Annotated in this window: 57 protein-coding genes (1 of these 57 only partly in view); 21 read left to right on the forward strand and 36 right to left on the reverse strand. The window is 59.0% G+C overall.

The genetic code is table 11. From position 1 onward, the window contains the following. Nucleotides 1-535 precede the first annotated feature (535 nt). The 11 genes from CKW16_RS16640 to CKW16_RS16690 form a co-directional block, all read right to left on the reverse strand. A complete protein-coding gene (locus CKW16_RS16640) occupies nt 536-1,582 on the reverse strand; it encodes an ABC transporter substrate-binding protein (protein ID WP_095129330.1) in 1,047 nt (348 codons plus the stop codon). Nucleotides 1,583-1,622: 40 nt separating this feature from the next. After that, a complete protein-coding gene (locus CKW16_RS16645; protein WP_095129331.1) occupies nt 1,623-2,675 on the reverse strand; it encodes an ABC transporter substrate-binding protein in 1,053 nt (350 codons plus the stop codon). Nucleotides 2,676-2,900: 225 nt separating this feature from the next. Beyond that, nucleotides 2,901-4,664: an ABC transporter ATP-binding protein gene (locus tag CKW16_RS16650; protein ID WP_095129332.1), complete on the reverse strand. Its 1,764-nt coding sequence runs from the start codon at nt 4,662-4,664 to the stop codon at nt 2,901-2,903. A 76-nt stretch (nt 4,665-4,740) separates the two neighbouring features. Then, complete coding sequence (locus CKW16_RS16655; RefSeq protein WP_095129333.1) at nt 4,741-5,340, reverse strand: nitroreductase family protein; 600 nt, start codon at nt 5,338-5,340, stop codon at nt 4,741-4,743. Nucleotides 5,341-5,365: 25 nt separating this feature from the next. Further along, the gene (locus CKW16_RS16660; RefSeq protein WP_218244082.1) at nt 5,366-7,234 is read right to left on the reverse strand and encodes an extracellular solute-binding protein; all 1,869 of its coding nucleotides are present in this window, start codon (nt 7,232-7,234) and stop codon (nt 5,366-5,368) included. A 23-nt stretch (nt 7,235-7,257) separates the two neighbouring features. Then, nucleotides 7,258-8,859, reverse strand: coding sequence for an ABC transporter ATP-binding protein (locus CKW16_RS16665; RefSeq protein ID WP_095129334.1), 1,602 nt, complete (start codon nt 8,857-8,859; stop codon nt 7,258-7,260). After that, nucleotides 8,859-10,001 carry an ABC transporter permease gene (locus CKW16_RS16670; protein WP_095129335.1) on the reverse strand — a complete coding sequence of 381 codons (1,143 nt, stop codon included), beginning with the start codon at nt 9,999-10,001 and terminating at the stop codon, nt 8,859-8,861. Before CKW16_RS16670 ends, CKW16_RS16665 begins: the two co-directional genes overlap by 1 nt. Next, complete coding sequence (locus CKW16_RS16675; protein ID WP_095129336.1) at nt 10,001-11,062, reverse strand: microcin C ABC transporter permease YejB; 1,062 nt, start codon at nt 11,060-11,062, stop codon at nt 10,001-10,003. The genes CKW16_RS16670 and CKW16_RS16675 overlap by 1 nt, the downstream gene beginning before the upstream one ends. Before the next feature lie 80 nt (nt 11,063-11,142). Beyond that, the gene (locus tag CKW16_RS16680; RefSeq protein WP_256580509.1) at nt 11,143-12,486 is read right to left on the reverse strand and encodes an LLM class flavin-dependent oxidoreductase; all 1,344 of its coding nucleotides are present in this window, start codon (nt 12,484-12,486) and stop codon (nt 11,143-11,145) included. A gap of 129 nt (nt 12,487-12,615) precedes the next feature. Beyond that, the gene (locus CKW16_RS16685; protein ID WP_095129338.1) at nt 12,616-13,290 is read right to left on the reverse strand and encodes a class II aldolase/adducin family protein; all 675 of its coding nucleotides are present in this window, start codon (nt 13,288-13,290) and stop codon (nt 12,616-12,618) included. Between the two features lie 39 nt (nt 13,291-13,329). Next, nucleotides 13,330-14,379 (reverse strand): ABC transporter substrate-binding protein, encoded by a 1,050-nt coding sequence (locus CKW16_RS16690; protein WP_095129339.1) that lies wholly within the window; start codon nt 14,377-14,379, stop codon nt 13,330-13,332. Nucleotides 14,380-15,010: 631 nt separating this feature from the next. On the opposite strand from CKW16_RS16690, the gene CKW16_RS16695 reads away from it, so the two are divergent. The 6 genes from CKW16_RS16695 (at nt 15,011) to CKW16_RS16720 (ending at nt 21,461) form a co-directional block, all read left to right on the forward strand. Next, the gene (locus CKW16_RS16695) at nt 15,011-17,428 is read left to right on the forward strand and encodes a TonB-dependent receptor (RefSeq protein WP_095129340.1); all 2,418 of its coding nucleotides are present in this window, start codon (nt 15,011-15,013) and stop codon (nt 17,426-17,428) included. Between the two features lie 239 nt (nt 17,429-17,667). Beyond that, a complete protein-coding gene (locus CKW16_RS16700; protein WP_095129341.1) occupies nt 17,668-18,753 on the forward strand; it encodes a sigma-54-dependent Fis family transcriptional regulator in 1,086 nt (361 codons plus the stop codon). A gap of 86 nt (nt 18,754-18,839) precedes the next feature. Next, nucleotides 18,840-19,652: an energy transducer TonB gene (locus CKW16_RS16705; RefSeq protein WP_095129342.1), complete on the forward strand. Its 813-nt coding sequence runs from the start codon at nt 18,840-18,842 to the stop codon at nt 19,650-19,652. Nucleotides 19,653-19,737: 85 nt separating this feature from the next. Then, nucleotides 19,738-20,463 (forward strand): MotA/TolQ/ExbB proton channel family protein, encoded by a 726-nt coding sequence (locus tag CKW16_RS16710; protein WP_095129343.1) that lies wholly within the window; start codon nt 19,738-19,740, stop codon nt 20,461-20,463. A gap of 1 nt (nt 20,464) precedes the next feature. Beyond that, nucleotides 20,465-20,866: a biopolymer transporter ExbD gene (locus tag CKW16_RS16715; protein WP_095129344.1), complete on the forward strand. Its 402-nt coding sequence runs from the start codon at nt 20,465-20,467 to the stop codon at nt 20,864-20,866. 229 nt (nt 20,867-21,095) lie between these two features. Continuing rightward, on the forward strand, nt 21,096-21,461 hold the full coding sequence (locus CKW16_RS16720; RefSeq protein ID WP_095129345.1) for a hypothetical protein: 366 nt from the start codon (nt 21,096-21,098) through the stop codon (nt 21,459-21,461). Nucleotides 21,462-22,027: 566 nt separating this feature from the next. On the opposite strand, the gene CKW16_RS16725 is transcribed toward CKW16_RS16720, so the two are convergent. Together CKW16_RS16725 and CKW16_RS16730 are read right to left on the reverse strand one after the other, a co-directional pair. Further along, a complete protein-coding gene (locus tag CKW16_RS16725) occupies nt 22,028-22,237 on the reverse strand; it encodes a hypothetical protein (protein WP_095129346.1) in 210 nt (69 codons plus the stop codon). 158 nt (nt 22,238-22,395) lie between these two features. Then, nucleotides 22,396-23,232 (reverse strand): NAD(P)H-binding protein, encoded by an 837-nt coding sequence (locus tag CKW16_RS16730; protein ID WP_095129347.1) that lies wholly within the window; start codon nt 23,230-23,232, stop codon nt 22,396-22,398. Nucleotides 23,233-23,402: 170 nt separating this feature from the next. On the opposite strand from CKW16_RS16730, the gene CKW16_RS16735 reads away from it, so the two are divergent. Then, nucleotides 23,403-24,089: a TetR/AcrR family transcriptional regulator gene (locus CKW16_RS16735; RefSeq protein ID WP_095129348.1), complete on the forward strand. Its 687-nt coding sequence runs from the start codon at nt 23,403-23,405 to the stop codon at nt 24,087-24,089. Here CKW16_RS16735 and CKW16_RS16740 read toward each other — a convergent pair. The 8 genes from CKW16_RS16740 to CKW16_RS16775 form a co-directional block, all read right to left on the reverse strand. Continuing rightward, a complete protein-coding gene (locus CKW16_RS16740; RefSeq protein WP_046047412.1) occupies nt 24,086-24,370 on the reverse strand; it encodes a hypothetical protein in 285 nt (94 codons plus the stop codon). The two genes, CKW16_RS16735 and CKW16_RS16740, sit on opposite strands and share 4 nt — an antisense overlap. A 311-nt stretch (nt 24,371-24,681) precedes the next feature. Then, the gene (locus tag CKW16_RS16745; protein WP_007946177.1) at nt 24,682-24,912 is read right to left on the reverse strand and encodes a hypothetical protein; all 231 of its coding nucleotides are present in this window, start codon (nt 24,910-24,912) and stop codon (nt 24,682-24,684) included. Nucleotides 24,913-25,038: 126 nt separating this feature from the next. Beyond that, nucleotides 25,039-25,260, reverse strand: a complete 222-nt coding sequence (locus CKW16_RS16750; protein ID WP_046047413.1) for a hypothetical protein — start codon at nt 25,258-25,260, stop codon at nt 25,039-25,041. Between the two features lie 72 nt (nt 25,261-25,332). Next, entirely contained in the window at nt 25,333-26,373 is a 1,041-nt protein-coding gene (locus tag CKW16_RS16755) for a DNA topoisomerase IB (protein WP_095129349.1), read from the reverse strand. Nucleotides 26,374-26,447: 74 nt separating this feature from the next. After that, nucleotides 26,448-27,527, reverse strand: a complete 1,080-nt coding sequence (modC, locus tag CKW16_RS16760) for a molybdenum ABC transporter ATP-binding protein (RefSeq protein WP_095129350.1) — start codon at nt 27,525-27,527, stop codon at nt 26,448-26,450. Between the two features lie 3 nt (nt 27,528-27,530). Continuing rightward, nucleotides 27,531-28,211, reverse strand: a complete 681-nt coding sequence (gene modB, locus CKW16_RS16765) for a molybdate ABC transporter permease subunit (RefSeq protein ID WP_095129351.1) — start codon at nt 28,209-28,211, stop codon at nt 27,531-27,533. Further along, nucleotides 28,212-28,979, reverse strand: a complete 768-nt coding sequence (modA, locus tag CKW16_RS16770; RefSeq protein ID WP_095129352.1) for a molybdate ABC transporter substrate-binding protein — start codon at nt 28,977-28,979, stop codon at nt 28,212-28,214. A gap of 253 nt (nt 28,980-29,232) precedes the next feature. Continuing rightward, nucleotides 29,233-30,297 (reverse strand): nitronate monooxygenase family protein, encoded by a 1,065-nt coding sequence (locus CKW16_RS16775; RefSeq protein WP_095129353.1) that lies wholly within the window; start codon nt 30,295-30,297, stop codon nt 29,233-29,235. A 189-nt stretch (nt 30,298-30,486) separates the two neighbouring features. On the opposite strand from CKW16_RS16775, the gene CKW16_RS16780 reads away from it, so the two are divergent. Further along, on the forward strand, nt 30,487-31,470 hold the full coding sequence (locus CKW16_RS16780) for an MDR family oxidoreductase (RefSeq protein WP_095129354.1): 984 nt from the start codon (nt 30,487-30,489) through the stop codon (nt 31,468-31,470). 52 nt (nt 31,471-31,522) lie between these two features. After that, entirely contained in the window at nt 31,523-32,011 is a 489-nt protein-coding gene (locus tag CKW16_RS16785) for a GyrI-like domain-containing protein (protein WP_095129355.1), read from the forward strand. On the opposite strand, the gene ada is transcribed toward CKW16_RS16785, so the two are convergent. The 6 genes from ada to CKW16_RS16815 form a co-directional block, all read right to left on the reverse strand. Continuing rightward, on the reverse strand, nt 31,975-33,048 hold the full coding sequence (gene ada / locus CKW16_RS16790; protein ID WP_095129383.1) for a bifunctional DNA-binding transcriptional regulator/O6-methylguanine-DNA methyltransferase Ada: 1,074 nt from the start codon (nt 33,046-33,048) through the stop codon (nt 31,975-31,977). The genes CKW16_RS16785 and ada overlap by 37 nt on opposite strands. Before the next feature lie 87 nt (nt 33,049-33,135). Then, complete coding sequence (alkB, locus tag CKW16_RS16795; RefSeq protein ID WP_095129356.1) at nt 33,136-33,816, reverse strand: DNA oxidative demethylase AlkB; 681 nt, start codon at nt 33,814-33,816, stop codon at nt 33,136-33,138. Further along, nucleotides 33,806-34,510, reverse strand: coding sequence for a 2OG-Fe(II) oxygenase (locus CKW16_RS16800; RefSeq protein WP_095129357.1), 705 nt, complete (start codon nt 34,508-34,510; stop codon nt 33,806-33,808). The genes alkB and CKW16_RS16800 overlap by 11 nt, the downstream gene beginning before the upstream one ends. Then, nucleotides 34,507-35,013: a methylated-DNA--[protein]-cysteine S-methyltransferase gene (locus tag CKW16_RS16805; protein ID WP_095129358.1), complete on the reverse strand. Its 507-nt coding sequence runs from the start codon at nt 35,011-35,013 to the stop codon at nt 34,507-34,509. The genes CKW16_RS16800 and CKW16_RS16805 overlap by 4 nt, the downstream gene beginning before the upstream one ends. A gap of 126 nt (nt 35,014-35,139) precedes the next feature. Next, entirely contained in the window at nt 35,140-35,316 is a 177-nt protein-coding gene (locus CKW16_RS32325; RefSeq protein WP_156363902.1) for a hypothetical protein, read from the reverse strand. Between the two features lie 29 nt (nt 35,317-35,345). Beyond that, on the reverse strand, nt 35,346-35,648 hold the full coding sequence (locus tag CKW16_RS16815) for a DUF1883 domain-containing protein (protein ID WP_024164534.1): 303 nt from the start codon (nt 35,646-35,648) through the stop codon (nt 35,346-35,348). Between the two features lie 212 nt (nt 35,649-35,860). Here CKW16_RS16815 and CKW16_RS16820 point away from each other — a divergent pair, with 212 nt between their 5' ends. Together CKW16_RS16820 and CKW16_RS16825 are read left to right on the forward strand one after the other, a co-directional pair. After that, complete coding sequence (locus CKW16_RS16820; RefSeq protein WP_095129359.1) at nt 35,861-36,217, forward strand: hypothetical protein; 357 nt, start codon at nt 35,861-35,863, stop codon at nt 36,215-36,217. A gap of 72 nt (nt 36,218-36,289) precedes the next feature. Continuing rightward, nucleotides 36,290-36,520: a hypothetical protein gene (locus tag CKW16_RS16825; protein ID WP_008155098.1), complete on the forward strand. Its 231-nt coding sequence runs from the start codon at nt 36,290-36,292 to the stop codon at nt 36,518-36,520. Between the two features lie 11 nt (nt 36,521-36,531). Here the strand turns inward: CKW16_RS16825 and CKW16_RS16830 are convergent, their stop codons facing one another. Together CKW16_RS16830 and CKW16_RS16835 are read right to left on the reverse strand one after the other, a co-directional pair. Further along, a complete protein-coding gene (locus CKW16_RS16830; protein WP_056740098.1) occupies nt 36,532-36,813 on the reverse strand; it encodes a hypothetical protein in 282 nt (93 codons plus the stop codon). Nucleotides 36,814-36,951: 138 nt separating this feature from the next. Then, nucleotides 36,952-37,143 (reverse strand): hypothetical protein, encoded by a 192-nt coding sequence (locus tag CKW16_RS16835; protein WP_095129360.1) that lies wholly within the window; start codon nt 37,141-37,143, stop codon nt 36,952-36,954. A gap of 267 nt (nt 37,144-37,410) precedes the next feature. Between CKW16_RS16835 and galU the strand changes: the two genes are divergently transcribed. Together galU and gorA are read left to right on the forward strand one after the other, a co-directional pair. Then, nucleotides 37,411-38,250, forward strand: a complete 840-nt coding sequence (gene galU / locus CKW16_RS16840; RefSeq protein WP_056739849.1) for a UTP--glucose-1-phosphate uridylyltransferase GalU — start codon at nt 37,411-37,413, stop codon at nt 38,248-38,250. Nucleotides 38,251-38,382: 132 nt separating this feature from the next. Then, a complete protein-coding gene (gorA, locus tag CKW16_RS16845; protein ID WP_095129361.1) occupies nt 38,383-39,741 on the forward strand; it encodes a glutathione-disulfide reductase in 1,359 nt (452 codons plus the stop codon). Here the strand turns inward: gorA and CKW16_RS16850 are convergent. After that, a complete protein-coding gene (locus tag CKW16_RS16850; protein WP_095129362.1) occupies nt 39,738-40,757 on the reverse strand; it encodes a DNA-binding protein in 1,020 nt (339 codons plus the stop codon). The two genes, gorA and CKW16_RS16850, sit on opposite strands and share 4 nt — an antisense overlap. Before the next feature lie 178 nt (nt 40,758-40,935). On the opposite strand from CKW16_RS16850, the gene CKW16_RS16855 reads away from it, so the two are divergent. The 3 genes from CKW16_RS16855 to ahpF all read left to right on the forward strand — a co-directional run bounded on the left by CKW16_RS16855 (nt 40,936) and on the right by ahpF (nt 44,278). Continuing rightward, the gene (locus CKW16_RS16855) at nt 40,936-41,880 is read left to right on the forward strand and encodes a site-specific integrase (protein ID WP_095129363.1); all 945 of its coding nucleotides are present in this window, start codon (nt 40,936-40,938) and stop codon (nt 41,878-41,880) included. Between the two features lie 145 nt (nt 41,881-42,025). Further along, entirely contained in the window at nt 42,026-42,589 is a 564-nt protein-coding gene (gene ahpC, locus CKW16_RS16860; RefSeq protein ID WP_007975937.1) for an alkyl hydroperoxide reductase subunit C, read from the forward strand. 126 nt (nt 42,590-42,715) lie between these two features. After that, nucleotides 42,716-44,278 (forward strand): alkyl hydroperoxide reductase subunit F, encoded by a 1,563-nt coding sequence (gene ahpF, locus CKW16_RS16865; protein WP_095129364.1) that lies wholly within the window; start codon nt 42,716-42,718, stop codon nt 44,276-44,278. 186 nt (nt 44,279-44,464) lie between these two features. Here ahpF and gloA read toward each other — a convergent pair whose 3' ends face one another. Beyond that, the gene (gene gloA, locus CKW16_RS16870; RefSeq protein WP_046054068.1) at nt 44,465-44,986 is read right to left on the reverse strand and encodes a lactoylglutathione lyase; all 522 of its coding nucleotides are present in this window, start codon (nt 44,984-44,986) and stop codon (nt 44,465-44,467) included. A 145-nt stretch (nt 44,987-45,131) separates the two neighbouring features. Between gloA and CKW16_RS16875 the strand changes: the two genes are divergently transcribed. Continuing rightward, complete coding sequence (locus CKW16_RS16875) at nt 45,132-45,656, forward strand: DUF4946 domain-containing protein (protein WP_095129365.1); 525 nt, start codon at nt 45,132-45,134, stop codon at nt 45,654-45,656. Between the two features lie 174 nt (nt 45,657-45,830). Here the strand turns inward: CKW16_RS16875 and CKW16_RS16880 are convergent, their stop codons facing one another. Together CKW16_RS16880 and CKW16_RS16885 are read right to left on the reverse strand one after the other, a co-directional pair. Further along, nucleotides 45,831-46,193 (reverse strand): histone-like nucleoid-structuring protein, MvaT/MvaU family, encoded by a 363-nt coding sequence (locus CKW16_RS16880; RefSeq protein WP_008155126.1) that lies wholly within the window; start codon nt 46,191-46,193, stop codon nt 45,831-45,833. 366 nt (nt 46,194-46,559) lie between these two features. Then, on the reverse strand, nt 46,560-47,432 hold the full coding sequence (locus CKW16_RS16885; RefSeq protein WP_095129366.1) for a LysR family transcriptional regulator: 873 nt from the start codon (nt 47,430-47,432) through the stop codon (nt 46,560-46,562). Nucleotides 47,433-47,511: 79 nt separating this feature from the next. Here CKW16_RS16885 and CKW16_RS16890 point away from each other — a divergent pair, with 79 nt between their 5' ends. Next, a complete protein-coding gene (locus CKW16_RS16890; RefSeq protein WP_095129367.1) occupies nt 47,512-48,456 on the forward strand; it encodes a DMT family transporter in 945 nt (314 codons plus the stop codon). Between the two features lie 252 nt (nt 48,457-48,708). Further along, nucleotides 48,709-49,785, forward strand: coding sequence for a 4-hydroxyphenylpyruvate dioxygenase (gene hppD / locus CKW16_RS16895; RefSeq protein WP_046047435.1), 1,077 nt, complete (start codon nt 48,709-48,711; stop codon nt 49,783-49,785). A 63-nt stretch (nt 49,786-49,848) separates the two neighbouring features. Here hppD and rarD read toward each other — a convergent pair whose 3' ends face one another. Together rarD and CKW16_RS16905 are read right to left on the reverse strand one after the other, a co-directional pair. After that, nucleotides 49,849-50,736, reverse strand: coding sequence for an EamA family transporter RarD (rarD, locus tag CKW16_RS16900; RefSeq protein WP_095129368.1), 888 nt, complete (start codon nt 50,734-50,736; stop codon nt 49,849-49,851). Nucleotides 50,737-50,865: 129 nt separating this feature from the next. Beyond that, nucleotides 50,866-51,879: an aldo/keto reductase gene (locus tag CKW16_RS16905; RefSeq protein ID WP_095129369.1), complete on the reverse strand. Its 1,014-nt coding sequence runs from the start codon at nt 51,877-51,879 to the stop codon at nt 50,866-50,868. Between the two features lie 263 nt (nt 51,880-52,142). Between CKW16_RS16905 and CKW16_RS16910 the strand changes: the two genes are divergently transcribed. After that, nucleotides 52,143-53,780, forward strand: a complete 1,638-nt coding sequence (locus CKW16_RS16910) for a hypothetical protein (RefSeq protein WP_095129370.1) — start codon at nt 52,143-52,145, stop codon at nt 53,778-53,780. An 832-nt stretch (nt 53,781-54,612) separates the two neighbouring features. Then, entirely contained in the window at nt 54,613-54,975 is a 363-nt protein-coding gene (locus tag CKW16_RS16915; RefSeq protein WP_095129371.1) for a DUF6124 family protein, read from the forward strand. Nucleotides 54,976-55,104: 129 nt separating this feature from the next. Here the strand turns inward: CKW16_RS16915 and CKW16_RS16920 are convergent, their stop codons facing one another. Further along, nucleotides 55,105-56,100: the 3' portion of an MFS transporter gene (locus CKW16_RS16920; protein WP_095129372.1), read on the reverse strand. 315 nt of this gene lie beyond the right edge of the window; the window shows 996 of its 1,311 coding nt (coding positions 316-1,311); the start codon falls outside the window, past its right edge; the stop codon is at nt 55,105-55,107.

A 56,100-nucleotide genomic window follows, 5' to 3' on the forward strand; every position in this document is an offset into this window, starting at 1 on the left:
CGAAGGGCGCCAAATCCAGGTTCAACCAGTTGTTCCGCTATGCCGTGGTGGAAAAGGGACTGATGACACTCCCTCGGCAGATCTCAACATTTTGTCGCCATTCCCCAACCTCCAGTGACGAACAATCCCTATTTGCTCATGGAGGAAGTTCCTGTCTTCCAGCAGAAGTTGCGAGCCTATGGAGGCAGTGCCGCAACGATCTGGAGTAGCGCTTGCTGTTTCTCACAGATGTACCGCACAGGGGAATTGCGGTTGTCTGTCCCTAAGTAGTTCGACCTCAGCGAGAACACCACTAATACAGCGATCAAGCGCATAGGCTATGAGATACGGGTAACTACCGGTCACGGAATTCGCGCAACGCTATCTACTGCGCTCAACGAGCTTGCCTGCGAGGACAATGGATTGATGCGCAGGCAACGGGGCGCTTTTACGTAACGGGGGGCGGCAGGGCGAGCGGGGAGCTGAGAGCTGATAGCTGATAGCTGATAGCTGAGCCTCGCCACAGGGTTCTGTGTTCGCCGTTGACTAACTGGATTCAAATCACCCGGCACACCTCCTCCAGTGGACGAGGATCGATCCAGTCGCGGACGTCGAAGCGTTGCGGGATAAAGTCCCAGCGCTGGAGGAAGTCCGTCAGGTGTTGCAAGGCTGTGATCGAGGTTTCGTCGAGGGCGGTACGCAAGCGGCGGTGGGCATCTTCACCGTAGGCAGCCGCAACCCAATATTCGCTGGTGTTCAGTTCGCGAGCGAGGAAACGCCGGGTCTCCTCAGGGTGGGCCCAGGCCCAGCGTTCGGCATGCAGCACGCTGTCGACGATGCACAGCGCGGCGTCGAAATGTTCATCCAGCAGGTGCTGGTCCACCGTCAGGGTGCGCGGCGTGCCGATGTTGGCGCGGATCAGCGGGTCGGGGTGGGAGCCGGTGTCGACCACCACATGCAGGCCGAACTCGTCCGCCAGTTGCAGGCCATGGGCGCCTTTGAGGAAGATCGCATCGACATCGCCATGCAACAGGCCGATCAGCTCCTGGTTGCGCCGACGCACGCGGTTGCTGTGCAGCCGGATCTGGGCGCCGAACACGTGGCGAACCGGGGTGTCGCTGTGAGTGCCGCCGTAGGGGTAGTCGACCAGATCGACGTCGGCGACTTCAAGGCCTTCCAGGCTCAGCGCATTTTCCAGGCCGCGCAAGGCGCTGGCGCGGTTGAAATCGATTTTCACATTGGCCCATTTGGGCAGGCCGAAACGCCGGTCTTTCAGGTCGCGGATGGTTTTCACCGGACTGTCCGGATTGCTCACGATCAGTTGGACTTCGTCGCTCCAGGACAGGCCGATGACCCGGGTCTGCACACCTGTTGAGCGCGCCCAGATGGCGGGCGTGTTGCCGCCATGCCGGACGGAATTGGGCAAGTGGTGATCAAAGTGCGCTTCGCGAATTTCCCGATCGTTGGATTCGCGCAGCGCCTGGATGTTGGTCCCGAAAGGACGGAACGCCTCGGCCAGTCGGCCGGATTCGACGGCAATCCCCAGCCCGGTGGGAACCGGGCTGTGGGTATACCAGAGGGTATCAAGGAAGTGGGTGCTCATGAGGCCTGCTTGTGGGAAAGGTCTTGTCGAGCCCGGGGCATCAGCCGGCCAGTGCGGTGGCTGAGCGCAAGGATTCCAGTGGACGCGGGTCGATCCAGTCGCGGACCGAAAAGCTCTGCGGGATGAAATTCCAGCGCTGCAGGAAATCGGTGAAGTCCTGCAGGCCGAGGATCGAGTTCTCATGCAGGTTGGTGCGCAGGCGCTGGTGGGCATCTTCACCATAGGCCGCGGTAACCCAGAACTCGCTGCTGTTGGTTTCCCTGGCCAGGTAGCGCCGGGTGTCCTCGGGGTTGTTCCAGGCCCAGGTCTCGGCACGCAGCACCGAGTCGAGAATGCCGACGGCGGCATCGTAATGGTGATCGAGCAGATGCAGGTCGACACTCAGGGTACGCGGTGTGCCGTTGTTGGCGCGGATCAATGGCTCCGGGTGCGAGCCGGTGTCGATCACCGTGTGCAGGCCGAACTGATGGGCGACGTGTGCGGCGGAGGCGCCCTTGAGGAAGATCGCGTCCACTTCGCCGCGCAGCAGGCCGACCAGTTCCGCGTTCTGCCCGCCGTTGCGCCGACCGCCGAAGGTGCTGATGCCGGCGACGGTTTGCGCGGCTTCATCGCTGTGGGTGCCACCGCGCAGGTAGTCCACCAGCTCGACATCGCTGACTTCCAGGCCCTCGAGTTTCAGCGCGTTTTCCAGGCCGCGAATAGCCTGGGCGCGGGAGAAATCGATCTGCGCGTTGGCCCACAGCGGCAGGCCGAATTTGCGTCCCTTGAGGTCCTTGGCGGTCTTGATCCCGCTGTCCGGCAGGGTCAGGATCAATTGCACCTCATCCTGCCAGGACAGGCCGATTACCCGAGTTTCGCGGCCACTGGCACGGGCCCAGATGGCCGGAATGTTGCCGCCGTGGCGCACCGAATTCTGCAGGGTATGGTCGAAGTGCGACTCGCGCACGGCCTGGTTTTCCGATTCGCGCAGGGACTTGATCGCTGTGCCCTGGGCATTCAGGGTCTGCTCCAGCCAGCCTTTCTGCACGGCAATGCCAAGACCGGTGGGCACCGGGCAGCGGGTGTACCAGAGGGTATCCAAAGCTTGACTCATGTGTTCGTTCCTTTGCGTTGACGAAGGGCCGGAACGCGGTTGCGTCCGGTGGTACAGCGATAATTGCAACCGCTGTGCCAGTCTCTTGCTTCGGGTTGAAAGCCCCGTGTTTCGGGACCTTCAGCGCCGAGGCCTGGGGCCGGGGCGGGGTGGTTGCGTTGCTAGCAACACAGCAACAGCAGTGGTTGTTGGGGGGCCAGCAAGGGTTGTCGCGAGTGCATCGGCTCAGTTCGCCACAGCCGGCCGTCCCTGACTCTGCAGGGCAAACAGCCGGGAATAGAAACCGCCTTCCAGTGCCGCCAGATCGCTGTGGCGGCCGCGTTCCAGCACCTCGCCATTGCGCATCACCAGAATCAGGTCGGCATTCATCACGGTGCTCAGGCGGTGGGCGATGATCACTGAGCTGCGGCCGCTGATCAGTTGTTCCAGGCCCCGTTGCACCAGGTGCTCGGACTCGGAATCGAGGGCGCTGGTGGCTTCGTCGAGGATGATCAGTTGCGGGTCCTTGAGGATCGCCCGGGCAATAGCGACCCGTTGCTTTTCGCCACCGGAGAGCTTGATGCCGCGCTCGCCGACCAGGGTCTCGTACTGGTTTTCCATGCGCTGGATGAACTCGTCGGCATGGGCCGCGCGCGCCGCTTCGCGGACTTTCTCGATGGTCGCTCCGGGGCGGGCGAACGCGATGTTTTCGCCGATGCTGTCGTTGAACAGCGCCACATCCTGCAACACCACGCCCATCAGTGCGCGCACGCTGCGTTGCTGATAGTCGCGCAGGTCGATGCCATTGATCAGGATCCGGCCTTCGCTGACATCGTAGAAACGCATCAGCAGTTTGACGATGGTGGTTTTGCCGCTGCCACTGGTGCCCACGAGGGCCAGCGTACGGCTGGCCTCCAGGTGGAAGGACACGTGCTTAAGTGCGTACTCTTCTTTGCCCGGGTAACGGAAACCGACATTGTCGAATGTGATGCTGTCGAGCCGGGTCAGGGGAATCGCATCCGGGCGGTCGGCGTGCTCGGCGGCAATGTCCAGCAGCTCGATCAGGCGCTCGGCGTTGCTCTCGATCTCCCCGGCCTGGTTGATCTGCCGGGCGATGGGCGCGATGTTGTTGATCAGGTTCTGGGTCAGGGTCAGGATCAGCAGGATATCGCCGGTGGTGAAGCGCCCTTGCAAGGCGCCATGCACCGTCAACGCCACGGCGATGAACACGCCAAAGGTGTTGATCAGGTTCAGCACCTGTTCCGAACGCCACTCGGTGGTATGCAGCTTGCCGCGGGTGATCAGCCATTCGGCCTGGGTGTCGTCATAGCGCTGCTTGACCGCCGGCTCGCCACCGAAACTGCGCACGGTGGAAATGTTCCCGACCATCTCCGCCAGCAGCCCGGTCATGCGTCCGGCCAGGGCCTGCCAGCCGCGCCGATAGGGGCGCGTCCAACCGACGGTGCGGTAGGAAATCCAGAAATTGAGCAGCAGCACAGCGGCCATGATCGCACCCACCAGCGGTGCCTTGACCAGCAGCACCGTGATGATGAAGAGCATCTGCAGGATGTTCGCCAGGGTGCCTTCGGTCAGCGACGACAGCCACATGGTGATGCTGGTGATGTTGCCGAAGCGGTCCATGATTTCACCGACCCGGGTCTTCTCGAAGTAGTCGATGGACTTCTGCGTCATGTTGTCGAAGACGCGCTGGCGAAAGGTACTGACGGTATCCAGCCAGAGATCGTCGGCCTGTTTGTTTTGCAGGGCGCCGAACACCACGACCCCCAGGCGCAGGGCAAAGAAGATGCTCAGCAGTACGGTCACGCTCCAGGTCGCTTCCTCCTTGCTGATGGTGCCGGCGAGCAGTTGTGCGATGGCGTCGACGATGAACTTGTAGAGATAGGGCGTGGCCGTGCCGATGACCCCGAGGATGGTGCCGACGGCGATGACGCCGATCACCCGTCCACGGTATTCGGGGATGAACTGAATGGTGCGCCAGAGGTTTTTCATAGGGTTTCTTGTCGATCAAAGGCTGATAGGGGGCATCGCGACGTCAGTCGTGCCTGCGCTTGTACGGTGCTGTCGGTCAGGTCGCCTCGAAAGCAAAACGTCCTTCGGCGACGACGTTCTGCAGCGGATGGCGCGGGGTTGGCTGTTCCCGCGCCTGCAGTTCAATGGACAGGGTTTCCCGGGCGGCCTGTTTGCCGATGGCGATGGCGATTTCCACCTGGTAACCCTCCGGCACACCGAGCACTTCACGGGCCTTGTCACGGTCGAAACCGCCGATGGCATGGCTACGCCAACCGGCATGTTCGGCTTGCAGGGCCAGGCTGGCCCAGGCTGCTCCGGCGTCCAGTGAATGGCTGCGCAGGTGGGTGGCTTCACTCGCACCGGGACGCCAATGGCTGGTTTTCGACACCAGCACGATCAGCGCCGAGGCCTTGGCCGCCCAGCGCCGATTGTTCTCGTTGAGCAACTCGAGCAACGAGCCCCAATGTGCGGAATCGTTGCGCGCGTAGATAAAACGCCAGGGCTGCGAATTGTTCGCCGAAGGTGCCCAGCGCGCCGCCTCGAACAGGCTGTCGAGCGTGTCTTGGTCGATGGGTTCGCCGGTAAAGGCACGGGGTGACCAGCGATTGATGAACAGCGGATGAATCGCGTGGGTGGACTGTCGGGTCTGGGACATGGCAAGGCCTCGAAAATGGGGTGGGTCAGCGTTTGGCGGTCAGGGGACTGGCGGTCTTGTCCCACCAGGTGGCGATCACCCACTCGTTGGCGCCGTAGTACAGCGGCAGGGTTTGCGGCTGTTGCAGGCGTTGGTTGTAGATGAAGTAGTGCTTGTCCAGGTAGCGCCAGGGGATCACGTAGTGGCTGTGCATCAGCACCCGGTCGAGGGCATGGGCGGCGGTCTGTTGCGCTGGCAGGCTGTCGGCTTCGAGCAGGTTCTTGATCAGGCCGTCGACTGCTGCGGACTTCACTCCGGTGATGTTTTCCGAGCCGGGGCGGTCGGCATCCCGGCTGTTGAAGTTGCGCCACAGTTCATCACCGGGCATGCGCGCCTCACGCAAGGCGAGGGTGGTGTAGTCGTATTCGAAATGGGTCATCTGTTTGCGGCTGGTGGCGGCGTCGGTCAGGCGCTTCTTCACCACCACGCCGATCTTGCTCAGGTTGAGGTAGATCGGATCGGTAAAGGGGCTTTGCGCGCGAGTGCCGGCCACTTCGAGAATGAACGGCTCGCCCTTGGCGTTGCGCAACACGCCGTCGCGGTTATGCCAACCGGCGGCGGCGAACAGGTCCAGGGCCTTGGTCAGGTTCTGCCGGACGCTGGCCGGCGCCCGGGTCGACGGCTGGACCAGCATCGGACCGAACACCGCCGGCGGTATCTGCCCACGGTAAGGCTCCAGCAGCTTCAGCTCGTCGGCACTGGGCAAACCCGTGGCGGCCAACGGGCTGTTGGCGAAAAAGCTGTCGACCCGCTTGAATTCGTTATCGAAAATCTTCTGGTTGATCCATTCGAAGTCCAGGGCATAGTTCAGCGCCTCGCGCACTCGCGGGTCCTGGAAGCGCTCCTTGCGCAGGTTGACTACCCAGCCGTTCATGGCCGGCGGGTTGCGGTGGGGGAACTCGCGCTTGAGCAACTCGCCTTTATCGAAACGCTTTCCGATGTACTGGCAGCACCAGTAACGCATCTGGGTTTCGCTGATGAAGTCATAATCGCCGGCACGCAGGGCGGCGACCTGGGTGTCGCGGTCCTTGTAGAGTTTGTAGTCGATGCTGTCGAAGTTGAACGAACCGCGACGGACCGGCAGGTCGCTGGCCCAATAGTCGGGATTGCGTCGATAGACGATGCTGCGTCCGCTGATGGCCTTGTCGATCCGGTAGGGGCCGCTGGCGATTGGCTGTTCGAAGCGCCGTTCGTCGAACGCCACGATCTGGCCGTCGGCCTGCAACCCCCACTTCGGCGAGAACACCGGCAGGCTGCCGGCGATGAACGACAGGTCACGGCCCTTGCGCTTGAACTCGAAGCGCACCCGCAGTGGGTCGAGGACCACCACACGCTCGATTTCGCCGAAGTAGGCTTTGAAGCGCGGGCTGGCCTTGCCGCCAGTGAGCGTCTGAAACGAATACAGCACGTCCGCGGCAGTCACCGGATCGCCATTGGAGAAACGCGCCTTGGGGTTGAGGTGAAATTCCACCGCGCCGAAGTCCGGGGCCACCTGGATATCGTCGGCGAGCAAGCCGTATTGGGTATTCAGTTCGTCGAGGCCATTGATGGTCAGGGTCTCGAACACCAGTTCCAGCAAACCCGGCGGTGGCGTGCCGCGCAGGCTGTAGGGGTTGTATTTGTCGAAGCTGCTGTTGGTGGCGACCAGCGACATGGACAGGCTGCCGCCCTTAGGCGCCTGGGGATTCACATAATCGAAGTACTGGAAATCCGCTGGGTATTTCGGCGTGCCGAATTGCGCGACCGCATGGGCCGCCCATGCCGGTGACGCGGTGCCCAGCAGCACAGCGGCGAACGTCATGCCCTGGGCCAGGCGATTCAGGGGCTGCAACAACGGGAGTCTGAACACTTTCATAAGCACTGCTTCCATGAACCGGATTACAACGAGGCCTGAACCAGACGTTGGGTATAGGGGTGCCGGGGATTGGCGATCAGGCTGGCGGTGTCCCCGGACTCGACGATCACCCCGTCCTTCATCACATACAGGCGGTGCGCCAGGGCATTGACCACCGCCAGGTCATGGCTGATCAGCACATAACTCAGGGCGTGTTTTTTCTGCAGGCTGACCAGAAGTTGCAGCACCTGGTTCTGGATCGAGACGTCGAGGGCCGAAGTCGGCTCGTCCAGCACCACCACCCGCGGCTTGAGCACCAACGCCCGGGCAATGGCGATGCGCTGGCGCTGACCGCCGGAAAACTCGTGGGGGTAACGGGTCAGGGCGCTGCTGGGCAGGCCGACTTCGCCCAGCACTTCGACGATGCGCTGCAAGCGTTGCGCGGCATTCAGTTCGGGGAAGTGCAGGGCCAGTCCTTCGCCGACGATCTGCGCCACCGTCTGCCGCGGCGAAAGCGAGCCGTACGGGTCCTGGAACACCACCTGCAACCGGGCGCGCAAGGCACGCTTCTGTTGTCGGGTACGCTGGCTGATGGGGATGCCGTCGAATTCCAGCTCGCCATCCTGCACCGGGATCAGGCTGAGAATGGCCTGGGCAAGAGTCGATTTTCCCGAACCGGATTCACCGACCACGCCAATGGTTTCACCGGCCTTCAACGAGACTTCGGCACCTTCCAGAGCGATGTAGCGCTCATGGCCGAACCAGCCGCGCCAACCCGGACGCTTCTTCGGATACTCCACGCGCAGCCCCGACGTCTGCAGCAAGGTCGCGGCGTCGTTGGCGATCGGTTCGATCTGCCGTTGCGGACGGCTGTTGAGCAGCTTGATGGTGTAGGGATGTTGCGGGTTGGCGAACAGTGCAGCGGTTTCGTTGCTCTCCACCAGCTTGCCGTGTTCCATCACGGCCACGCGCTGGGCAAAGCACCGCACCAGGTTGAGGTCGTGGGTGATCAGCAAAATCGCCATGCCCTGGCCATCGCCCCGAGCGAGTTCTTCGTCCTGCAGATCCAGCAGCAACTGCACGATGCGCGCACGCACGGTCATGTCCAGCGCGGTGGTCGGCTCGTCGGCGATCAGCAGTTTCGGCCGGCAGGCCAGCGCCATGGCGATCACCGCCCGCTGCAACTGGCCACCGGACAACTGATGCGGATAGCTGTCGACCCGCCGTTCCGGCTCGCGAATGCCGGTGCGGGCGAGCAGGGCGATTGTTCTTTCCCGGGCCTCGCGCGGGGTCAGGCCTTCGTGCAGTTGCAGGGTCTCGATGATCTGTTCACCGATGCTGAACAGGGGGTTCAGCGCCGACATCGGCTCCTGGAAAATCATCGCCACGTCGCGCCCGCGAATCTGCCGGATCTGCGCCTCGGATTTTTCCAGCAACTCCTGGCCTTCCAGGCGAATGCTGCCTTGAATCCGCGCCTGGGCGAGCAGGCGCAGGATCGACAGCGCCGTCACGGTTTTCCCCGAGCCGGATTCGCCGACCAGCGCCAGGCGTTCGCCGGGCTGGATCTGCAGGTTGAGGTCATCGACCACCCGGCGGTTGCCGAGGCTGATCGTCAGGTGTTCCAGGCTCAGCAAGGGCGTGCTCATCAGAGGTTCTCCGCCAGCGGTTTGTCGGCGATGCGGGTATCAAGGGCGTTGCGCAGGGCTTCACCCATGAAGGTCAGGAGCAACAGGGTCAGCATCAGCACGCCGAAGGCCGACACGGCGATCCACCAGGCATCGAGGTTCTCCTTGCCCTGCAGCAGCAACTGGCCAAGGCTCGGCGCCGGTGCCTCGACGCCCAGGCCGAGAAAGTCCAGGCTGGCCAGGGCCATGATCGCCGCGCTCATGCGAAACGGCAGGAAGGTGATCACCGGCGTCAGGCTGTTGGGCAGGATGTGCCGCCAGATGATCTGGGCATGGGACAGGCCCATGGCCCGCGCGGCCTTGACGTATTCCAGCTGACGATTGCGCAGGAACTCGGCACGCACGAAATCCGACAGATAAATCCAGCCGAACAGCGACAGCAGTACACATAGCAGAATCAGGCTCGGCTCGAAGATCGAGGCGAAGATGATCAGCAGGTACAGCTCCGGCAGGGATCCCCAGACCTCGATCAGGCGCTGGGTGAACAGGTCGATCTTGCCGGCGAAGTAACCCTGCACGGCGCCGATCAACACCCCGAGCACCGTGCCGATGAAGGTCAGCGCCAGGCCGAAGGTTACCGAGACCCGGAAGCCATAGAGCAGCCGGGCAATGATGTCGTAGCCGGCGATATCGGTGCCCAGCAGATTTTCTGCGGTGGGTGGGCCGGGGTAATGCACGGCGTTGGAGAAGTAGTTGAGGGTGTCGTAGTAATAGGGGTTGAGCGGGTACAGCGCGAAGTTCCCCGGCTGTGCCAGTTGCTCGCGGATAAACGGGTCGTTGTAGTCGGCGTGAATCGGCAACTGGCCGCCGAAGACCGCTTCCGGGTAGTCCTCGAACAACGGGAAATACCAGTGCTGCTGGAAATAGATCAGCAGCGGCTTGTCGTTGCTGATCAGCTCGCCCCCCAGGCTCAACAGGTACAACGAGGTGAAAATGATCAGGCTCCAGTAACCCAAGCGGTGCTGCTTGAAACGCAACCATACGCGCCGGCCAGGTGTGAGGGCGGGGGCCAGGTCGGTATCCGCGACCGGGGCCCGAAGGTAGGGTGGGCGCTGCCAGAAGCGGCGCCAGATCGAGGGTGGTGCAACAGTTTGCGAAGTCATCAGGCCACCTGGGCGTCGAATTTGATCCGTGGGTCCACCAGCACATAGGCGATGTCGCCCACCAGCTTGGTCAGCAGGCCGATCAGCGTGAGCAGGTAGAGGCTGCCCAGGACCACTGGGTAATCACGGCTGTTGATCGACTCGTAGGACAGCAAGCCCAGCCCGTCGAGGGAGAACAGGGTTTCGATCAACAGGCTGCCGGTGAAAAAGGCCGCGATGAAGGCGCCGGGAAAACCGGTCACCAGCGGCAGCAAGGCATTGCGAAAAACGTGCTTCCACAACACCCGGCGTTCCGAGAGACCTTTGGCCCGGGCGGTGAGCACGTACTGCCGACTGATTTCCTCGAGAAAGGTGTTTTTCGTCAGCAGGGTTTTCAGGGCGAAGGTGCTGATCACCGAGGCCGCGACCGGCAAGGTGATGTGCCACAGGTAGTCGGTGAATTTGCCGAAGCTGCTCAGTTCGTCCCAGTTGTCCGAAGTCAGGCCGCGCAGGGGGAACACGTCCCAGAACGAACCGCCGCCGAACAGCACGATCAACAGCACGCCGAGGACGAAACCGGGGATCGAATAGCCGGCGAGAATCAGCAGGCTGCTGATCAGGTCGAAGCGGCTGCCGGCGCGCACCGCCTTGGCCACGCCCAGCGGCACCGAGATCAGGTAGGTCAGGACAAAGGTCCAGATCCCCAAAGACACCGAGACCCCGAGCTTGGACTTGATCAGCTCCCAGACGCTCTCGTTGCGAAAGTAACTTTGCCCCAGGTCGAACTGCAGGAAGTTCTTCAGCATCATCACGTAGCGCTCGCCGACCGGTTGATCGAAACCGTACTGGCGCGTCAGGTGCACCACCTGTTGTTCGTCGATGCCCTGGCGCCCGCTGTAGCTCCAGCCGCTGCTGGCCACGCCACCCTCGGCACCGGAGCGGGCGCTCTGCTGGTCGAGGTTGCTCAGCACTTGCTCGACCGGACCGCCCGGGACGAATTGCGTGACCAGGAACGTCAGGGTCAGGACCCCGAACAGCGTGGGGATCATCGCCAGCAGGCGAGTCAACAGGTAATACAGCATGGCGTCGGTTCCAGCGTCGGTGAGAAAAACGACTTGCGCCGCAGCCGGCGGCAGAAGTCGGTACGGCTTCCATGACTAGCTCAAGCGCTGCGGGTATCGCGAGGATTGCCCGGGCGTTTCAGGCCGAGGTTTTCGCGGAAGGTCTTGCCTTCGTATTCGGTACGGAAGATCCCGCGTCGCTGCAGTTCCGGGACGACCAGCCGGGTGAAGTCCTCGAAGCCCTGGGGCAAGTAGGGCGGCACCACGTTGAAGCCGTCAGCGCCGCGTTCGACGAACCACTGTTCGATGATGTCGGCCACGGTCTTGACCGAACCGATGGCCTGGAGATGGCCGCGCGAGACGCGGAAACGCAGGACCAGCTCACGGATCGACAGGCTCTCCCGGCGGGCCAGGTCCAGCTGTTGCTGGAAGCGCCCCTTGCCGTTGGCTTCTGCCTGGTAGGGCAGGTCGGGCAGGGGACCGTCCACCGGGTAGCCGGACAGATCGAAGCCGCCAAAGCTGATGTTGCTCACGTCCACCAGCTGCTGCAGTTCGTTGAAACGGTCCTGGGCTTCCTGATCGGACTCGGCGACCACCACCGATAGGCCCGGGGTGATTTTCAGCTGGTCTTCGTCGCGTCCGTATTTCGCCATGCGGCCTTTCAGGTTGGCGTAATAGGCTTTGGCCACGTCCAGCGACTGGGCCGAGGCGTAGGTCATCTCCGCTTCGCGAGCGGCGAATTCGAGCCCGGTTTCCGAGTTGCCAGCCTGCACGATGACCGGGTAACCCTGGAGCGGGCGGGGGAAATCCAGCAGTCCTTCGGCGTCGAAGTACTTGCCCTTGTGGTTGACCGGATGTGCCGAACGGGTTTCGTAGAACACCCCGGCCTGGCGATCCGGATTGTCGAAAGCGTCGTCATCCCAGGTGTCCCACAGGGCCTTGGTGACGGCGATGAATTCGGCGGCGCGCTCGTATCGTTCTTCGTGGGAGCGCGGCTCGTCGATGCCGAAATTCTTCGCGGTGTGCTCGGAAAACGACGAGACCACGTTCCAGCCTGCGCGACCGCCGCTCAGGTGGTCCAGGGAGGTGAACTTGCGCGCCACATGGTAGGGCGAGTCGTAGTTCGTATTGACGGTCGCCACCAGGCCGATGTGCTCGGTCACGGCGGCGATGGCGGATAACAGGGTAAAGGGTTCGAACTGATAGTTTTGCCCGCTGCGTCCAGTCTGCGGGGTGATGTCACCGGAACGGCCGATGAAGTCGGCGACGAAAAAGGTGTCGAACTTCGCGGCTTCGGCCAGCTTGGCGGCGTTGATCCACCAGGTCAGGTCCGGGCGACCGTTGCCCTGTGAACTGGGGTGGCGCCAGGCCTCGGGATGATGGCCGAAACGGTGGAGGAATACGTTCAGGGCCAGTTGGCGTTTTTTGCTGTTGTCGTGGCTCACGGGTGCGTCTCTCTGAATACGGGGCCCGAAGGTGTGCCAGGCACACCCCATGGTTTGGGTACGCAGCGCGTACCCAGGCTCTACAGCCTCTCGCCGGTCAGGGGCGCACGGCGCCCCGGATCCGCCGATTCAGCCGGTGAAGGCTTTGGATTTCTCTAGCAGGCCGGTGCGTTTCCATTGCAGTTCCAGTGCGCCCGGGGTGTATACCTGGGCGCCGCCGAGCTGCTCGGCAATCGCCTGGAAGCGCGCGGCCTCTTCGACGAAGAGGATGGTCTCGGCGGTTTTCAGGATTCCCGTGCCCCAGAAGTTGGCGCCGCCATTGGATTCCAGCAGGGCCGGCGGTGGTGCCAGTTCCGGGTGCTTGTCGAGACGCTCGCGGATGACTTCCAGCGGGCTGCGGGTGCGCTCCAGATGGTTGGGGATTTCCCGTGCCAGCAGGTGTCGTGCGGCGGCCACATAAAGGATCGGGAACGGCTTGTGGGCCAGCGACCAGGCGGACAGCCACGCGGTGTGCACATGGATCACGGTGTCGGCTTCCAGGCGCGGTTCGTTGATCAGTGAACCGGGGTTTTCCGAGAAGGCCGAGACGCTGACTTTCGGTGCCTGGTCGCGCGCCAGGCCACCGGGGAAACGGATCCCCAGCAACTGGTCGGTACCGGGAATACGGTGGGAGATGTGGAAGGTCAGGCTGGCGGACAGGGTGCCGTTCTCGCGCAGGGTTTCAAAGGCGTGGACGGCATCGGCCCGGGCTTGATCGATGTAGGCGACCAGGTCGATGCCAGTGGTGGTTTCGAAAGCGGACATAGTGGATCTCCAGAATAGGCTGATGCGTGGTTAAGGTTTTCAGGCGGCCGCGTCGGTTCTTTCCTGCTCGACGAGTTTCTGTGCCTGCTCCAACGGGCCGCTGACGATCCAGTCGCTGACCTCGAAATCGGCTTTGAGGTAGCCCCAGTCGCGCAGGAAATTTTTCTGCACGGTCAGCCCTTCGATGTACTCGGGGGTCAATTTGGGGGTGAACGACCGGTGCACGTCCGGGCCGTGGGAGCCGATGACTTCGGCCGCCGTGGCGTTGCGGTCTTCCGGGATCAGCAGTTGCACCACTTCTTCGTGATGGGCGGTGGCCCATTCGGCGGTCCGCAGCAGTACGGCGAGGTAACGCACCACCAGTTCCGGGTGTTGCTCGAGGAACAGTCGGTCGACGGTGATCGGGCGTGGCGTGCCGTTGTTGACCCGCAGCAGCGGATCCTGCAATTCATTGATGTTGATCACTTGATGGAAACGCGGGTCCCGGGACAGGCGATAACCGCGGGCAAAGCGCAGGAAGATCGCGTCCACAGTGCCGTTTTCCAGGGCCTCGATCGCCACGTCCGGACGCTCGTCGCGAATTTTTCGCGGGCCGTCTTCGCTGTCGTAGCTGGGGGCTTCGAGGTCGACGAAGGTGGCGTCTTCAGGGCTCAGGCCGGCCAGAGTCAGCGCCGTGGCAAAACCGTGCTGGGCGGCACCGCGCTGGAAATCGATCACGGCGTTGCTGTGCAGTGGCACACCAAGGCGCTTACCCTTGAGGTCGGCGATTTCTCGGATGCCACTGTCGGCGCGGGTGAGGATGCCCTGGTATTCATCGAGCCAGGTGATACCGACGACGACGGTGTCCTGGCCACTGCCTTTGGCCCAGATCGGCGGGATGTTGCCGCCTTCGCGAAACAGGCCGCTCTGCTGGTGATGGTAGTGGGCATTGCGCACGGCCAGGCTGTCCGAATCGCGCAGGGAGTGCAGCTCGGTTCCCGGAGCGGCGAACTCTTCCTGCAGCCAGTTTTTGCGGATCGCCAGCGCCGAGGCAGTGGCAGCACCGCACCGGGTATAGAACAACTTTACAGGGTTAGTGGAAGTGCTCATGGAACGTCCTCGAGTGGGGTGGTGAAGATTGACGTTAATCAATAGAGCACACTCCATGCCAAACTTTTAAAGGTGGGTTGTTTGATGGTTGTGAGTATTGTTTTTGTTGTTGTTGGAAGTCGGCGAGAGGCCCGTGAAATAAGGCCTTGTGGGTTTTTTTAGAAGGTGGAATGGCGGGATTTTTTTTGCGTGGATGAATAAGTAAGTAGCGGGTAATTGCCAGGCGTTTCCAGACGCTGCTGCATAGGCAGCACTTTCCCGAAGCGATTGCTGCCAGGCAGGCAACGAACAAGCAGAAGGCGTAAAATCCAGCAGATACGGGGTTGTGGCGACCTTGTGGTTTGGTTATTAGCTTATCTTTAAATGTCGCAGTTCATCGGCTTCAGAATTTAACTGTTTATATGGAAGGAAAACTCCAGACCGAAAGGTGCTGGAGAATCAGCAGTCAAACAGCAGTGGGTTGTCTGGCTTGCAACATAAGTGCAACGAACTTGTTGAGGCGTTAACTTGTTTCTTTCAGGCGCTGCGTGGGTTTCAGGTAGCTAATAGCAGATGGCACAGTTTCTGCTATTTCAAGCTTGATTTTAGTTGTCAGCCCCTCAACTGCCTGTGCCTGCAAAGGAAATACTTAATGTCGCGCCTGAATATACAAAGAGGCAAAGCCCACGCGGCTTTGCTCGTGCCGGATACTTCGCGTTATTTCAAGAAAACTCTGGCTCAGGCCGTCTCCCATGCATGCATCGGTGGCTTGACGGCCAGTCTGCTGGCAGGTTCGGCCTTCGCCGCACAACCCGCCGCGAAGGCCGGCACCGAGCAGAACCCGCAGGTCGGCGAACAGGACGATCAACTGGATACGGTGGTGGTCACCGCGCAGAAGCGCTCGGAAAAACTCAAGGACGTGCCGATCCCGATCACCGCGATTTCCGGTGAGTCCATCCGCGACAAGGACATCACCACCTCGACCGACATCGAGCGCCTCGCGCCCAACCTGTCGGCCCAGTCCAGCAGCAACACCGGCGGCCGCACCGGCAAACCCCGCTGGTTCCTGCGCGGGATCGGCACCAACGATCCCAACGCCAACCAGGAAGGGCCACTGTCGATTTACGTCGACGAGGTGGTGATTGGCCTGCAGGGCGATCAGAACTTTCCGCTGTTCGACCTGGAACGGGTCGAGGTCCTGCGCGGTCCGCAAGGCACCTTGTGGGGCAAGAACAACACCGGCGGCGCGATCCATTTCATCTCGAAAAAACCGACCTTCGAAAACAGCGGCTACACCAAGCTGGGCATCGGCAGTTACGGCAAACGAACCCTCGAAGCCGCCAGTGGCGGCGCCTTGGTCGACGACAAACTGGCTGGCCGCGCGGCCATTTATTACGAGAAAGGCGATGGCTGGGCGGACAACATCGTCACCGATGAAACCGGCCCCCAACTGGAAGACTTCAACGGTCGCTTCCAGCTGCTGGGCAACTTCGGCGACAACCTCGATGCGCTGCTGAGCCTCAACGTGCGGGAACTGCACACTGGCAACCCGCCGAACTTTCTGGTCGGCGCCACCAGCGTCAACAACGTCACCACGCCCAACCCCGGTGGAGCCATCCGGCAGGGCGGGGGTTCGTACATTCCGCCCTATGGCGACGATCCGGACAACCGCAGCGATTTCTGGGGCGGTAAAAGTACCGGCGAGAACACCCAGGTCGGCCTCAGCCTCAAGTTGAACTGGTACCTGGAGGAAAACACCCTGACGTCGATCACCGCATTCAGCCACGGTGATGGCGACACCGACGTGCGTGCTGGCGTGCCACCGGGAACCTTGCTCGACCAGACCAGCACCCTGGGCGATACCTCGTCCCGGCAGTTCACCCAGGAGCTGCGTTTGAGCTCTCCGGCGGATCAGCGTCTGACCTGGATGCTCGGTGCCTACTACTACGACTTGCAGGCCGACAGTGACACCCGTTCGATCCGCTTCAAGAGCGGCAATACCCAGGAGCAATACAGCAGCAGTTCCTGGGACCAGGACGCCAAGAGTTTCGCCCTGTTCGGCAACACCAAGTTCCGTTTCACCGACCGTGCGGCGCTGACCTTGGGCCTGCGCCAGACCTGGGAATCCAAGGACATTACCGAAACCACCCTGACGGTCCAGGACACCCCTGCAAACCAGAACCTGGTGATCGTCACCCAGCCCGGGGGGACGCCGGATTCGGTCAGGGGGACCGGGCTGGTCGCACCGCTGTCATTGAGCAAGGATGCCGACTGGAGCCAGACCACCTGGGACATCACCCCGGAGTATCGTTTCACCGATGACATTCTCGGCTATGCGCGGATCGCCACCGGTTTCCGTTCCGGCGGTTTCAACCAGGCGATCGTCAATCGGGGCATCATTGAAACCGATCCGGAAACCCTCACCGATTACGAACTGGGGTTGAAAACCAGTTGGCTCGGCGGGCGCCTGAATGCCAACGTGTCGCTGTTCTACTACGACATCAAGAATCTGCAACTCAACATCCAGCAACAGGTGCCGGGTACCACCATTACCAGCACCGCCGGCAGCTCCGACGGCCAGGTCAAGGGTGTCGAGTTCGAGATCGAAGCGTTGCCCACCGAGTTCTGGCGGGTCACCACCAGTCTTGGGTTGCTGCGTGCCGAGTACACCAACTTCGAATACACCATCGGCGGCGTGAGCCTGGATGCCAGCGGCAACAAGTTCTACCGGACACCAGAGACCTCTTTCCGATTGGATACCGACTACCGGATACCGGTTGCCATCGGCGGGCAAGTCATCCTGGGTACTGACTGGGCCTATCGCAGCCACATCTATCACAACGCCACGGTGCAGGAAGATCCGGTTCAGGAAACCCCGGATTACTGGACCGGCAACGCCCGCGTGACCTATCAGGCCGCCAGCAAAAAATGGCAGGTCACGGGCTTCGTCAACAACCTGACCGACCAATCCAACAAGGTGCTGTCGCAAATCGTCAACCAGCGCGGGGTCTATCCGACCTCCTATGTGGCGCCTCGGACATTTGGCCTGCAAACCACGATCAATTTCTGAAAAAGCAGCTTTTTGGCAGGGTGCTCACTGCTGCTCCAGCAACCATTTGTGCGGATGGACTGTTGCTGGAGCAACAGTCCATCTGGAGCGCTCCGGGCCAGAGCAGGTGGGGGTTTCAGCCAAAACATGGTCAAAAATTGATATTCGCTTAAGGAATATATAAATGAATTTATATGATTATTTGTATATAAAAATATACGTCACTATGAGTTCATTCTCTCGGTCCGGATAAGCCGCTCATGTCTCTCATCACTCATCCACATGCCCGTCAACTGACCAAGTCAGTGCGTGCCACGGTGCTGGTCTTCGAGGACCCGCGCTCCCAGGAATTGCTGACACGCATCGAGCGTCTGGCGCCGAGTGAGGCCAATGCATTGATCTTCGGTGAGACCGGCACCGGCAAGGAATTGGTGGCGCGGCACATCCATCGTTTGAGTCGCCGCGGTGATGCGCCTTTCGTGGCGGTCAACTGCGGCGCCTTTGCCGAAACCCTGGTGGAAAGCGAACTGTTCGGCCATGAGAAAGGCGCCTTCACCGGTGCCACCACCAGCAAGGCCGGCTGGTTCGAAGCGGCTGAAGGCGGCACGTTGTTCCTCGATGAAATCGGTGACTTGCCGTTGAACATGCAGGTCAAGCTGTTGCGAGTGCTGCAGGAGCGCGAAGTGGTGCGCCTGGGCTCGCGGACGCCGATCCCGATCGATGTGCGGCTGGTGGCGGCGACCAACGTCAACCTGGCGGACGCCGTGGTCGCCGGGCATTTTCGCGAAGACCTGTTCTATCGCCTGCACGTGGCGACCATCCGGTTGCCGGCGCTGCGAGAGCGTCCCGGGGACATCCTGCCGCTGGCGGAGTTTTTCATGGAAGAGCATTGCCAGCGCCTGGGCTACAACCGCGCGACGCTGAGTGCCGAGGCTGAACGCAAGCTGTTGGGCCATAGCTGGCCGGGCAACATCCGCGAGTTGGAAAACGCCATCCATCACGCCTTGCTGGTGTGCCGTCATCAGTTGGTGCAACCCAATGATCTGCACCTGGTGGATATGCGCAGTTCGGGCATCCGTAACGAGACCGCTGTCCAAGCCGGCCACGGTCTTCCCGGACCGATCGATCTCGAAACGGTACTGACCGCGCTGTTCGAAAGCAACCAGGCCAACCTCTATGAGCATATCGAGGAGACCGTGTTTCGCACGGCCTACCGCTTTTGCCATGGCAACCAATTGCAGACCGGCAGGTTGCTCGGCATCAGCCGGAACATCGTGCGCGCCCGGCTTGAGAAAATCGGTGAAATCACCCCGTCGGCTGCGAAGCCGGACGTGGATCACGTGTAGGGATCAAGGCGTCAGGTTCGCGCAGGGGCGAGTCCCCAGGCACCCAGGCCTCGATATCAATTTTGAAGATCTACAGGAGTCAATCAATGGGCAATGTCCAGAGCGCCACCCGTGCCTTCGAGGTGTTTCGGCACCCGGCACCCGGTGGCGAACTGCTCGACCTTGGCCGGGTCTTCCGGGAACCCCTGGCGCAGTCGCGGCTGCACAGCACACCCAAGCGGGTGCTGAGTCGCCGCGAAGGTGTCCTGCTCGGGGTGTTCGCGCTGGTGCTGCATGGGGCGGTGATCGTCTGGGTCAACCAGACACCGCCGCCGGCATTGCCGGTGGTGCCGCCGGAGATCCCGCCGATGACCATCGAGTTCTCGCAGCCGGCACCCCCGGTGGTGGAGCCGCCACCGCCCGAGCCGATTGCGCAGCCCGTGGTCGAACCACCGCCACCGGTTGAAGATGAGTTGGCGGTCAAGCCACCGCCACCCAAACCTGTCCCCAAACCCAAGCCCGTGGTCAAACCGGTGCCCAAGCCTGCGGCCAAGCCAGTGGAGCAGCCACCGGCACCACCGGCGCCACCACAACCGGTCGCCGCGCCAGCCCCTCCGACACCCCCTGCACCCAAACCGGTGACCCCAGCGTCGGCCAGCGCCGGTTACCTGAAGAACCCGGCGCCGGAATACCCATCGCTGGCGCTGCGTCGCGGTTGGGAAGGCACGGTGCTGTTGCGGGTGCATGTGCTGGCCAGCGGCAAACCCGCTGAGATCCAGATCCAGAAAAGCAGTGGCCGCGATCAACTCGACGACGCCGCGTTGGCTGCTGTGAAGCGCTGGAGTTTCGTCCCGGCCAAGCAGGGCGATGTCGCCCAGGACGGCTGGGTCAGCGTGCCCATCGACTTCAAAATCAAGTAACTCAACCTGTCGAAACACACTGCGGGCCACCTGACAAAAGGCGCATCGCTACAACCGATTTAATGCCTTGTTGGAGAGCCTGACCATGAACCTGATTGCATCCCCCTTCGAATCCGTCGAACACGCCGTCATCTGGCTGTTGATCTTGTTTTCCGTGGCCACCTGGGGCCTGGCCCTGCTCAAGGGCGTGCAGTTCACCCGCCTGAAGACCCAGGACCGCAAATTCCATAAACACTTCTGGGCCGCGTCGAGTCTCGATTCCGCCGCTGAACTGGCCCATAGCCAACCGGGCGCCGCCGCTCGCGTCGCCCTGGCCGGTTACGCGGCGATCCAGGTGCCGGAAGACGCGCAAGCCGCCGACCTGAGCCAGGCAATCAACCTCCAGGACCGCCTCGAGCGCGCCCTGCGCCAGCAGATCGTGCGCGAACGTCGCTCGCTGGAAAGCGGCCTGGCCATCCTCGCCAGTATCGGCAGCACCTCGCCCTTCATCGGCCTGTTCGGCACCGTCTGGGGCATCATGTCGGCCTTGAAAGGTATTAGTGCAGCGGGCTCGGCGAGCCTGGAAACCGTGGCCGGGCCGATTGGTGCCGCCCTCGTAGCGACCGGCGTCGGCATTGCCGTCGCAGTGCCGGCGGTGCTGGTCTACAACTACTTCCTGCGTCGGCTGAAACTGACCGCCGCCGACCTCGATGACTTCGCCCACGACTTCTATAGCCTCGCGCAGAAAAACGCGTTTCGCGTGCTGCTGCATCCGGTGTTGAGCAAGTCCGGAGCAACCGTCGCCGGGCAGAAAGTCAAGGAGGCGTCCTGATATGGCGTTCTCTACACAAGACAGCGATGAAGTGCTCAGCGAGATCAACGTCACGCCTCTGGTGGACGTGATGTTGGTGCTGCTGGTGGTGTTCATCGTCACCGCGCCACTGCTGACCAACGCGATCCCGATCAACCTGCCGAAGACCGAATCTGTCGCACCGGTGGACCAGAAAGATCCGCTGGTGGTCAGCATCGACGACAAGGGCAAGGTTTTCATCAACAAAGATGAGATTCAGGCTGATCTGCTCGAGTTCAACCTGCAGGCGGCCAAGGTGAAAAATCCCGACGTGCGTGTGCAACTGCAGGCGGACAACGGAGTGAATTATGGTGAAGTGGCCAGGGCCATGGCCTCGATCGAGCGGGCCGGGATTACCAAGTTGTCGGTGATTACGGCGAAATAGGATTCGGGTTTATTGCATTAGATGTGGGGCGGTGAATTATGGGGGAGACCGCGTTTGGCGAGCAAACTCCACTAGCTGTTAGTAAGCGGGCGGTGAACCCATCTTGCTTTTTATCGTCGTGAGTTCGAATCTCCAGAGATAGCCAAAGCAGTACCTTCATCAGTCGCGACAAAATGGCTTAAGATAATCAGGCTGGAATGGAACATATCGACTAAAGGACTCGTCATTTATGGAAACGCCCTTTTCTCAAATCAGCGAGCGTTTGAACAATCGCCGATTTACGGTAGCGGACAACGCCCACGGGCTATCCGGTGTGGGCACAGTATTTCACTACCATGTCGAGGAAAATGCCATTTCGGGCACTTACCAAGGCGGCCGAATTCGCATGGGTAATCAAGTCGGGCGCGCGACAGGCCCCGATACCATTGAGCTTCTTTATCAGTGTTTAACTACGGATGGCGAGATGCTTGCCGGCTGGTCTCGCGGCACGGTAGGCGTTGATCACGCTGGACGTACCACTCTGACCTTCGTATGGGGTTGGTTGTCGGGCGCGACTGGAGGAGGGGAGTCTAGCTACGTCGAGCTTGCCACATAGCGGCTAAGGATTTTTAGATTACAGGCCGAAGAACTTGTGCCTAGCATGAGCCATGCAGTCAATCTCGATGACGCCGAGTGCAAAGCTGGCTTTGTAGCCGCCAAAATCGTCAATTGGCTATAGCTAGAATCCAATAGCGTGGCGTGGATTCACTCCTTTTTGCTCTTGATACACCCTGAAAACAAGTCCAGAATCAAGTCCATTCCTACTTCAGGAATAAACGAAAACCCTTAGATTTCAATGGGTCGGACGCCAGATGCGAGTCTCGTTTCCCGCTCCAAATATTGCGCCATGGAGTTTGACTGAATTCCACGAGGAACGAAAAAACACCCGGGATATTTTCGTCTACTCGTTGGCTCACTGCGTTCCAGTCGTACCAATGGAAGCCCAATGAGGGTACACATAGAGGTACAGAAATTTTCGAACTTGAAAATTTCCTTTATTTTCAGCGACAAAGAGGATAGTTCGATTCCGGCTTCGGCACCATCTTAAATCAAGGGTTTGCGGGCGAAAGCTGATGCAAACCCTTGTTTGTTTCTGGCTTGCTTTTTTTCAGCCCACGGCAGTTATTGATCCCGACCGCTAACCCCTGGATTAGCGCCGCGTCGATCTTCGCCAGAAGGGTTGCCGTCATCGACAAGCCTTCTCTCTGCCAAGACATTTTGAAGAGCCTGGCGGGCTGCCGGATCGAGCTGATGCTCTCTTTCTTTGAGTTCAAGCAAGATAGGGCTGGACCAAGTGCGATAGGTTTTCTCCGCAATACGAATAGGTGTCATCTGTCTCCTCCTTGATCAAGGCCCGCCAACGCAGCCGGCGCCATTTCGATTCGATAGAACCCTAGTCGAGAAATCTGTTTGCCGCCAAAAATGGCAGGGTGCCAGGGGCGCCTCGCGGGTGCCGTTATTGGGTTCGTGATGGAATGCAATACTCGATTTCATCCCTCATTTGCCCAGACGCACGTAGCAGCCGTGCGCCGAACATAATCGGAAAAATCCCGCGCCGGCCGACCCAGCGCACGCTGTACGCCATCGGCAACCGGTGTATTACGGCCATCAAGCACGGTGGTGAAGAGATACAGCACCAGGTCGATCAGTTGTGCAGGAAGTTTTTCCTGTTCCAGCGCCTGACGATAAGCCTCTGGCGGCACTGCGGCGAAACGGATTTCGCGTTTTGTCGCATGGGCGATTTCATCGACGGCTTCGGCAAACGTCAGCGCTCGTGGGCCCGTCAGTTCATAGAGTTGGCCAGAGTGTTCTGGTTTGGTCAGCGCCTCGACCGCGATCTCGGCGATGTCTTCTGCATCGATGAAGGGCTCTACGATATGACCGACGGGGAGGGCCAGTTCCCCTTGAAGGATAGGTCCCAGGAAGTGCGCCTCGCTGAAATTTTGGAAGAACCAGCTGGCCCGCAGGATTGTCCAGTCGACTCCGCTGTTCTGGATGACGCGTTCGGCCTGTTCTGCTTCGACCTCGCCGCGCCCCGATAGCAGCACCAGTTTGCTGACACCGCTTTTGACCGCCTGATCGGTGAATTCTTGAACCGTTTCCAGCGCGCCAGGGACAGCGAGGTCTGGTTGAAAGGAGAGGTAGACCGCGTGAATGCCATCCAGCGCAGCTTCCCAGGTGGTTCGATCTTCCCAGTCGAAACGGGGTGTCGCTCCCCGGGACCCCAAGCGGACAGGCCGGCCGGCAGTTTCCAGTCGTTGGGCAATTCGACGACCGGTTTTGCCAGTCGCGCCGAGAATCAGGATGTTCTCTTGAGTGGTTTTCATCGCGTTCATCTCCATCGGGTTAATGTGAGTGGTGCTCACGTTAAAAAAGATGATAAACCCTCACCTTATGCCGTCAACCGACAGAACCCTGGAAACCGACGTATGGAAGCTTCCTGTTGAGCGGTGCTAAGGTGAGCCTATGTCATGTTTATTGAACGGAAAGTGTACCCATGCCCAAGAAAATTCCTGAGGTGCTCGAGCCGCTTGTTTCAGAGCCGACTCGGCGCAACCCCACACAACAACGCAGTCGAGAGCGTCAGGAGCGAATACTGGCCGTGGCGACTCAACTGATCGTGACCAAGGGCAGCGATCAATTAAAAATGAGTGAAATTGCCGAGCGGTCAGAGATATCGATCGGATCGCTTTATCAATACTTTCCTGACAAGAGTTCGGTGATTCAGATGCTCGCCGAGCGCTATAACGCCGAAAGCCGCCGCTGTATCGAAGAGGCGTTGGGTGCAGTCGAGGACGCGCAAGGATTGCAAGCAGCCTATTCGGAGCTGCTCGATCAGTATTACGAGATCGTTTTTGCTACACCTGCGATGCGTGATATCTGGTCCGGGATGCAGGCGGACAAACAGCTCATGGCGTTGGAACTGCAGGAGAGTCGTATTGCGGGCGGGTTATTGGCTGACGCGATGCTTCGGGTGTTCCCCGACAGCGATGCGTTGCGGGTTCGGGAATCTGCGTTTCTGATCTGGCATCTGGGGGAGGCGACGATGCGGCTGGCCATCACCTGCACACCGGAGGAGGGGCGTGGTCTGGTCGAGGCTTTCAAACGCATGTCATTGCTGGAAATCATGGCGCCAGCGGCCGGATCGAGTGAATTCGATTCAGCCGCCGAAGCTGTCAGTTAAACGAAAGGTTGACCGGTAAAACCACGAGGCAATCGTTGCAATCCTTCCATAGCAGTGAGCCGTTCGACCCAAGCCGCGCGCCAGTCATTGGCTGTATGCGTAACTTTGGCTTTGCGTGCGGCGCGGCGTGCAGCGTTGCGCTGGTCTTTGCGCGCATCCTTGAACGCGTCGGTGTTGCGGCAGCTTCTGCATTTCACCCGGGTAAGTTCGCTGGTTGAAACGAGCTTGCTGCCTTTGTGACCGCAGGCCAGATGCCCGCCGACTTTGAAGTGAGTAACCATCAGACGCCTCCTTCGTGACGTGTGATCGTTTGACCTCCAGCGTACGGTGACGTTCGTTGCCTGCGTAATGGGCAAAAAAAAAGGCCCGCATGCGGGCGGGCCAGGGGGGATTCTTCAAAGGAGTCCGGTCACTGTAGGGCGTGAGTTGTGAACACAGTGTGAAATAGACTGCACAGTAATAAAAAAGCCCAGCGCCAGGCCGGGTTGGGGATGTAGCAGGAAGCGCTCAGGCAAGGACGCACCCGGTGACGATAAGGTCGCCGTTTATGCGTCCTGAATCAGGCCGTGTCCTTGAGGATGTCCAGATCGAATCATCTGAACCGCGGCAGGGGCGGGTCGACAGGTTTGAGCGACGACAGCGTATTGCGAATCAGTGGCGTGTCCTTCTCGATGTCGTTCAGACGATCACGGATTCGGAGGGCCGTCGGGTGCCCGCCTTGATGATCGACCCAGTCGGCGATTTCCTTGCATGCCGCTGCCAGGCGAGCCTGACGGGAGTCGAGCAGGGTGAGCAGTGTGGTGATGGACTCTTTTTCGGACATGGCAAACACCTCCGTTCAAGAAACCTGTAACTGGCAGCAAAAAGCCCGCGGGGAGCGAGCTGTCTGCCGATGGGGTCGCTAATCCTTCAGCTTTTTTCAGTATAGACCCGTGAAAGGCCGGTGGCATCAGCCTTCTCGGACCGTCACTTGCGACCTGGCATTGAGCTGCCGGCATTCACGCCGGGCGTCTTCTTCATGGTCGAAACCGTCACCGATGAAGCCACGGGTTCGAGTATCGGCAATGCGATACCAGACGGCGGCATCGGGTGGTGGATGGTTGGTATCTCCGGCTCGGCGGCCATAGATGATGATCTTGTTGCAACGCTTCACAACGAAAATGTCTTCCATGGCGTCACCGCAGCTAATTCAGGTTCACAACAACTATAGAAGCCATTTGCGATCGTGCAAAAAATAGACAGGTCAGTTCGTCGCTTCAACGGTTGCGATCATCTTCTCCAAAAACACCGCAAGCCCGACTTCCTCTGCCCTGAGCCCTTTGCGCGCTCGTGGCCTGGGCAGCTCAGCCAACGCACCGACAAGAAAACCATCGAGCACCGCCGGGTGGATGTAGCACTTGCGGCAGACTGCCGGAGTGTTACCCAATTGTTTGGCAACGTTTTTGACCATCTCCACCACGTGCCGTTTTGCGTCCGATTCGGGCTCCCACTGCAGTTCCCGCAACACCGCCAACGCCAATGCGCTGCCGGCCCAGGTGCGGTAATCCTTGGCAGTGAAATCGGCACCGGTGAGGGTTTGCAGGTAGGCGTTGACGTCGGAGGAACTGATGGTGTGCCGCTCACCGTTTTCATCCAGGTACTGAAACAGGTTTTGCCCGGGGATTTCCAGGCAGCGTTTGATAATCCGCGCCAGGCGCCGGTCTTTCACGGTGATCTGATGCTCGACGCCGCTCTTGCCGCGGAACTGGAACTGGATCGCGTTGCCGTTGACCTCGACGTGACGGTTGCGCAGGGTGGTCAGGCCGTAGGAACGGTTGTCTCGAGCGTATTGGGTGTTGCCGACCCGGATCAGCGTCGCGTCGAGCAAGGTGATGACCGTGGCCATGACTTTGTCGCGACTGAAGCCGGGAGCCGCCAGCAGTGCTTCAAGCTGTTTGCGCAGTTTTGGCAGCGCCAACCCAAAGTCCCGCAAACGTGAGTACTTGTCGGCATCACGCACTTCTCGCCAGCGTGGGTGATAACGGTATTGCTTTCGACCCCGGGCATCACGACCGGTCGCTTGCAGATGGCCGCGCGGGTCCGCGCAGATCCACACATCGGTGTAGGCCGGGGGCACAGCTAGGGCATTGATGCGTTTGATTTCGTCTTGATCGGTGATGCGTTGACCCGCGGGATCGAAGTAGCAGAACTTGCCACGCAGTTTCTTGCGGGTGATACCGGGCTGGGTGTCTTCGACGTAATGCAGGTCGGATGGCAGCACATCGGGCAGCGCGGTATCGGGCATGGCGGTAGTCCTTGGCGAGGGAGCAGGGCCGTTACAGCCATTGACCGCACGCCGTTGCAGTCGTGCCAGCGGATTTACGCCAGCACCGCTACCGCCTTGATCTGTGCCCAGAGTTGCTGGCCGGGGTGCACGCCCAATTGGTCCCGGGAGTAGCGGGTGATCCGCGCCAGCAGCGGTGTGCCGGCAGCGTCCAGGCGAATCAGCACGTGGGCGGCGTTGTCGGCGCCCAATTCACTGATCACGGTGACCGGCAGGCGATTGAGAATGCTGCTTTGCTCGACGCTTTGCAGGCTCAGGCTGACATCCCGCGCCTGAACCTTGCAGCGCAGCGCCTGACCCGGGGTCATCGGTGAGTGAGCCACGCGAATGTTCAGGGTCGTATTCGGCAGTTGCAGGGTCAGCAACTGATAGTCGGCGTCATAGGCACTGACGTGCCCCTCGATTACCACGCCAGCGTCGTCGCCCAGCGCCAGGGGCAGGTCGAGACGGGCTAGCGTTTCGCCAATAGCGCCGCTGGCCAACGCTTTGCCGTTGCTGAGCAAAACGAGGTGATCGGCCAGCCGCGCGACTTCATCCTGTGAGTGGCTGACGTACAGCACCGGGATGTCCAGCTCATCATGCAGTCGTTGCAGGTAAGGCAGGATTTCGTTTTTGCGCTGGCTATCCAATGCCGCCAGCGGCTCGTCCATCAGCAACAGCTTCGGGCTGGTGAGCAAGGCGCGCGCGATGCCGACCCGCTGCCGCTCACCGCCGGAAAGGTGCTGCGGATGGCGATCCAGCAAATGGCCGATCCCGAGCAGTTCAGTCGCGTGTGCCATGTCGACCCGCCGCTGTTGGCGAGGAATGCGCTTGAGACCGAACTCCAGATTGGCCAGCACCGACAGATGGGGAAACAGGCTGGCTTCCTGGAAGACGTAACCCAGCGCACGTTTGTGTGGCGGCACGAAAATCTTCTTGTCGCTGTCCTGCCAGACTTCGTCGTTGACCTGGATGAAACCCTGCTCAGCCTTCTCCAGGCCGGCGATGCAGCGCAGGCAGGTGGTCTTGCCCGAACCGGAATGACCGTAAAGCGCAGTGACTCCGCGGCCGGGCAATTGCAGATCCACTTCCAGGGCGAACCCCGAGTACCTCAGTTTCAGACGCGTATGAATCATCGATCAGCTCCAGCCCGCTTTGGTTTTACGGCTGGAGTAGAGCGCCAGCAACACAATAAAGGAGAACACCAGCATCGCCCCGGCCAGCCAATGGGCCTGGGCGTATTCCATGGCTTCGACGTGATCGTAGATCTGCACCGAGACCACACGGGTCTTGTCGGGAATGTTGCCGCCGATCATCAGCACCACGCCGAACTCACCCACGGTGTGGGCGAAACCGAGAATGGCAGCGGTGATGAAACCGGGGCGGGCCAGCGGCAGGATCACGCTGAAAAACGTGTCCCAGGGATTGGCGCGCAAGGTAGCGGCCACTTCCAATGGGCGAGTGCCGATGGCAGAAAAAGCATTTTGCAGTGGCTGGACCACGAACGGCATCGAGTAGAGCACCGAGCCAATCACCAGCCCTGCAAAACTGAAGGTGAGGGTGCCGAGCCCCAGTGATTGGGTGAAGTGGCCGATAAACCCGTTAGGACCGAGCGCCAGCAACAGATAGAAGCCAATCACCGTCGGCGGCAGCACCAGGGGCAGGGCGACGACTGCCCCGACCGGGCCGCGCAACCACGAGCGGGTGCGCGACAGCCATAACGCAATCGGAGTGCCGATGATCAGCAGGATGACCGTCGTCAGTGACGCCAGTTTCAGGGTCAGCCAGATGGCGGAAAAGTCGGCACTCGATAGCGTCATTTAGAGTTGGTAACCGTAGGATTTGATAATTGCGGCGGCTTTCGGACCTTTGAGGTAGTCAACCAGTGCCTTGGCGGCCGGGTTGTCCTTGCCTTTGTTGAGGATCACCGCGTCTTGTTTGATCGGGTCATGCATGTCGGCTGGAACAACCCAGGCCGAGCCGCCGGTGACTTTGCCGTCTTTGTAGATCTGCGACAAGGCCACAAAACCCAGTTCGGCGTTGCCGGTGGACACGAACTGGTAGGCCTGGGTGATGTTCTGGCCTTCAACGATTTTGGCTTTGACCTTGTCGGTCAGGCCCAGCTTGGCCAGTACCTGAGTAGCGGCCAGACCGTAAGGGGCCGCTTTCGGGTTGGCGATGGACAGATGCTGATACTGGTTGTCGCTCAACACTTTGCCCTTGGCATCGACGTAACCTTCTTTCGCCGACCACAGCGCCAGGGTGCCGACGGCGTAGGTGAAGCGCGAGCCCTTGACCGTGTCGCCTTCGGTTTCGAGTTTTTGCGGGGTGGTGTCGTCCGCCGAGAGGAACACTTCGAACGGTGCGCCGTTCTTGATCTGGGTATAGAACTGGCCGGTGGCACCAAAGGAGGTGACCAGTTTATGCCCGGTGTCTTTTTCGAAATCAGCGGCGATCGCCTGAATCGGTGCAGTGAAGTTGGCGGCGACGGCGACCTGGACTTCGTCCGCCTGGGCGGACCCGAAAGCGAACACTGCCAGCAGGGTTGTCAGGCAGGTGGGGGCAAAACGTGAGGCACGAATGGTCATGAAACGGCTCCGTCGTAGGCAAGTGCAGCGAGGGGGGTAAACGCTATATAGCGGAATATATAGCGAAATGCCTGCAAACGGAATGCGCGTTGTTGAGACCACGCTGAACCTGTAGCAGCTGGCGCAGCCTGCGTTCGGCCGCGAAGCGGTCGTGAAACCTGACACCGCGGTCTTTCAGGTTAACCGTGGCAGCTGGATTTACGACTGCTGCGCAGCCGAACGCAGGCTGCGCCAGCTGCTACATGGATGTGCATTACTGACGAAGCAATTTCGCCAATCCTTCCTCAGCCAGACGCCGGGTCAACTCCGCCGTGGTCATTTCAACGCCCAGCGTGAATGCCTGACCCGCCCAGAGATTGCTGAAATCCGCTTCTCCCTTGGCCCGCAATGGCATCAGCGCACCACCCGCCAGCGGGAAGGCCGGAGCTTTTGCGCTCATCGGTCCGAGTTCGCGCATCACCCGATTGAGAATCCCGCGCGCCGGGCGGCCGGTGAAAATGTTAGTGACGGCAGTTTCACTTTCCTTGGCCGTGCGCAACGCCTTGTGATGAGAAGCGCTGACCTTGGCCTCTGGCGTGAACAAGTACGCCGTGCCCACTTGCACCGCCGAAGCCCCTAACAGGAAAGCCGCCGCGACGCCTCGTGCATCGGCGATCCCGCCCGCAGCAATCACCGGCACTTTCACGGCATCAACGATCTGCGGCACCAGCGCAAAGAGGCCCACCTGGCTGCTCAGATCATCACTGAGAAACATGCCTCGATGGCCACCGGCCTCGTACCCCATGGCGATGATCGCGTCACAACCCTGTTGTTCGAGCCAGATCGCTTCTTCGACCGTGGTGGCCGAGGAAATCACTTTCGCTCCAGTGGCTTTCACGCGGTCCAGCAGGGACTTTTCCGGCAGGCCGAAGTGAAAACTCACGACTTCGGGGCGAAATTCTTCGATCACTTCGCAGGCCGCGCTATCGAACGGCGCACGATTGGACACCGGCGTCGGCGCGTCGAAGTCCACGCCAAGTTCCCGGTAGTAGGGTTCCAGCAGACTCTTCCAGTCTTGAGCGCGTTGCTCATCGGCGGCGGGAGTCTGATGGCAGAAGTAGTTGACGTTAATCGGGCGCTGAGTGTGCTGACGAATCGTTTTCAGCTCCTCGCGCAACTGATCGATGCTCAACATGGCGGCGGGCATCGAGCCCAGGCCGCCGGCGTTGCTGGCTGCGATAACCATGGCCGAACCGGTCGCGCCGGCCATGGGCGCCTGGATGATCGGCAGCTCAATGCCAAGCAGATCAAGAATGCGGGTGTCTGGCCATTTGCTCATTTGAAGGGTTCTCCGACGTCATAACAGGGCAGGAACGGTAGGACCGTTTTTGTATCAGCTATGACTGACATAAGGCCAGCCGAGTTTTCGTTTCGTATGTCACTCTTGGCTTAAAGTCGAGTACGGTGAAATGTTGCTGTGTGTTATTTCAACTGCACGACAACTGAGTGATTCCATCTGGAGGCAGCAATGTTCCAAGGCATTTTGATCGACAAAGACGACAGCGGTTACCGGGCCACACTGCAAGAGATCAATGACGATCAACTGCCCGAGGGCGATGTGACGGTGCGTGTGGCGTACAGCACGCTGAACTTCAAGGATGGCCTGGCGATCACCGGCAGCAGCCCGGTGGTGCGAAAATTCCCGATGGTGCCGGGGATCGATCTGGCGGGTACTGTCGAAGTCAGTGAACATCCGGACTACAAAGTCGGTGATCAGGTCGTACTCAATGGCTGGGGTGTTGGCGAAGGACATTGGGGCGGACTGGCGCAGAAGGCTCGCTTGAATGGCGACTGGTTGATTCCGCTGCCCAAGGCATTCACCACGGCGCAAGCGATGGCCATCGGCACGGCGGGTTACACGGCGATGCTGAGCATCCTGGCGCTGGAGCATAATGGCGTGACGCCCGAACAGGGCGACGTATTGGTCACCGGCGCCAATGGCGGTGTAGGCAGTTTCGCCATCGCACTGCTGAGCAAGCTCGGCTATCGGGTGGTCGCGTCTACCGGTCGCACCTACGAACACGATTACCTCAAGCAACTCGGCGCCAGCGAAATCATCGACCGCGCCACGCTGTCCGAGCCGGGCAAACCCTTGGCCAAGGAGCGTTGGGCGGCGGTCATCGACTCGGTCGGCAGTTACACCCTGGCCAACGCCTGTGCCAGCACGAAGGCCAACGGCACTGTCGCCGCGTGTGGCCTGGCGCAAGGCATGGACTTCCCGGCTTCAGTCGCCCCGTTCATTTTGCGCGGCGTGACTCTGGCCGGGATCAACAGCGTGACTCAGCCCAAAGCCAAGCGGATACTGGCCTGGAATCGTCTGGCCAAGGATCTAGACTTCACCTTGCTGCCGCTGATCAGCCACGAAATCGGCTTGAGCGAAGTGATCGAGGCGGCACCGCGATTGCTCGCCGGTCAATTGCGGGGGCGGGTGGTGGTCGACGTCAATCGTTGACTGTCTCACCGCCAATCAAACAGACAAACGACAGAGACAAGGACTATCGATCATGGATGTAAAGCAGCGTGAAGTGCGGCCCTTTAGCGTCTCGGGCCTGCAAGTGCGCACCTGTAATGCCGCAGAGCAGCAACCAGACACTGCGCGCATCGGCCCGATGTGGGAACAATTTTTCGTTGAGGACATCTTCGACAAGATCCCCCACAAACAGCCGGATTCCTTCATGTACGGCGTCTACTCCAACTACGAGTCCGACGCTTCGGGCCACTTCGATGTGACCGCGGGGGTGGCGGTCACCGCGCCCTCCGAGGACTTTCCGCAGATTCAGGTGGAGGGAGGCGATTACCTGGTGTTCAGCGCCAAAGGGGCGATGCCGGACAGCGTCATTCAGGCGTGGGGCCTGATCTGGGCCTACTTTAAGGACAACCCGCAGGTTTGCCGCACGTTCGCCACCGACTTCGAGGTCTATACCAGCCCGGATTCAGTGTCGGTCTATATCGGCATTCAGGACTCAGACGGGTTTTCGCGCTCAAGCAACTGACGCTTGCGCTCCACACCCCAGCGATAGCCCGACAGGTTGCCGTCGCTGCGCACCACACGGTGGCACGGAATCGCCACCGCCAGATTGTTCGCGCCGCAGGCTTGAGCCACGGCGCGCATCGCTTTTGGCGCGCCGATTCGCTGAGCGATATCGGCGTAGCTGGCGGTGCAGCCGGCGGGAATCTCCCGCAGAGCTTGCCAGACCCGTTCTTGAAAAGCGGTGCCACGAACATCCAGCGGCAAGTCCAGGCCCAGGGCCGGCGCTTCAATAAAACCAACCACCTTGGCGATCAGTTGCTCGAACGTTTGATCGGCGCCAATCAGATTCGCACGTCGAAACTTGTCCTGCAGATCGCAGACCAGTTGGTGCGGGTCATCGCCCAGCAGGATCGCGCAAACACCACGCTCACTCTGTGCCACCAGAATCGCTCCCAGGGAACACTGGCCGACGGCAAAACGAATGTCGTTGTTCTGACCGGCGGCGCGGTAATCACCGGGTTTCATGCCCAATAGTTGATCGGCGGACTCATAGAAACGGCTGTTGGAGTTGAAACCGGCGTCATACAGTGCGTCGGTCACCGAGTCTCCGTCCGCGAGGCGCTCACGGACCCTGCGTGAACGATGGGCCGCGGCGTAACCCTTGGGTGTCAGACCGGTGACCGCTTTGAACACCCGATGGAAGTGAAAGCTACTGAGGCCCGCAGCAACAGCCAGTTCGCTCAGGACAGGCAGATTCTCCGCGGTTTCGATCTGGCGGCAAGCGGCCGCTACGGTCGCAGCATGTTGCGCGGCGACGTCGCTTTGATCTTTCGCGGCGCGTTTGCTCGGGCGATAACCCGCCGCCTGGGCCTGCTCGGCGGTGTCGAAGAACTCGACGTTCTGCGGTTTCGGCAAACGCGCCAGGCTGCTGGGGCGGCAGTAAATGCCGGTGGTTTTCACCGCATACACAAACTGTCCGTCTGCCCTGGGATCACGCGCGACGACGGCGGCCCAGCGAGGATCGTTCTCGGTGGCGATCTTTGTCGAATGGCTTGTCATGGCTTCATGTCCGTTGATCCGTTTCATGCAGATTAATCAGCCGACGGGGTCGCTGCACCCCGGGTCTTGCGGTCGAATTCGAAGGTTTCATCCGGCGGTACGAAAGGTGAAGTTGATCCGTTGCTCGCCCAGTCGCGGGTGTTGGCCATCCTTGATCGGCAACACCCCGTGATAGCGCAAGCGATCCACGCCGCCCCAGACCACAATGTCGCCATGCAACAGCGGCACTCGTTGGCTTTTATCGCTGCGCTCGAAGCCGCCGAACAGGAATATCGCCGGTAATCCCAAGGACACTGAAACAATGGGCGCTGCGTAGGAAACTTCGTCTTTATCCTGGTGCAATGACATCTTGGCCCCGGGAACATAACGGTTGATCAGGCAGGAATCAGGCATGAAATCCGCAAATCCCGCTTCCCGCGCCGCCGCTTGTGCCAGTTCGAAAAACACCTCGGGCATTTTCGGCCAGGGTTGACCGGTCTGCGGATCATGGCGGGTATAGCGATAACCGCTGCGGTCGGTGGTCCAGCCCAGCGCGCCGCAACTGCTCAAGGCGACCGACATGGTAAAGCCCCCGGGCGTGATCATCTGGCGAAACGGTGCCGCCGCCAGAACCGCGTCCAGTGCGGGCAGCAACTGATCCAGCCAAGGCAGGGCAAAACCTCTGAGGACGCAAGACTGTTCGCCGATCCGATCGAGCCTGGGTTGCTGCTCGGGCTCCGCATCGGCAAACAAGTCGAAGGTGGTCGGGTTCATGGGGTCATAACGCATCGTGAAAGATGATTCCAAGGGTATGCCGTTTTCCACTGTGCAGGCGACTCACGCCGTGGCGCAGGGTGACTCGGTAATAGCCGCGAACGCCTTTGACCGGTCGTTGGTTGACGGCAAAGATCAGCCCGTCACCTTTCTTCAGGCCGATGACCTGAGGGCGCGACTGCATCCGCGGGCGCTGTTCCGTCAGCACGAACTCGCCACCGGTGAAGTCTTCGTCCGGCTCTGACAGCAGAATCGCCACTTGCAGCGGGAAGACGTGTTCGCCGTACAGGTCCTGATGCAAGCAGTTGTAGTCCTGCGGTCCATATTGCAGCAACAACGGCGTCGGGCGTTCCTGACCGGCGGCATGGCAGCGTTCGAGGAACGCTTCATGCGCTTCAGGGAAACGGGTCGGCAGGTCCATCTGCTCGTACCAGCGATTGGCAATGGGCACCAATCGAGGATAGAGCGCACTGCGCAAACGGGCGACGACATCTGGCAGCGGGTATTTGAAGTATTTGTACTCGCCACGACCAAAGCCGTGACGAGCCATGATCACTTGCGAGCGAAATGGTTCGGGGCGGGCATACAGAGCGCTGATTTCATCGCACGTCTCGTGGCTTAAAAGCGACCTGATGATCGCGCAGCCATCTTGATCGAGTTGCTGTTCCAGCGCTTCCCAGTCCAGTCCATCGAGAGAACGCTCGCTCATCGCTGAGCCTCACGCTCCAGCAGTTGCCGTTTGCGTTCCAACCCCCAACGATAGCCGCCGAGGCTGCCATCCTGACGCAATACTCGATGGCACGGCACGATCACCGCCAGCGGGTTCGCTCCGCAGGCATTGGCCGCCGCCCGAAAAGCCGAGGGTTGCCCCAGTTGTCGGGCGATATCCAGATAGCTGGCGGTTCCACCCACAGGTATTTGTCGCAGGGCATTCCAGACTCGCCGTTGAAACACGCTGCCCGTCAGATCCAGCGGTAAATCCAGGGCGGAGCGCGGGTCTTCGAGGTGGCGCAAGGTTTGCTCCAGCGCAGGCATCAAGCCTTCATCGCGCTTCGGTGCTTGTTTTCCGGGGAAACGCCGCGAAAGATCGCGTTCCAGCGTGGCCAGGTCATCGCCGAGCAGCAACGCACACAACCCCCCGGCGCTGAACGCGAGTAGCAAGACGCCAAGGCTGGAAGTGCCGCTGATGAAGCGAATCGAGGAAGTAGACATGTTCTGACTCCTTAACCAAAGGTTGAGGTGGCCAGTCTAGGGAGCGGGGGCTTCGTTAACACTCTGTCGCTTGCGGTTGAATTCCAGAGGCAGGAGCAGACGTCCATGTTGTCGCTCCGGATCCTGTTACAACGCTTTGCTGACGCTTATTTCGCTGATGACGTCTTCGCTCGAACCATGAAGAGCGTCCAGCGCGGCCTTGGCTTCTTCTTCGGTGCCGTTTTCAAGCTGGGCAAATTCGAAGCGACGCTCGCCATTGAGTTTGTATTTGATGACGTACTTGGTCGTTTGGGCCACGGTCATACCTGCTTGTCTTGGTGTTTGGGTGTCACTCAGCTCAGTTTCGTGCTGGAGCGGCGGATGATCTTGATGGTGTGAGTCAGGGTCGGTTTGCGAGTCACACTGATCGGCCGGCGGTTGACCGTGTCGATGGTGATATTCCAGAAACCGGTGCTTGGCGCAGTAATCCGGGCCGGGAAGGTGTCGAATGCTCCACCATGGTAAGTGTGGCGGCCGCCATTCTTGAAGCTGCGGAAATTGGCGTCGTTCATCAAGCGGATATTGCATGTTTGGGAGCATTGAATGACGACGATGTCGTCTTCGTTGAGGTGCTCGCGCTGGTGGATAAATTTCATGAGGCGCCTCCAGAAGGGCTTTTTCTACAAAATCAAAACGATAGCATGTGCGATTGGCGCAGTTTATCAGCCCGAACGGGTTATTATCCGGTCGTCGAGGTCTGCTTTGACAATTAAAAACAGTTATACGGAATTCTATGAGCGATAAACGCAGCAAGCCTCGGAGAAAAACAGCATTTGTACTGTCGGAGTGTCTTTATCGGAGGTGTTGTATGAAGTGGGGTGTACTGGTCCTGCCTATGGCGATAGCGATGAGTGGTTGTGCGAGTGTTTCGGAGATCAATGAGTCGCTGCCGACCATGAGCGTGATTTCAGGCAAGAAGCCTCATGAGTACGCGCAATGCCTCACCGAGAAACTGGCCAGCAGCCGGGGAGCCTTGCAAGTCGAACCGCACAAGGACGGAATGCGAGTCATCGTGCCGCAGAAGTTCTCCTCGGGCCCGGCGGCAGTATTTGATATCGAAGACCGCTCCACTGGCAGCAGCATCAAGTTGCATGAGCGCATTTCCAATGTGCCGTTGCGCCCCATGGATGTACGCAATGCCGCTACGGCGTGCATTTCCGGCTGATAGACTGTCGCCCGTCAGCACCGATGCCGCCAAAGCAGCGCTTTGGCGGCATTGTCATTTCTGGAGTCGAGCATGAAGCGAGAGCAGGTACGGGAGCGCCATGCAGAGGGTCACATCTCTGCCACCCACGTGATTCAGAATCCGGCGAATCCGGGAGAATGGATCGTGTTTTTCAAGAAAAGCGCTGGGCGCAGTTATTTTCTGGTGGATGAAAACGATGAAGTGGAATCCTTCAGTAGCCTCGATGAATTGATCGAGACGGTGCGCGGTCTCGGGATCAAGTTCGCCGAAATTCACATGTAGGGCAGGGCGCCTTACTTGCAGACCACCACGACGCTGCGGTTCTTGTAGTTGCCGACGTCGACACCCAGCGTCTTGTCGCTTTCCTTGGTCGAAGGTGTTCCGTCGGTACCGACGATCCGATAGCCGGTGCCGGCGCAAGAGGCATCGGCTTTTTCGTAGCAGGTCGCCCAGGAATTGGCTTCCCCGGAGCAGTCGATCGCCAGGCCTTGTTCGCCGTTGTTCAGGTAGGTCGTTTCCGAAGTGGCGCAGCCGCTCAGGGCCAGAGCCGCGATCAGTGGCAAAAATTTATTCATGTCGTTGTCGTCGTCAGGATGAAGGGGCTGAGCCTGTGACAGCGCTGGCATCAAAAGGTTATAGCGAATGGCCACTTTGTTGCAGGCAATCACAAAAAAGCCCTGCGCGAGCAGGGCTTGGGTCGAGTCGGGTGCTTCTCAGGACTTGTCCTTGCCGCGACGCTTCGGGGCTGGATGTTCGAGCTCCAATACGGATGCCACTTCAATCGCCAACGCCTCGGTCGGGAAAGGCCCGGCGATCTCCTCGCCGCCGCCGAAGTTGAATATCCACCACTGGCCGTCTTTCGCCTGATTGATCAGGAACCCGTTGACACTTTTTGCTTCCGACATCTATCTGCCTCGTTGACTGGTTCAATCGCGCAATGATAGCGCCAAATGCACTCAACGGGTGCTGATGGTGTAGGGTTGTGCGATTCGCGGCCGTGCAGATCTGATGGTCTGTGCTATCTATAAAGGCTGCGGAGCTATCTCGGGAACTATCCGCGAGAATATTTCTCTATGATGGCATCGGTTAGCCAGCGCGGGGGCATTGTAAGGTGCACGCCGCCTGATTAGACTGCGCCGAAACTCGTACACACAGCCCTATCAAGGACTTATATGATCAAGAAATGCTTGTTCCCAGCAGCCGGTTACGGTACTCGCTTCCTGCCAGCGACTAAAGCCATGCCCAAAGAAATGCTGCCGGTGGTAAACAAGCCACTGATCCAGTACGGCGTCGAAGAAGCACTGGACGCTGGGTTGACCGAAATCTCCATCGTCACCGGTCGCGGCAAACGCGCTCTGGAAGACCACTTCGACATCAGCTACGAGCTGGAAAACCAGATCAAAGGTACCGACAAGGAAAAATACCTGGTCGGTATCCGCAAACTGTTGGACGAGTGCTCGTTCTCCTACACTCGCCAGACCGAAATGAAAGGCCTGGGCCACGCCATTCTGACTGGCCGTCCGCTGATCGGCGACGAACCGTTCGCGGTAGTGCTGGCGGACGACTTGTGCGTCAACCTCGAAGGCGACGGCGTCCTGACCCAGATGGTCAAGCTGTACGAGCAGTATCGCTGCACCATCGTTGCGATCCAGGAAGTGGATCCGCAGGAAACCAACAAGTACGGCGTGATCGCCGGCGAGCTGATCGCTGATGATTTGTACCGCGTTCGCAACATGGTCGAAAAACCAGCTCCGGAAGACGCACCGTCGAACCTGGCGATCATTGGTCGTTACATCCTGACGCCGGATATTTTCGAGCTGATCAAACAAACCGAGCCAGGCAAAGGCGGCGAGATTCAAATCACCGACGCCCTGATGAAACAGGCGAAAAACGGTTGCGTGATTGCCTACAAGTTCAAGGGTCAGCGTTTTGACTGCGGTGGTGCTGAAGGCTACATCGAGGCCACCAACTTCTGCTTCGAGAACTTCTACAAGACTGGCAAGGCTTACTGATAGCCTCTGACTCACTTGTATTGAAAAGCCACCTTCGGGTGGCTTTTTCATTTTCCGTCCCCATATCGTTTGCAGCGCTTGCCCAGCGTGTGTCTGCGGGTATGCTTGTGGACTGCCGAGGAGATTGAAAAAATGGCCTACGATTTTGACCTTTATGTAATTGGCGCCGGTTCCGGCGGTGTGCGGGCTGCGCGTTTTGCTGCCGGTTTTGGCGCGAAAGTGGCCGTGGCCGAGAGCCGCTATCTGGGCGGCACTTGTGTGAACGTCGGCTGTGTGCCGAAGAAGCTGCTGGTCTACGGCGCACACTTCGCCGAAGACTTCGAACAGTCTTCGGGTTTTGGCTGGACGCCGGGTGAAGCGAAATTCGATTGGGCGACGCTGATCGCCAACAAGGATCGCGAGATCAATCGCCTGAACGGCATCTATCGCAATCTGCTGGTTAATAGTGGTGTGACCTTGCATGAAGGCCACGCCAAAATCGTTGATCCGCACCAGATCGAGATCAATGGCGAGCGCTACACCGCCAAAAACATCCTGATTGCTACCGGTGGATGGCCACAGATTCCGGAAATTCCGGGGCACGAGCACGCGATCAGTTCCAACCAGGCGTTTTTCCTCAAAGAATTGCCCAAGCGCGTTCTGGTGGTAGGCGGTGGTTACATCGCCGTCGAATTCGCCGGGATCTTCCACGGTCTGGGCGCCGACACCACGTTGCTTTATCGCGGTGAGCTGTTCCTGCGCGGCTTCGACGGTGCGGTGCGCAAACACCTGCAGGAAGAGCTGACCAAGCGCGGCATGAACCTGCAATTCAACGCCGACATCGAACGTATCGACAAACAGTCCGATGGCAGCCTGAAGGTGACCCTCAAGGACGGCCGTGAGCTGGAAGCGGATTGTGTGTTCTACGCCACCGGTCGACGTCCGATGCTCGACAATCTTGGGCTGGAGAACACCGGGGTTAAACTCGACAAGAAAGGTTTCGTCGAAGTCGACGAGCAGTATCAGACGGCTGAGCCGTCGATCCTGGCGCTTGGCGATGTGATCGGGCGGGTTCAGCTGACGCCGGTGGCGTTGGCGGAAGGCATGGCCGTGGCGCGACGTTTGTTCCAGCCTGAGCAGTATCGCCCGCTGGATTACAAGATGATCCCGACCGCAGTGTTCAGCTTGCCGAACATCGGCACGGTCGGTTTCACCGAGGAAGAGGCCCGGGAGGCCGGTCACGATGTGGTGATCTTCGAAAGCCGCTTCCGTCCAATGAAACTGACCCTGACCGAATGCCAGGAACGCACCTTGATGAAGTTGGTGGTGGACGCCAAGACCGACAAGGTTTTGGGCTGTCACATGGTCGGTCCGGAGGCTGGGGAAATTGTGCAGGGCTTGGCGATCGCCTTGAAAGCGGGTGCCACCAAGCGCGATTTCGATGAAACCATCGGCGTGCACCCAACTGCCGCCGAAGAGTTCGTCACCATGCGCACGCCGGTCGCGGGTTAATCGTCCTTTTTGGGGTCTGATGCGTCTGGCGCTGTCGCAATGACGGCCGCCAGGCGCACGCTCTCATCGAGGCTCGCCTGAGTCTTGAGCAACTCAATTTCCAGCGCTTTGTTTATCTGCGACTGTTCGTCGACGCTCTGTTTCAGCGACTGACTTTCCAGCAGGGCTGCGCGCAAGCGTTCCTGGAGGAGGGTGCGTTCGCTGTCGATACGGTTTACCTGTTCCAGTAGCTGATCCTGTCGAGCGTTGGTTTGCTTGAGTTGATCCTGCAACAGGCTCAACTCTCTCAGGGTGCCACGGTTCTCCGTTAACAAACGCTCGTTGTCACGGTGCAGTTGTGTGATCTCATCCTGGCGCACCAATGCGCTCTGCTGGGCCTGGCGCAATTCCATCTGAATCTGCTGCACCTGGCTTTCGTGGCGACGTTGCTCCTGCTCGCGCTGTTCTTTGACGGCGTTGCGGTAGTGTTCCAGGGCATCGCGAGCGTGCAGGTGTTTCTCTTCAAGGGAGCGGATCTGCTCATCCTTGTCTTGCAAGCGTAATTCGAAATCGGCCAGCGCCTGGTTCAGTCCGGCGTTGCGGGTTTGTTCGGTCTGCAGCATGGCGCGGGTTTCTTGCAGTGCTTCGGACTCTTGAGTTAGTGCCAGGCATTGAATCTCGTACTGCTGATGCAATTGCGTGTTGGCCTGCTGGGCTTCATGCAGTTGCGTATCCAACTCTTTCTTTTGTTTGTCGAACTGCTCGCGGGCCTGATCGATGGGTTCCTGAGCCTGCTCCTTGAGTCTTTGTGCCAGCCGCGAGACCAGTCCCGCCAGCTCATCATCAATAGGTTCTGGCGGCACTTCGACGCGTTCGCTGCCGTCATCCAGCTCCTTCAAATAGCGATGAATCGTGGTTTTCGAGCCCGTGTTGCCCATCTCGATCCGTACCGCATCAATGCTTGGGTTTTCGCCGCGAGCCAAAATTGCCAAGCGTGCTGCCTGGACCACTGCTTTGTTTACACCGCCACGAGCCATGAGTTCTCCTACGATTTCGTACTGTGGTACATGCCACTTAAGTACACAATGTACCACGCTAACGAAAAAGTTAAAATACGATGGGTATTCATGCGGGATATACTGGTATTACCCCGTGTGATGAGCGCTACGTCACGTTTTCACCCGCCAAAGCGGTACGTTTTAGAGAGTTGAGCCGATGACTGAGCTGGATCGTTACCTGCAAGCCGCCACCCGCGACAACACCCGTCGCAGCTACCGGGCGGCTATCGAGCATTTCGAAGTCAGTTGGGGCGGCTTCCTGCCGGCGACCAGTGACAGCGTCGCGCGTTACCTCGTGGCTCACGCGGGTGTGTTGTCGATCAATACCTTGAAGTTGCGTTTGTCAGCACTGGCGCAATGGCACAACAGTCAGGGTTTTCCTGATCCCACCAAGGCGCCAGTGGTGCGCAAGGTCTTCAAGGGCATTCGCGCGCTGCACCCGGCTCATGAAAAACAGGCCGAGCCGTTACAACTTCAGCATCTGGAGCAAGTGGTTGCCTGGTTGGATCAAGAAGCGCAAACCGCGAAAGCTGAACACGATCAACCGGCTCTGTTGCGGGCCAGGCGCGACAGGGCGCTGATTCTGTTGGGCTTCTGGCGCGGCTTTCGTAGCGATGAGTTGTGCCGGCTACAGATCGATCACGTGCAAGCGGCTGCCGGCTCAGGCATCACGCTCTATTTGCCGCGAACCAAGAGCGACCGCGAAAACCTCGGCAAGACTTACCAGACGCCCGCGTTGCAGCGCCTGTGCCCGGTGCAGGCGTACATCGACTGGATCACCGAAGCCGCGTTGGTTCGCGGGCCGGTATTCCGAGGCATCGACCGTTGGGGCCACCTGAGCGAGGAGGGGCTGCACGCCAATAGCGTAATCCCGTTACTGCGCCAGGCGCTGGAACGTGCCGGCATCCCGGCCGAGCACTACACCAGCCACTCCTTGCGGCGCGGCTTTGCCACGTGGGCGCATCAGAGCGGGTGGGACTTGAAGTCGTTGATGAGTTACGTGGGCTGGAAGGATATGAAGTCCGCCATGCGCTATGTTGAAGCCAGCCCGTTTCTCGGGATGACACCGCTCGCGGAAAAAACCATTGGTGCTGCTAAGTAGGTTTTCTTCTATTAATACGTTCGGCTAATAGCGAAAACCAATGAGCAGCATGAGCTTTGCCAATGAGCCATCCGGCAATCGAGTGGGTAGGATTCACTCCATCAACTTCTCAACCAAACTTTTCAACCCTGACGGAGAGTCATCGATGCCTATCATCAACAGCCAAGTTAAACCGTTCAAAGCTGACGCCTTTAAAAATGGCGACTTCGTAAAAGTGTCGGACGCTGACCTGAAAGGCAAATGGTCTGTCGTGTTCTTCTACCCTGCCGACTTCACCTTCGTTTGCCCGACCGAACTGGAAGACCTGGCTGACAACTACGACGCGTTCCAGAAGCTGGGCGTCGAGATCTACAGCGTTTCCACCGATACCCACTTTGCCCACGCTGCCTGGCACAACACTTCGCCAGCCATCGGCAAAATCCAGTACACCATGATAGGCGACCCGACCCACGCCATCTCCCGCAACTTCGACGTGCTGATCGAAGAAGCAGGTCTGGCTGACCGTGGCACCTTCGTGATCAACCCAGAAGGCCAGATCAAAATCGTTGAACTGAATGATGGCGGCGTTGGCCGTGACGCTTCCGAGCTGCTGCGCAAAATCAAGGCTGCTCAGTACGTCGCTGCTCACCCAGGCCAGGTTTGCCCAGCCAAGTGGAAAGAAGGCGAGGCCACTCTGGCTCCGTCCCTGGACCTGGTCGGCAAGATCTAAGTCTGTGGATCGCATCATCAGGGCGGGTTTCCGCACCTAAGTAAGCTGCAACCGCCCAATAAAAACGCCCGGGCGAGATTCGCTCGGGCGTTTTTTTTATGTCTTTTGAAAAAGGAAATCGCCCGTATGTTGGACGCCAATCTTAAAGCCCAGTTGAAATCGTACCTGGAACGGGTCACCCAACCGATCGAGATCATCGCCTCCCTCGACGACGGTGCGAAATCCCAGGAAATGCTCGCATTACTCAAAGACGTTGCCAGTCTTTCCAACCAGATTACGTTGCTCGACAACGGTGACGATGCGCGTAAACCATCGTTCTCGATCAACCGCCCGGGTGCCGATATCAGCCTGCGTTTCGCCGGCATCCCGATGGGCCACGAATTCACATCCTTGGTGCTGGCCTTGCTGCAAGTCGGCGGCCACCCTTCGAAAGCCAGTGTTGAAGTGATCGAACAGATCCGTTCGCTCAAAGGCGAGTTCAGCTTCGAGACTTACTTCTCGCTGTCCTGCCAAAACTGCCCGGACGTAGTCCAGGCATTGAACCTGATGGCCGTGCTGAACCCGAACATCCGCCACGTCGCCATTGACGGTGCGCTGTTCCAGGCTGAAGTCGATGACCGTCAGATCATGGCCGTGCCAAGCGTTTACCTGAACGGCGTGAACTTCGGTCAGGGCCGTATGGGCCTGGAAGAAATTCTTGCCAAGATCGACACCAGCGGTATCGAACGTCAAGCCGAGAAGATCAGCGCCAAAGAAGCCTTCGACGTACTGGTCGTCGGTGGTGGCCCGGCCGGTGCTTCGGCTGCAATCTACGCCGCCCGTAAAGGCATTCGCACCGGCGTGGCAGCTGAGCGTTTCGGTGGGCAGGTGCTCGACACCATGGCTATCGAGAACTTCATCTCCGTGCAGGAAACCGAAGGGCCGAAACTGGCCGTGGCGCTGGAAGAGCACGTCAAGCAATACGACGTCGATATCATGAACCTGCAACGCGCCGACAAGTTGGTGCCGGGCAAGAACGGCGAGTTGCACGAAGTCCACTTCGCCAGCGGCGCGACCCTGAAAGCCAAGACTGTGATCCTGGCGACCGGTGCGCGGTGGCGTGAAATGAACGTTCCGGGCGAGCAGCAATACCGCAACAAAGGCGTGGCGTACTGCCCGCACTGCGACGGTCCGCTGTTCAAAGGCAAGCGTGTGGCGGTAATTGGCGGCGGTAACTCCGGTGTTGAAGCGGCCATCGACCTGGCGGGTATCGTGTCCCACGTAACACTGCTGGAGTTCGATGTGCAGCTGCGCGCCGATGCGGTCTTGCAGCGCAAGTTGCACAGCCTGCCGAACGTCACCGTGATCACCAGTGCGCAAACCACTGAAGTGTTGGGGGACGGTCAGAAGGTCAACGGCCTGCGCTACAAGGATCGTCAGTCGGACGAGTTGCGTAACGTCGAGCTGGAAGGGATCTTCGTGCAGATCGGCTTGCTGCCCAACACCGACTGGCTCAAAGGCACCATCGAGTTGTCGCCTCGCGGTGAGATCATCGTCGATGCTCGCGGTGAGACATCGATGCCGGGCGTGTTCGCTGCCGGTGACGTGACCACCGTGCCGTACAAGCAGATCGTGATTGCGGTGGGCGAGGGCGCCAAAGCCTCCCTGAGCGCATTCGATCACCTGATCCGGACTTCGGCCCCGGCATAAAACCCGACGCTGAAAACACAAAAACCCCATGAGCAATCATGGGGTTTTTTTGTGCTTCACACTGATCGTTCCCACGCTCTGCGTGGGAATGCAGCCCGGGACGCTCTGCGTCCCAAAAGCGTGACGCAGAGCGTCACAGGAGGCGTTACCACGCAGAGCGTGGGAACGATCATTTCTGTGTCGGGCTTAAAGCGGTGCAGGCTGGATGATCTCAACCCAGTACGCATCCGGGTCTTTGATGAACGCCAGGCTCTTCATACGGCCGTCATTCAGGCGCTTCTGGAAATCGCAGCCCAGCGCTTCGAAGCGCTCGCACGCAGCGACGATATCCGGCACCGAGATGCAGATGTGACCAAAACCGCGCGGGTCGGTGTTGCCGTTGTGGTAAGCGAAATCCGCGTCGTTCTCGGTGCCGTGGTTGTGGGTCAGTTCGAGAATGCCGGGGATCGACTTCATCCACTCGGTGCGAGCAGCGGCGTCAGCCGGGATCTGGTTTTTATCGACCAGCGCCAGGAAGTAAAGGCTGAACTCGGCTTCCGGGAAATCGCGTTTTTCCACCAGCGAGAAACCCAAAATGCGCGTGTAGAAATCCAGGGACTTGGTGATGTCCTTGACCCGCAGCATGGTGTGGTTGAAGACGAACTTCTGGGTGGCGGTGTCAGGTTGGGCGGTGACGCCTGGGAAGGTGTTCAATTCGTGCAGGCTCATGGGCCCTCCGGAAAATAAGTGGGGCTAACGAATGGCGACAATGATACGCAAGGGCTCGGACATCGCCAAACCCAAACAGTCGGCTATTGCCTGACAGACGGGTGAGGCTCAGACTTTACGGTTCAATCCGTGAGTGTTCATTGCAATGATTCGTTTCTGTAAATCGATGGTCGTCCTGATCTGCGTGCTTTCAGGTGTTAACAGCGCTCACGCAGACGAGCCAATCATGACCTGGCCCAACGGCTGGGAGGTCGAAGCTGTCCCACAAGATGACGCCAACACCCACGTTTCCCGCCAGCGCGCGGTGAAGAACGATCAGGACGGCACGCCGGTAATGGTGATGGAATTGACCATGACTCAGGTGGAAAGTGGTCATCAGGTGAATCTGCAAGGCGTGTTGCTGGAGATGCGCAAGTCGGTGCAGAAGGACTTCTTTCAAGGCGGTTATCAAAGTGTCTGCAACAAGATTCACTCGACGACGTTGAGCCGTTTATCAGCGCTGGAAACTACCTGCACGATCACGCAGAACGGAAGGCATGTGCTCTCTCAAACATTGGTTGCCGCCGTGGATTCCGATAAGGCCTATGTTCTTTCCTACGCGGGGCAGGCTGAGGTTTATAAGGCAAGTCAGGATGAAATAGACGCGGCCCGTAACAGCTTGAAACTTTAGTTAAAGATTTCAATGGCTGCCGATTTCAGCGCATTCTGAAATTTTTAGATACCCAAACGGATTAAGCACAAAGTTATTCAGCAAGTAGCGAGTTGATCGACGCCAATCGTTGCATTTAGAAGGCGTCCGTGAAAAAGCCCTGCATTGGCAGGGCTTTTTTGTCACCGCGAGTACTTAGCCACGCAGCCAGGAATCAACGGTAGCTGCACCGTATTGTTCCTTCCAGGCTTTCAGGCCGCGGTGGTTGCCACCCTTGGTTTCAATCAGTTCACCGGTGTGCGGATTCTGATAAACCTTGACCACGCGAGCGCGGCGGGTTTTAGGCGTTGCCTGTTGCAGACCGGATTTTGCCGGGTTCGGATCGAGAATGGCGATGATGTCGCGCAGGCTCTTGCCGTAGGTTTTCATCAGCCCCTGGAGCTTTTCTTCGAATTCGATTTCTTTCTTGAGCCCGGCATCATTCTTCAGGGTTTCCAGCTGCTTGAGCTGCTCTTGAAGGGCCTTTTCAGCTGCACGAAATTCAGCGAGTCTGGACAATATCTTTACTCCAATAGTGTGTTTGGCTGATACCAACCGCAAACAAAGCTATAAGCCAAGAGCCTTGAAGCGACCCGGTGATAATGGCTCACCTGCCAATCTAGCGCAGGCATGAAAAATTGTAGTAGTTAATTGGTCAAGAGTAAATCCTGTCTTTTTCTTCATGTAACAACAGTAGTCTTTTGATTCAAATTGGGGCGCGATCTCCTTGTCTCGTCGCTGAGCGCCGCTAGTTAATGGTGACTTAATGCGTTAATGAAGTCCGCGCCGGGCATTGGCCGGCCGAATAGATAACCTTGCAAGAAGTTCACGCCGTGGGCGGTCAGATAATCACTTTGCTCCACAGGCCCTCGGTAAGTGTGCCGCTTAGCGGTAGTTCAGACGCTCGGCCAGTTTGATAAAAGCCAGCGTCGCGGGTGATGACTGGCGCTGGTCGAGCACCGCCAGACCAACCTGGCGTGTGACCGTTGGCGATAGCGGTCTTTTTACGTAGCGACCGTCGCGATCATCGGGCAATGAGCTTTCGGCGACGACCGTCAGCGCATCGCCTCGGCCAACGGTGTCCAGCGTGCTCAGTAGTTGCGAGCAGCGATAACGGATGTTCGGTGTCAGCCGGGCGGCACTGAACAGCCGCGACACCAGTTCCGACGAACCGGCCTCAGTCAAGACAAAGGGGTCGTTACACAAATCGCTCAGGGTCAGGCTGTCGCGACGGGTCAGCGGATGATCGACGGGCAGCAGCGCAACCATCTGGTCTTTGATCAGTGCAAAGGTGTCGAACCGCTCCTCCGGCAATACCACGAAGCCGATATCGATCCGACGCTCCTCCAGCCACTGGATCACCTGCCGGTCCGGGCCTTCGTCAATGTGGACCTCGATGCCCGGGTGAGCCGCGCGGTAGTGCTGCAGGATCAACGGCAGCAGTTTGATCGATGAGGTCGGGCCGAAAGAGCCGATGCGCAACGTGCCGCGTTTCATTCCGCGAGCATCGGCCGCTTCCTGGCGCAAGGTGTTGGCCAGGCCCAGCATCGCCCGGGCGCGCAGCAAAAGCTGTTGGCCGATGTCGCTGAGTTCGACCCTAGACTGATGCCGGCGCAGCAGCTCGACGCCCAATTCCTGTTCCAGCGACTTGAGGGCGTGAGAGACCGCGGATTGGGAAATCCCCAAGCGATTGGCTGCCGCGGTAAAGCCTTGAAGCTCGGCGACCAGAGAAAAGATCTCGAGTTGGGTAAGGGTCATGAGTGATTACTCATTTTACGATGAGGAGGTATTAGTCGAATGATACGTCATCTCCCCCGATTTCTCGTTCTGGAAACCTATGACGACCTATGAGCAGAGCCTGTCCAACCCTTCGGATGTGCCGGTTTATCTGAAACTGGCGGCAGTCACCATGATCTGGGGCGGGACCTTTGTCGCCGGACGGTTTCTGGCCGACAGCCTCAGCCCCTTGTTTGCCGCCAGCCTGCGATTCTTGCTGGCCAGCGTGGCGTTGCTGGTGTTTCTGCTACTGGCCCGCGTGCCGCTCGTAAGGCCCAGCCCCCGGCAATGGTTGCAATTGGCGTTGCTGGGTTTTTTCGGGATCTTTTTCTACAACCTGTGCTTCTTTTATGGGCTGCACTACATCAATGCCTCACGGGCGTCATTGATCGTGGCGTTGAACCCGGCCGTGATCGGGCTGGCGTCGTGGCTGTTGTTCAAGGAGCGCTTGAGTCGAGCGAAAGTCGTCGGAATCGCGATCTGTATTGCCGGTGCGAGCCTGGTGATTGTCAGCCGTAATCCACAACTATTGGCCAGCAATCCTGATGCCTGGATCGGCGATCTGTTGATCTTCGGCTGCGTGCTTGGCTGGGGCGTTTATTCGCTGTTCTCCAAAGAACTGAACCAGACGCTAGGCCCGGTGCAAACGGTGACGTACTCGATTCTGTTGGGCACGCTGATGCTGTGGGTGACCAGCGCTGTTCGCGGTGAGTTGAGTGTGGTTGCACTCGCCAACCTCGGACCAACGCAATGGTTGAGCCTGATGTACCTGGGCGTATTGGGTTCGGCGCTGGCCTATATCGGCTATTACGACGGCATTCGAAAAATCGGTGCGACGCGTTCAGGCGTGTTCATCGCCCTGAACCCGCTGACCGCGGTGATCCTCGGTGCGCTGCTGTTAGGCGAGCAGTTGACCCTGGCGATGTGCCTGGGAGGAGGGCTGATCCTCGCGGGGATTTTCCTGTGCAACAAACCCCTTGCGCGAGCAGGGAAAAAGGGGATTTGATACGGAAGGCGGACAAACCGATTTACGCTGTGTAGAATCGGGTTACGCATATAAGAATAATCGTCTTCTGGCAGCAGAAGCCTCGCCCGCAATAGCCTTGGGTCGACAATGAAGAGTTTTGGGTTTCAATTGATCTACGGTGACTTCCTTGCCCGCAGCGTGCGGGGCATCTCCTGCGCGCCACCCGCCGGTCTCAGCATTGCTAGCAACTAACGATCCGTTAATTGACAAGAAAATGATGAGGCGCCAACCATGGCAGATTTATACGAAAACCCAATGGGCCTGATGGGCTTTGAATTCATCGAATTCGCATCGCCAACCCCGAACACCCTGGAGCCGATCTTCGAGATCATGGGCTTCACCAAGGTCGCGACCCACCGTTCCAAAGACGTGCACCTGTATCGTCAGGGCCAGATCAACCTGATCCTCAACAACGAACCGCACAGCGTTGCTTCGTACTTCGCGGCCGAGCACGGTCCGTCGGTGTGCGGCATGGCGTTCCGCGTCAAGAATGCCCAGCAGGCGTTTGCCCGGGCTCAGGAACTGGGCGCTCAGCCAATCCACATCGAAACCGGCCCGATGGAACTGAACCTGCCCGCGATCAAGGGCATCGGCGGCGCGCCGCTGTACCTGATCGACCGTTTCGGCGAAGGCAGTTCGATCTACGACATCGACTTCGTGTTCATCGAAGGCGTTGACCGCAACCCGGTCGGGGCTGGCCTGAAGATCATCGACCACCTGACCCACAACGTGTATCGCGGTCGCATGGCCTACTGGGCCAACTTCTACGAGAAGCTGTTCAACTTCCGCGAGATCCGTTACTTCGACATCAAGGGCGAATACACCGGTCTGACCTCCAAGGCCATGACCGCCCCGGACGGCATGATCAAAATCCCGCTGAACGAAGAATCGTCCAAGGGCGCCGGGCAGATCGAAGAGTTCCTGATGCAGTTCAACGGCGAGGGTATTCAACACGTTGCCTTCCTGACCGATGACCTGATCAAGACCTGGGATCACCTGAAAAGCATCGGCATGCGCTTCATGACCGCGCCGCCGGAAACCTATTACGAAATGCTCGAAGGTCGTTTGCCGAACCACGGTGAGCCGGTTGATCAACTGCAATCGCGCGGCATTCTGCTGGACGGTTCGTCCGAGTCAGGCGACAAGCGTCTGCTGTTGCAGATTTTCTCGGAAACCCTGATGGGCCCGGTGTTCTTCGAATTCATCCAGCGTAAAGGCGACGATGGTTTCGGCGAAGGCAACTTCAAGGCGCTGTTCGAATCCATTGAGCGCGACCAGGTTCGTCGTGGTGTGCTCTCCACCGACTAAGCCGTTTCAGATGTAAAAAAGCCCGGTCAGCAGCAATGCTGGCCGGGCTTTTTCGTGCCGGTTCTACATCGATTTCCGTCGATGCCGGACCAGATGTTTGAACCCTTCGAACACCAACACCACAACAGCCAACCAGATCGGGATGTAGGTCAACCATTCACCGGGCTTGATGGTTTCCCCCAGCAGCAACGCGACGCCGAGCAACAGCACCGGCTCGACGTAACTCAACAACCCGAACAGGCTGAACGGCAGCAGTCGGCTGGCGATGATGTAAACCACCAGCGCCGAAGCACTGATCACCCCGAGTAACGGGATCAGCAGCGATAGCCACGGGTGTTGATCGAACACGGCGAAACCTTGATCACCGCCCTGAACGAACCAGAACGCCACGGGCAACATCAAGGCCATGTCCATCCACAAACCGCCGAGGTTGTCGGTCGCCAGTCGTTTGCGCAGGATGAAGTAGAGCGGATAACCGATGACGACCAGCAAGGTCGCCCAGGAAAATCCGCCGACCTGATACAACTCGTTGAGCACGCCGAGGGACGCAAAAAACACGGCAACCTTTTGCAGGTAAGACAGTCGCTCGCCATAGGCAAACCGCCCGGTCAGCACCATGGACAGCGGCAACAGGAAGTAGCCCAGGGACACGTCGAGGCTATAGCCGTTGAGCGGTGCCCACATGAATAACCAGAGTTGCAGGCCAAGCAGCGTCGCGGAAAGGATCAGGCCGGCGAGCAGTTTTGGTTGGCCCACCAGCCGCCGAAAAAGGGCGACCACGCGCTTCCATTCACCGGAGACCACCATGAACACGGTCATGCATGGCAGGGTCAGCAGCATCCGCCAACCGAAGATTTCCACGCCGCTCAAAGGCGTGAGCAACGAAGTGTAGTAATACATGACGGCAAACAGCACCGAGGCTGAAACCGATAGAGCGATACCTTTAGACAAACTGTCCTCGCGAAGTTGAACGTGAAACGGGTGCGGAGGATACGTGGTTTTCGAACTGAATATTGATCAACTGAACCTGATCGTTCCCACGCAGAGCGTGGGAACGATCAAGCAGTGGATTGTGCTTTTTCAGTTGCTGCGTGATTTGCGTCCCGACACAAAGTGGCTCACATCATTAAACCCCGGCGTCGACGCATGCCCAGGCACAACCAACGAATCAATAAACGCCTCATCCTCAGCCGTAATCTTCACCGCTTGAGCCTTGGTGTAGGCATCCCATTGTTCTTCGGTCCGCGGCCCAACGATGGCCGAAGTCACGGCGCTGTTGTTCAGCACCCAGGCAATGGCGAATTCGACGATGCCCACGCCGCGACCCTGGGTGTACTGCTGGATCTGCTGAGCGATGCGCAATGATTCGACGCGCCATTCGGTTTCCAGAATGCGTTTGTCTGCGCGGCCGGCGCGGCTGTTGGCATCCGGCTTCACGTCCGGCGCGTATTTACCGCTGAGCACACCACGCGCCAGCGGACTGTAAGGCACCACACCCAGGCCATAGTTTTGCGCGGCGGTGATCTGCTCGGTTTCCGCCTGACGGTTGACGATGTTGTACAGCGGCTGACTGATCACCGGCCGGTCGACGCCCAGTTGATCGGCCACGCGAATCACCTCAGCGATGCGCCAGCCACGGTAGTTCGACAAACCCCAATAGCGAATCTTGCCCTGGCGGATCAAATCACCGATGGCCGACACCGTCACTTCCAGCGGCGTGTTGTGGTCTTCGCGGTGCAGGTAATAGATGTCGAGATAATCGGTGCCCAGGCGCGTCAGGCTGGCGTCGATGCCATTGAACAGGTGCTTGCGGCTCAGGCCGCTGCGGTTTGGCACGCCGTCCACCGGGCCAAAGCCGACCTTGGTCGCCAGCACCCATTCGTGGCGGTTACCGGCAATCGCTTCGCCGACGATCTCTTCCGAGCGGCCGTTGGTGTAAACGTCCGCGGTGTCGATGAAATTGATGCCCTGGTCCCAGGCCTTGTCGATGATCCGCAGGGAATCTTCGGTGCTGGTCTGTTCGCCGAACATCATGGTGCCCAGGGTCAGGGTCGACACTTGTAAACCCGAATGACCCAGTGTGCGATAGCTCATGCCGAAATCCTTTTACCGGTGGGAAAGGCTCAATCAAATACCAGAACGGTAGGGCGGGGCAAACTGATTTATCGACGAAGCGTCTGGCAGCACTTTTGCCCGGAAACGGGCGGGCACTTCAACACCTCGAATGAAGGTCGGGGTAACCACTCGTCGCTACTGTCAGATTTGACAGTAGCCGCTCGTTAACAATTTCGCGTTACATCATTCCAGCAGATTCTGGTTCCGGTTCCGTGAACTCAATGTCCCCTGGAGATAGTGCGATGGAAAATGAACACACGATTGACCTCTTTGCGCTGACACCGCCTTACGCGCCAAAAATGGTCGAGTTGGTGCCCCCCGACTCCGTGGCGCACGGCGGTGCTTCCATTGCTCATGTCAACGCCGTTGATGGTTTTAGTGTGATTTTGTTTGCCTACGTGGGGCAGGCAGAAAATGACCGGATCAGGCTTTACCTGAACGATGAATTTGCAAGGGAAGTGATCATCGCCAAAGGCAAGGAAAGTGAGAACACAACGCTGACCATTCCCTCCGAACGTTTTCACAGGGGCCGCAACAACATCAAATTTAGTGTCGAACGCCTCTCCCAAAATGAAGAGTTCACCAGGGACCTGATTCTGCTTTACCGCAGTTCCCCACCGGGTGATGTTCCGCCGGTATTGGCCATTAAAGTCAGTCACGAAAGCATTGGTGCCGATGAGGCGGACGATGTGTCCGTTACCGTGACCTACAAGAACGCACAGTGGTACGACCGTATTTTTGTCGATTGCAATGGTGTTGTGGTCAGGCATCAATTAGTGCCTGACGTTGAACCGCCAGTCTCCGCGGTACCGCAAACCGTCGTTATTCCGATTGCCCGGGAGGTGTTGGAACAAGGTGGGAATGATTCGGATTTTACGTTCAAGTTTCGGGTGGTCGATAATTTGACCAATCCGAACGGGCCGCCGACCTGGTCGGATATTGTTAATGCGGATGTTCATCTCGATCGTATAACGCTGGCAATGCCAATACTTCGAGAAATCCTGACCGAGAACAATGACGACCCGGCCATCGTCGATCTCGCCAAGCTGAACGGCGGGCCGTTGTGGGCCTTGATTCATCTGATCGATACGATCTGGAAAGTGGGGGATGAGATCCACCTGACGTTCACCGCTCTGGTGAATGGCAGTCAGGTTGCCACCCATGAACAAACTCTACCAATTACACAGGTGCCGGGGCAATTCTCTTGGGACATACCCAACAGCAAGGTCATTGCCGACAGCGTGGTGAGGGTGATCTATGAGCAGGTCAGAAATGGCGCGGTCATTGCCACGTCCAGAACGGCTACGGCGCAGGTGACGGTGGTGCCGGAACTCACTGTGGATACGTCGCCACTCTATTTATCAGGGAGGAACATATCAGCCAGGGGGACATCGTTAGCCTTCACACCCACCGGGCGGGACCCAAGTGGCACTGCTTTCCAGCGACGCGTCTCGGGGGGTGTCCCTCCATACATCTTTGAGGTGTCAGACACTAATGTAGCCTCGGTAGACAAAGACACCGGGTTGGTCCGAAGTGAAGGGAATGGCTCGACTACCGTAGTAGTGAGTGATGCGAGTGGTCAGCGAAAAATGTTCCCCGTAGACGTATCGAATGTCTTTTTTGCTGTGTACAACACCCAGCCCTTGGATAAAAATCAAGCCCAAGCGTGGATCGACGCGACAGGGATTGCTATCTCAGCCATCGACCTCCCGATACTCCAGATTAAATATACAGCCGACATCCAATACACGCTTCATGCAGGGACGCGATCATCCCCCCCTGGTCTAGGCAAACTTTTCCACTATAGGGGAACGACTTGGGAGTTGTATGACTTCAACACTGGGACGGGCTACAGCATTTGTCTTAAAACAAGTGCATAAAGATTGAAAAAATAAAGAAATAAAGAAATAAAGAAATAAAGAAGGAAAAGGGGACGCATTTATTTACCGGCCCAAGTTGTTTGGTCGATTTACACCGACCTGAAAAAATCGTGGGGAACCCAGGTTTTGGGTGTGTTTCATAACTTGAGCCACGCACGGTCAGTCCCCTTTCCCACTGGGAGAGGGTTAGGGTGAGGGATGGATTCCGAACTGAGGACGAACCCACAAACACCAAAAAACCTGCCATCCCTTTCCACAGGAATGGCGGGTTTTGTCGTTTCAGATCACACCGTATCCACCTTCAAAGAATGGTCATTAAGCATCCCGTTGATAATCTGATGCCGAGCGCGAAAAACTCGGGCGCTGGTGCGAGGTAAAAAATTAAGGGGACAGATCTATTTATCCGGTTTTGGCGCGGCGTCGGCAGTGACCACGAAAAGAGGGACATACATATTTATCCGTCTCTGCTATCAATTGAAAAGTGGGCAATGACTGAGTTGTTTAATCGACATCTCCAGATACTGATTCGGGCTACACATCCTTGCTCCGCTGCCTACGACTACGCCAGAATCCGCCGGCTTGTGCGCCTTGGGCCTGGGCTCTATCGTTTGCCGGTCGCTGAATAACAGCGATCGGGTTTGGTAGCCCGGCAATTAGGCGCATAGCGCCACCTTCTGTAGGCCTTTTAGGCCTCTGTTTTATGGTGGTCATGCGCAGGGCTCCTTCGGGAGCGCCGGGTCCTAATTGCCGGTCTACCAACCCGCGTATGGCCACCACCTTTCGTTTGGTAGCGAGGGTGAAGGCTCCTTTAGTTCAATTAGGAGTTTCATCGATGTTCAAAGTAACGCCCAATCCACCGGACACCGATCCGGCATCCCCGTGCGAATCTCTCGATTCAAAAAAACTCCACGAAGCCGCCGACCGCGCCCTCGATCACTACCTCAAGCTGGCTGCCCACATCAAAGCCACTCCGCGCACACCCGGCACCATGTTCATCGTTAACCCAGAACTCGATACCGAAACCCTGCTGGGTCATGCTTGCGAGTCGCTGGCCTCGGCCAATGTCATGACCATGGATCTGGCGGATCAAATGGAGGGGGCGAGTCGAAATTCGCTGTTGGGTATTGCGCAGATCATCATGCTGGGCGAACTGGCGGTGAATCGGGCGCTGGATAACATCGATCCACAATGCTGACAGGCGCACTGATCGTTCCCACGCTCTGCGTGGGAATGCAGCCCGGGACGCTCTGCGTCCCTTTCCAGAGCTGGAACGCGGAGCGTCCCTTGAGGCATTCCCACGCAGAGCGTGGGAACGATCGATGCGTTAAACCCGCAACGTACGGGTCATTCGCAACGCCAGCAAACTCCCGCAAACAATCACGCCCGCCAGCAGGTAAAGCGCGGCATCGGTCGACCCGGTGCTGTCCTTGACCCAACCCACCAGATACGGACTCAGGAACCCGGCCATCTGCCCCATGGAGTTGATCAACGCCAAGCCACCCGCCGCAGCGCCGGCGCTGAGCAGCGCAGTCGGCACCGGCCAGAACATTGGCAGGCCGGTGAGGGCGCCCATGGTGGCGATGGTCAGGCCGAGGATGGCAATGGCCGGTGTAGTCGCAAAGTTCACAGCGATCAGCAAACCGACCGCGCCCATCAGCATTGGCACCACCAAATGCCAGCGGCGTTCTTTGCGCAGGTCCGCCGAGCGGCCGACCATCAACATGAACAGCGCCGCCAGCAGGTACGGAATCGCACTGAGCCAGCCAATCACCAGGTTATCGCTGAAACCGAGGTTCTTGATGATCGACGGCAGCCAGAAGTTGATCGCGTAGACGCCGCTCTGGATGCAGAAATAGATCAGACCGAAGGCCCAGATCGCCGGGTTCTTGAACACCGCCAGCAGCGAGTCGGTAGTGGTTTTCGGTTTGTTGGCCAGGTCTTCGGCGTGGTCGGCTTCCAGCACCGAGCGCTCGAACGGCGTGAGCCATTTGGCGTTGGCGTAACTGTCGCTGAGGAGGAAGTAGGCAAGGGCGCCGAGGATCACCGTCGGAATGCCTTGCAGCAGGAACATCCACTGCCAGCCGGCCAAACCGCCCTGGCCTGCGGCGAAGTGGTTGAGAATCCAGCCGGAGAACGGGCTGCCGAGCAGGCCGGACACCGGGATCGCCGACATGAACAACGCCATGATGCGGCCGCGGCGGAAGGTCGGGAACCACTGCGAAAGGTAAAGCACCACGCCCGGGAAAAACCCGGCTTCAGCCGCGCCGGTGAACAGGCGCAGGGTGTAGAACTCGGTTGGCGTGGTGACGAACAGCAAACA

Source organism: Pseudomonas sp. Irchel s3h14, assembly GCF_900187425.1.
GTDB lineage: Bacteria > Pseudomonadota > Gammaproteobacteria > Pseudomonadales > Pseudomonadaceae > Aquipseudomonas.

Bases quoted from the DNA above. Each gene is read 5' to 3' on its own strand.
- gloA (WP_046054068.1), bottom strand. From the start codon at position 44,986: ATGAGCCTGCACGAATTGAACACCTTCCCAGGCGTCACCGCCCAACCT.
- ahpF (WP_095129364.1), top strand. From the start codon at position 42,716: ATGTTGGACGCCAATCTTAAAGCCCAGTTGAAATCGTACCTGGAACGG.
- CKW16_RS16690 (WP_095129339.1), bottom strand. From the start codon at position 14,379: ATGAGCACTTCCACTAACCCTGTAAAGTTGTTCTATACCCGGTGCGGT.
- CKW16_RS16740 (WP_046047412.1), bottom strand. From the start codon at position 24,370: ATGGTTACTCACTTCAAAGTCGGCGGGCATCTGGCCTGCGGTCACAAA.
- modC (WP_095129350.1), bottom strand. From the start codon at position 27,527: ATGATTCATACGCGTCTGAAACTGAGGTACTCGGGGTTCGCCCTGGAA.
- CKW16_RS16820 (WP_095129359.1), top strand. From the start codon at position 35,861: ATGAAGTGGGGTGTACTGGTCCTGCCTATGGCGATAGCGATGAGTGGT.
- CKW16_RS16910 (WP_095129370.1), top strand. From the start codon at position 52,143: ATGGAAAATGAACACACGATTGACCTCTTTGCGCTGACACCGCCTTAC.
- CKW16_RS16645 (WP_095129331.1), bottom strand. From the start codon at position 2,675: ATGAGTCAAGCTTTGGATACCCTCTGGTACACCCGCTGCCCGGTGCCC.
- hppD (WP_046047435.1), top strand. From the start codon at position 48,709: ATGGCAGATTTATACGAAAACCCAATGGGCCTGATGGGCTTTGAATTC.
- CKW16_RS16805 (WP_095129358.1), bottom strand. From the start codon at position 35,013: ATGTCTACTTCCTCGATTCGCTTCATCAGCGGCACTTCCAGCCTTGGC.
- CKW16_RS16715 (WP_095129344.1), top strand. From the start codon at position 20,465: ATGGCGTTCTCTACACAAGACAGCGATGAAGTGCTCAGCGAGATCAAC.
- CKW16_RS16815 (WP_024164534.1), bottom strand. From the start codon at position 35,648: ATGAAATTTATCCACCAGCGCGAGCACCTCAACGAAGACGACATCGTC.
- galU (WP_056739849.1), top strand. From the start codon at position 37,411: ATGATCAAGAAATGCTTGTTCCCAGCAGCCGGTTACGGTACTCGCTTC.
- CKW16_RS16915 (WP_095129371.1), top strand. From the start codon at position 54,613: ATGTTCAAAGTAACGCCCAATCCACCGGACACCGATCCGGCATCCCCG.
- CKW16_RS16890 (WP_095129367.1), top strand. From the start codon at position 47,512: ATGACGACCTATGAGCAGAGCCTGTCCAACCCTTCGGATGTGCCGGTT.
- CKW16_RS16850 (WP_095129362.1), bottom strand. From the start codon at position 40,757: ATGGCTCGTGGCGGTGTAAACAAAGCAGTGGTCCAGGCAGCACGCTTG.
- CKW16_RS16665 (WP_095129334.1), bottom strand. From the start codon at position 8,859: ATGAGCACGCCCTTGCTGAGCCTGGAACACCTGACGATCAGCCTCGGC.
- CKW16_RS16780 (WP_095129354.1), top strand. From the start codon at position 30,487: ATGTTCCAAGGCATTTTGATCGACAAAGACGACAGCGGTTACCGGGCC.
- CKW16_RS16735 (WP_095129348.1), top strand. From the start codon at position 23,403: ATGCCCAAGAAAATTCCTGAGGTGCTCGAGCCGCTTGTTTCAGAGCCG.
- CKW16_RS16835 (WP_095129360.1), bottom strand. From the start codon at position 37,143: ATGTCGGAAGCAAAAAGTGTCAACGGGTTCCTGATCAATCAGGCGAAA.
- CKW16_RS16710 (WP_095129343.1), top strand. From the start codon at position 19,738: ATGAACCTGATTGCATCCCCCTTCGAATCCGTCGAACACGCCGTCATC.
- alkB (WP_095129356.1), bottom strand. From the start codon at position 33,816: ATGCGTTATGACCCCATGAACCCGACCACCTTCGACTTGTTTGCCGAT.
- modB (WP_095129351.1), bottom strand. From the start codon at position 28,211: ATGACGCTATCGAGTGCCGACTTTTCCGCCATCTGGCTGACCCTGAAA.
- CKW16_RS16905 (WP_095129369.1), bottom strand. From the start codon at position 51,879: ATGAGCTATCGCACACTGGGTCATTCGGGTTTACAAGTGTCGACCCTG.
- CKW16_RS16875 (WP_095129365.1), top strand. From the start codon at position 45,132: ATGATTCGTTTCTGTAAATCGATGGTCGTCCTGATCTGCGTGCTTTCA.
- ahpC (WP_007975937.1), top strand. From the start codon at position 42,026: ATGCCTATCATCAACAGCCAAGTTAAACCGTTCAAAGCTGACGCCTTT.
- CKW16_RS16800 (WP_095129357.1), bottom strand. From the start codon at position 34,510: ATGAGCGAGCGTTCTCTCGATGGACTGGACTGGGAAGCGCTGGAACAG.
- CKW16_RS16750 (WP_046047413.1), bottom strand. From the start codon at position 25,260: ATGGAAGACATTTTCGTTGTGAAGCGTTGCAACAAGATCATCATCTAT.
- CKW16_RS16775 (WP_095129353.1), bottom strand. From the start codon at position 30,297: ATGAGCAAATGGCCAGACACCCGCATTCTTGATCTGCTTGGCATTGAG.
- CKW16_RS16755 (WP_095129349.1), bottom strand. From the start codon at position 26,373: ATGCCCGATACCGCGCTGCCCGATGTGCTGCCATCCGACCTGCATTAC.
- CKW16_RS16725 (WP_095129346.1), bottom strand. From the start codon at position 22,237: ATGACACCTATTCGTATTGCGGAGAAAACCTATCGCACTTGGTCCAGC.
- CKW16_RS16855 (WP_095129363.1), top strand. From the start codon at position 40,936: ATGACTGAGCTGGATCGTTACCTGCAAGCCGCCACCCGCGACAACACC.
- CKW16_RS16660 (WP_218244082.1), bottom strand. From the start codon at position 7,234: ATGAAAGTGTTCAGACTCCCGTTGTTGCAGCCCCTGAATCGCCTGGCC.
- CKW16_RS16700 (WP_095129341.1), top strand. From the start codon at position 17,668: ATGTCTCTCATCACTCATCCACATGCCCGTCAACTGACCAAGTCAGTG.
- CKW16_RS16745 (WP_007946177.1), bottom strand. From the start codon at position 24,912: ATGTCCGAAAAAGAGTCCATCACCACACTGCTCACCCTGCTCGACTCC.
- CKW16_RS16695 (WP_095129340.1), top strand. From the start codon at position 15,011: ATGTCGCGCCTGAATATACAAAGAGGCAAAGCCCACGCGGCTTTGCTC.
- CKW16_RS16720 (WP_095129345.1), top strand. From the start codon at position 21,096: ATGGAAACGCCCTTTTCTCAAATCAGCGAGCGTTTGAACAATCGCCGA.
- CKW16_RS16705 (WP_095129342.1), top strand. From the start codon at position 18,840: ATGGGCAATGTCCAGAGCGCCACCCGTGCCTTCGAGGTGTTTCGGCAC.
- gorA (WP_095129361.1), top strand. From the start codon at position 38,383: ATGGCCTACGATTTTGACCTTTATGTAATTGGCGCCGGTTCCGGCGGT.
- CKW16_RS16825 (WP_008155098.1), top strand. From the start codon at position 36,290: ATGAAGCGAGAGCAGGTACGGGAGCGCCATGCAGAGGGTCACATCTCT.
- CKW16_RS16650 (WP_095129332.1), bottom strand. From the start codon at position 4,664: ATGAAAAACCTCTGGCGCACCATTCAGTTCATCCCCGAATACCGTGGA.
- CKW16_RS16675 (WP_095129336.1), bottom strand. From the start codon at position 11,062: ATGCTGTATTACCTGTTGACTCGCCTGCTGGCGATGATCCCCACGCTG.
- CKW16_RS16655 (WP_095129333.1), bottom strand. From the start codon at position 5,340: ATGTCCCAGACCCGACAGTCCACCCACGCGATTCATCCGCTGTTCATC.
- CKW16_RS16830 (WP_056740098.1), bottom strand. From the start codon at position 36,813: ATGAATAAATTTTTGCCACTGATCGCGGCTCTGGCCCTGAGCGGCTGC.
- CKW16_RS16670 (WP_095129335.1), bottom strand. From the start codon at position 10,001: ATGACTTCGCAAACTGTTGCACCACCCTCGATCTGGCGCCGCTTCTGG.
- CKW16_RS16640 (WP_095129330.1), bottom strand. From the start codon at position 1,582: ATGAGCACCCACTTCCTTGATACCCTCTGGTATACCCACAGCCCGGTT.
- CKW16_RS16685 (WP_095129338.1), bottom strand. From the start codon at position 13,290: ATGTCCGCTTTCGAAACCACCACTGGCATCGACCTGGTCGCCTACATC.
- CKW16_RS32325 (WP_156363902.1), bottom strand. From the start codon at position 35,316: ATGACCGTGGCCCAAACGACCAAGTACGTCATCAAATACAAACTCAAT.
- CKW16_RS16730 (WP_095129347.1), bottom strand. From the start codon at position 23,232: ATGAAAACCACTCAAGAGAACATCCTGATTCTCGGCGCGACTGGCAAA.
- ada (WP_095129383.1), bottom strand. From the start codon at position 33,048: ATGACAAGCCATTCGACAAAGATCGCCACCGAGAACGATCCTCGCTGG.
- CKW16_RS16785 (WP_095129355.1), top strand. From the start codon at position 31,523: ATGGATGTAAAGCAGCGTGAAGTGCGGCCCTTTAGCGTCTCGGGCCTG.
- CKW16_RS16885 (WP_095129366.1), bottom strand. From the start codon at position 47,432: ATGACCCTTACCCAACTCGAGATCTTTTCTCTGGTCGCCGAGCTTCAA.
- modA (WP_095129352.1), bottom strand. From the start codon at position 28,979: ATGACCATTCGTGCCTCACGTTTTGCCCCCACCTGCCTGACAACCCTG.